The following is a 53,750-nucleotide window of genomic DNA, read 5'->3' as shown; positions in this document are numbered from 1 at the left end:
GTCGCAGTTAGCGATTAGTTCGCTGGAGCGTTGCGCCGGCGAGTGAGTAATACACATTGTCCAAATGCGTCCGCATTAAAGAACTTTTAATCAACTAAATAGCAATTCAATACGTTGCTTCTTTATAAAAATTCCGCTATAATAAACAATATGAGAAGCTCTTGACGGGGGCTCAGCATTTTACTTGTAGAGAGGTTGAAAGAATTAATTATGTCAGAAGAAAAGAAAGCGCCCTGGCTGGATACGCCAGATCCGCAGCGTTTTATCAAAAATGCAGCAAAATTTAATGATCTGATGATGATGTATAGATGTGCCATCCGGGAGGTACAGACCAAGCTGGAAGTTCTGGATGATGAATTTTCAGTAGAGTATAAGCGAAATCCCATATCTTTTATTAAGACAAGGATAAAGAAACCAGAAAGTATTTACCGGAAACTGCAGAAGCTGGGATATGATTTTACAGCAGAGAATATTCAGGAACAGTTAAATGACGTGGCTGGAGTCCGGGTGGTCTGTGCTTTCATTGACGATATTTACACAGTGGCCAATCTGATTGCCGGACAGGATGATATTAAAGTTATTAAAATCAAGGATTATATCAAGAATCCGAAACCAAATGGTTATCGTAGTTATCATATGATAGTGGAGATTCCTGTATTCTTCTCCAAGGGGAAAACACCTATGAGAGTAGAACTTCAGATCCGCACCAACGGCATGGACTTCTGGGCTACATTGGAGCATCAGCTCCGCTACAAGAAGGGAATCGAGGACTTGCCAGGATATGCAGAGATCAGTGAAGAACTGCTCCGCTCGGCGCAGGCAGTAATCGAAACGGATAACGAAATGCAGCAGATTAAGAATAAGATTGGCATGTTTCATGATATTTAAGACAGGCTCAATCTACATAATTTTACGGCAGACAAAATTAATTGTCTGCCGCTATTTTTTAGCCGAAACTTTAGAAACTTTTCAATTCGGCACTAGTATTCTATTATTACGAAATAATATAACGTAAGTAAGAATAAACTTTTTCTCTGACAATCTCTCTTTTATTTCAGCCACACGAATACACAGAATAAAATAAACAAAAATGCCGCACTTCCAAAGATCAGTCCCACAGTCAGTGACGCCTTCAGCGAAAGCCAGATGATTCCTCTTCTTTCTTCCTTCGTCATCGGCGGATTCTGAAAAGCGCTCAGATCATCCGGTACTTCATTTTCCATTCCCGGTTCCGGTACTTTTACATCAAATTCTTTTCTGCTCTTAGATGGATCGCCAGGAAATATCTGCCATGGTCTTCTGGAATTCCAGGGCATACCATCCACATCCATATTGGCTACTGTGTAATCGGGCAATTCTTCTTTTTTTCTTTTTCCCATGTAGAACCTCCTGTTTTGCTATTTAATGTGTTGGTCGTTATCCCAGACGCGATTTTACAATGTATATTCACCGCCGCGCGTCGCAACGTTCCGGCAAGCTAATGACTAACTACGACTAAGACGCTCAGGAAAGCCTTCGCGCCTAAGTCTCCGTAAGTCATGGATCTCGCCTCCACTAAAACCGCTCCTAAAATGCGCGGCTTGCGAATATACATTGCAAAATCGCTGGTTACTGGAAAGAGAAGAAAGAAACAGTAACGACAACAACGCGGGTGGGGTGAAGTAGTTGGTATCCCGCAACTTTATTGTTTTTTTTAATCTATCGTTGTCAAAAAAGTATCGGGAAACCAATCACTCCCCCTCCCCCCTGTCGAAAGTTCCTATGCACAAATAAGTCCCAGACAGTACACAGCATTCGGGCAATGGTGATTGCTCTAGCGAGCCATTTCAGGCGCGGTTTTAGCGTAGGCGAAATCCACTGCTTACGGAGACTTAATCGTGAAGGCTCTCCTGAACGATTTAGTTGCAGTTAGCAGTTAGTTCGCTGGAGCGTTGCGCCGGCGAGTGAGCAATCACCATTGTCCGAATGCGTCCGCCTTGAACAACTTTCAACACACTAAATAGCAACAGACCAGGTAATCCCTGGCCTGCTTTATTCTTAGTCATACAGATGGCAGCGCACCTTATGCCCATTTCCCATATCTTTTACCTCAGGCACCTGATTCTTACAAATCTCCATGCACTTCCGGCATCTGGTATGGAACTTACATCCCTTAGGCGGATTCGCTGGGGATGGAATATTTCCCTCCAGGATGATACGGTTTCTCTTCAGATCCGGGTCTGGCATAGGAATAGCAGAGAACAGAGCCTCTGTATACGGATGAAGAGGATTTGCAAAAATATCTGCTGTGGTACCAGTCTCAACCAGTCCCCCCAGATACATAACTCCGATAGTATCGGAAATATGCTCTACAACCGACAGGTCATGAGAGATAAACAGATAAGTCAGATTTCTCTTCTCCTGAAGTTCCTTTAACAGGTTGATGATCTGCGCCTGTACAGAAACATCAAGTGCAGAAACCGGCTCGTCACACACAACGAACTCCGGATTCAATGCAAGTGCTCTCGCAATACAGATACGCTGTCTCTGTCCACCAGAGAACTCATGTGGATAACGGTCCTTATGATAAGACTGAAGTCCACAGTCATCCATGATCTTGGTCACATAATCTGCATATTCAGACTTGGGAACCAGGTTATGCTCTCTTACAGCTTCCCCGATGATCTCGCCAACCGGCAGTCTTGGGGAAAGGGAAGAATATGGATCCTGGAAAATGATCTGCATCTTGGTACGCATATCGCGCATTTCTCTATTGGAAAGACCGTAAACATCTTTTCCGTTGAAGAGAACCTGTCCGTCTGTTTTCTCAATCAGCCTTAAGATGGTTCTTCCTGTGGTAGATTTACCACATCCGGACTCTCCAACCAGACCCATCGTGGTTCCTCTCTTTAATGTGAAAGAAACGTCATCAACTGCTTTTACGGCTCCAACCTGCTTACCGAACATTCCACCCTTGATCGGGAAATATTTCTTAAGATGGGATACCTCCAGAATGTTATCGGACTGCTGATTCTTTGTATTTTCTGCTGTCTTATTCTCACTCATGAGTTTTGCCCCCTTCCCCTGGATGAACATTCGCCAGCCATCCGGCTTCCGGACGGTCTGCATAACGGTAACAGCTTACTTCATGTGTAGGACTTAATTTGATCACGCCTGGATAGCTTCCCTGACACTTGTCACAGCTAAGTTCACAACGGTCACGGAAATAACAGTAATCCGGCATATCAATAGGGTTCGGAACCTTACCTGGAATACTGTAAAGCTTGTCAACCTTCTTGCCTACAACCGGTTTGGAGCGCATAAGTCCAATGGTGTATGGATGAGACGGGTTCTTGAAGATCTCGCTTGCAGTACCCTTCTCAACTACACGGCCAGCATACATAACAACTACATAATCTGCCATCTCTGCAATAACACCCAGGTCATGAGTGATCAGCATAATGGAAGAATTGATCTTATCCTTCAGGTTACGCATCAGATCCAGGATCTGCGCCTGAATTGTAACGTCAAGAGCTGTGGTAGGCTCATCAGCAATGATCAGTCTTGGATTACAAGCAAGACCGATTGCGATACATACACGCTGACGCATACCACCGGAAAGCTCATGAGGATACATCTTATAAACGCCCTCACTGTTGGCAATTCCAACCAGCTTCAGCATTTCGATGGTTCTGGCCTTTACCTGCTCTTTGCTCATATCCGGATTGTGAAGCTTGGTGATCTCATCAACCTGCTCTCCAATGCGGAATACCGGATTCAGTGCAGTCATAGGCTCCTGGAAAATCATGGAAAGCTCATTTCCGCGAAGCTTCTGCATTTCACTTGTAGGAGTATTTACAATATTGTAAACCTTGTCGCCAGTATTAAAACGGATTTCTCCTTCTACGGTCTGTCCCTGAGGACGCTGTACCAGCTGCATAAGGGAAAGGCTAGTTACAGACTTTCCACAACCGGATTCTCCAACAACACCAACTGTTTTTCCCTGAGGAATTTCAAAGCTTACACCATCAACGGCTTTAACAGTTCCAATATCTGTAAAGAAATAAGTATGAACATTGTCAAACTCAACTACGTTTTCCGGATTCTTCATGGTAGTGATATACTCTGACTCCGGAATATTCTTTCTGTTTCTCTTCTTCTCTATCTCATTGGTGATCTTTCGATTCTCTTTGGAGATTCTTTTGGTTTCCTTAGCTGAGATATAGTTTGCGTTTTTCTTACCAAATAATGCCATATTCGCACCTACCGTTTCATTTTCGGGTCAAATGCATCACGAAGACCATCACCCACAAAGTTAAATCCAAGAACGGTCAGCAGGATTAAGAATCCGGCCGGGATCCATACGAACCAGAAGTTGGTCAATACGTATACATCATTTACCGCATTTACAATATTACCCCAGGAAGCGTATGGGAATTTAACACCGATTCCAAGGAAGCTAAGAGTTGCTTCCATCAGGATAACATCACCAAGTCCCATTGTTGCAATAACGATCAGCTGTGGAATAACGTTCGGAATCAGGTGACGGAAAATACGTCTTGAAATACGAACACCGGTAGCTTCTGTAGCAACCATAAATTCCTGCTCACGAAGAGACAGGATCTGACCTCGAACCATACGGGCAATTCCCGGCCATCCTACGATACCAAGAATTGCACAAAGTGCATAAATTCGGATTCGCGGGTCAATTTTGTAATAATCCATAACAGAACCGATGATAATGTACAGCGGCATTGCCGGAATACAGATTACAACATCAACCACACGCATGAGAATGGTATCTACCCATCCTCCAAAATAACCGGACACACCACCGATCAGAATACCAATAATACCTTCAATAATGATAACAACGAAACCGATCATCAGGGAAATACGTCCGCCATACATCAGTCTGGTCAGCATGTCCATACCGTTTCCGTCTGTTCCTAACCAGTGCTTTTTGCTTGGTCCGGAATAAGTATCATTTACAGTAGTTGCTTTCTGGCTTCTTACAACATACTGTGTATTCTTGGTCTGAAGCTGATAGGTTTCTTCTTCGCCAGCCTCATTAACAGCTGTAAATGTAGAAGCTTTGTCAGCAATTGCCTGTTCTACTGCTTCTTTAAAGGAAAGAGAAAGGAACACACCCTTTGCCTGAGGAGATACCAGAAGATTGGAAACAGTAGCATAAACTTCGCCATCCTTTACAACCTCTGTGGATGTCTCTTTCTCTGTTGTAGTCAGCTCATAGGTTGCGCCATCGTATTCAAAAAAAGCATCTCCTGCTTCAATTGCATCAAGTGCTGCCTGCTGGAAATCAAATCCCATCTCTGCATCATTCGTTGCTGCGCTGAATACTTTCTTGGTTGCAAATGCAACTTCGCCGGAAATTGTGATCTGATTCTCACGTCCGGCCTTCTCAATTGTATAGGTAGTTCCATCTACTTCAAAGGTATTGGCATCATTTGCCACAGCCTCTTCATAGCCTTCTTTGATTTCATCTGTTATTTCTGTATTTCCAACCTGTTTATAAGTAGATTTTCCTTTCAGTGTAAGAACGGTTGCTACTGATTCTGAAGAATAAATTGCCCAGTAATCTTCACCTTTTTGTTCCAATCCGTAGGTTACATCATTTGCTTCAAAGGAATCATTTCCCTTGTTTGTAGCAAGAATAAATTTCTGCTGTCCCTGCGCAGGAAATTCTGCACCATTTGCTGTTGTAAAAATATAAGATTTATTATAGGTAGCTCCCGCATAGTCTTTCCATACATGATCTGTTTTACGGAATACCTGGCTTTCATTGTAAGGGCTTACCATACCACCTATAAATGAAAACAAAAACATCGCTACCAGAATTACAAGTCCTGCCACAGCCAGTTTATTGCGGAAGAAACGCTTTGCAACAAGCATTCCTGGTGAAAGGACTTTTACACGCTGTTCATCATCCAGTGCCTTGGAGGTACTGACATGATCGTCTTTTTTCTTTGTTGGATCTGTACTCATGTTTTTCCTCCTAATTTACTCGTACCCTTGGATCTGCCACAGCGTACAGGATATCTGCGATCAGATTGCCGGTTAATGTCAGAAATGCCAGAAATACCATATAGAACATGGTAAACGGAATATCTCCCTGAGTTAATGCCTGGTAGGAGGTATATCCAATTCCCGGAATCTGGAACAAAGTCTCTGTGATCATCGCTCCACCGAACAGGTTCGGAAGTGTACTTCCAAGGATGGTGATGATCGGAATCAGAGTATTGCGGAATGCATGATGAGAAACCACCTTTTTCTCCGGAACACCTTTCGCTCTGGCAGTACGGATATAATCTGCATTCAGAACCTCCAGCATATTGGTTCTGGTATAACGCATAAGGGAACCAACACTTACGATAGTCAGCGTAATAACCGGAAGGATCATATGCTGTGCCATATCCAGTACCTTACCTACACTTCCATAGGACTCATGCATACGGCTTACGATACCATACAGGTCAACCCATTTCAGATTAATAGAGAAAATCCATTTCAAAATGGTAGCAAAGAAAAAGGACGGCAGCGAAATACCGATCAATGCAAAAACGGTAACTGCATAATCAATCCTGCTGTACTGCTTCGTTGCCGATATAATACCCAAAGGTATGGCAATGATAATTTCCAACAGGAAGGAGGCCAGTGCCAGAGCAAAAGAATACCAGATAACGCTGGCAAATTTCTGTTTTACCGGCTGATGGAAAATCCAGGATTCTCCAAATTCACCATGAACAGCTTTTCCAAGCCAGATAAAATAGCCCTCCAGAACCGGCTTATCCAGTCCATAAGCGGCATTTAACTCAGCAACCAGCTCATCATAGGGCTTCGCGCCCTGTTTCATTGACATATCACGGGCTCTTCCCTCTACATAAGAAGTCGGAAGGGCTCTCTCAATTGAATAAATGATCATGGAAACGAAGAACAGGATCATCGCTCCAAGAAGTACACGACGTACAATAAATTTTTTCATTATATAAATTATCCTTTCAGTATCGGGCGGGAAGACTGACTTACCTTGTTCTTACTGGCAGTGTGTCCTGCCGGTTCTGTCCGTTTTACCGGGCCGGGTTCCAGAGCATGTTTGAAAAAGGCTTTCTGCAAGATGTGCGTCACAATTTGTGGGAGATTGCGGGAATGCTTTTTCAGACACGCTCTAGCCCAAGGCATACTGCCAGTAAGGCAGTGGGTCCACTGGTTATGGTGGACCCACTGCGCTAACAAGTCATTCTTCTTTTATACCTTTAGTTCATTTCGATATTAATGATATCTCCATACCATGAATAGAATGTAGTAACATCTTTCGTAAAGGTATCTGCATTGATACGCTCAGGGCTGTAAATAACGCAGTTCTGTCTCTGATAGATCGGAATCTCTACTGCCCAGTCAAGAATAATGTCCAGACACTGTTTGTAAACAGATTTTCTGTATTCCTGATCAGCTGTGGAACGGGCATCAATAATATCCTGATCCAGTGTTTCATCATTGATGTGGTAGTAATTGCTCTTTACACTTGCGCTGTGGTAAACCTGATACATATCAGGATCCACTGTTGCCTGCCATGCAGCTGCCCACATTTCTGCGGTACCTGCATTTAAAGCATCCCACATAATGTTGGAGTCTGTAACATCATTGATCTCAAGTGTAAATCCGATGGACTCAAGAGCTGCCTTAGCGTCTGTAAGGATTGCAAAGCTTGGGTGATCTCCACTTCCGTCAGCACCGATGATGATCTCATAAGTCATCTTAGCACCTTCTGGAGCTGCTGTTACCTTGCCGTTTTCTACAGTGTATCCGGCTGCCTCGAAGAAGCCAAGAGCTGCCTGTGTTGCTGCTGCAAACTTCTCATCATCTGTCATATCATCTGTGTAAAGCGGATTTCCATCAACATCTACAGAGTAAGCCACCTGATAATCTGCATCAGATTTCTGAGGAGCTGCCCAGGATGTATTGGAAATCGGGTAGTTGATTACAGAAGCAGCATCTCCATAATAAGAATCGATTGCTACATCACGATATACAGCAAGTACAGTTGTAAGAGCTTTTCTTAAGTTCTTGGAAGCATCAGATCCTGGCTCTCCGCCAACATTGATTGTGTTTGCGTTAAGACCGATGTATCCGTATCCAAGGTTGTCTGTTGCGTTAACGATGATCTTATCACCGCTGAGCTCGTCGTTTCCGTTGATGCTCTTAATCTGGTCAAATGCAGATTTGCTTCCGGATGGATCGGAAAGGTCGATTGTACCCTGCTCAACACCGGCAATCTTATCTGCGTCGGAAGTCTCACGCCACTGGAGGTACTTTGTCTTAGGAGCACCCTTGTAGTAGTTCTCGTTTGCTTCCATGTATACAGTCTTGTTCTCATATTTCACAAATTTGTACGGACCTGCGCCAAGTGGCTGGTTGGATTTATCACGTACAGCGGAGAGATCTCCTCTTGTGAAACCGAACTGGTTGTTATCATAGTCATAGAGAGAAGCATCTCCATAATAATGCATTGGCTCAACGATTACACCAAGCTGATAGATTGTAGTTGCCTCGAAACCATCTGTGGTAACCTCAACTTCGTAATCACCAAGCTTCTTGATTCCCTCGATGTTCGCAACCTCTTCACCTTCACCTGCTGCAGTTTTCTGCTCTACCAGGTATTCGGAAGCGATTGTTGCTGCATCTTCATCGAAGTATGCTTCGTCGCCATAGGCAGCTGCAAGTGCAAGATAGTCCTTGCCATACTGGTCTGCGATCTCATTAATGATCGTATCCTGATCTTTGCCATCTACAGAATAGTTCTCATCTACTGCGTAAAGCATTCCAAAGAACTCATCTCCGTTTGTAACACCATAAGCATCTGCATAATCTTCCCATGCAGTCTGCGCCCACTCATACTCAGATGTAAGAAGCGGAACAATCAGCTCATCTTTCACTCTTGCAGCAACTTCATCCGGCATGTCTGCAAGTGTATTTGCAACATCCTCATCTGTGATGGAATCTGCTGCTGTGGAATTCAGACGGTAGTTTTTCATACCTTTGATATTGGTGGAGTAGAATGTTGCATTTCCATCATAATCTGTATCAGAAAGTACATAATATGTGAAAATCAGGTCATCTGCAGTAAGAGGCTCACCGTCAGAAAATGTTACACCCTCACGAAGCTTGAAATTGTATACAGTCTCATCCTCGCCCTCTGTAACAGTTACGTCGGAAAGTCCTGTATAAGTATAATCCGTTCCGTTATACTCATGTGTCTCACCCTCGATACCATTGTAAATAATAGCACCTGTACGGTCACTTCCAAACAGATACTCACCTACATTCTCTGCGATCTGCGTATCCGGAACTGTCTCATGGAATAATCCACTGAATTTCTCGGAGAAGTTAGTCTGTCCAACAACAAGTGGTGTATCGGAAGAACCTCCCTCAGCTTCTTCAGCAAAAACAGGTACGCTCACTGTTGATGCTGCCATGACACCTGTTAATAACAGGGCCATTAACTTCTTCTTGCTCATATCTTATCCTCCTTTTTTAAGATATTTTATTGTAACTATTCATCAGAGCCTGTTGGAGACTCCTGAGGCCAGCTACTACAGACAACCTAAAAATTTGTTGTCTTATACCTCTCTATTTTACCATGTTTTATTACATGTGCAATAGCTATATGGCGAAATATGTCTGGAATTTTGTCCATAATTGTCAAAAACTGAAAGATTTTTACTCAAAATTTGTAAATTTTGCTTTAATCTGCCAGTTTTGCGCAGTGTTAACACTTCCCAGCGCTAAAATCATCACAGTAGCTGCCTCGAATAATAGTTCCCTTGTAAAAATAAGATTTTCGAAATCTTTTAACAAAAAAATCAGGTTTGCCACGCTTGTAAAAAGTCCCAGTACCGTGATGGCAATGCTGCACCTTACCGGACGCCGCACCCCTTTTTCATACTGTGCACAGGTCATATGCCCTATATGCTTTTCCGGGATTACCACCTGTGAGTGAGCTTTTCCCTCCTGCTGTCTGCAAAAAAGAAATAAGGAAGCACCTCCCATGATTCCATAGGAAACAGGGAATACTACCACCATATAGGGAAGTAATATCCAGAAGATCCTGCTTCCTTCATTGTTCAGCATCAGGCTGGCAAAATAGATCACAAGGGCGGCTGCCATAAGAACTGTATTGTTAAGGGCATGTCTTTTCAGCTCCTTCACTGACAGGCTGCTGCCATACCATTTTCCGGTATATTCAAATTTTTCCCCTCTCTGGCGGTAATCATTCCCATATTTTTTCACAATTCTGCCTCAACTTTCCTGTGAGTTCCCAATCTATTACCTGAAAGTGCTTTTCCTTCTCACAGTCTTTGCCTGATGACTCAATCCAGCTTCTTATCCAGCTCATCCACAATCTTCTGAATGCAGCCATCTGTAAATGGAACTGTAAGTCCCACCTGTTTCAGCATGGACGGATAGAAATCACTTGCAGAAAGCCGGCAAAGCTTTATATAATCAGCCCACGCAGCGTCATGATCTTTCTCCATGCGGATCTTAAACTGGAATGCACAAAGCTGTGCAAGTACATAATCAATATAGTAGAAAGGCATCTCAAAAATGTGGTGCTGTCTCTGCCAGTAACCGCCTTCTTCCATAAACCTGCAGCCAGTGGAATCCATATATGGACGGTACTCCTGCTCCAGCCTGTTCCATGCATCACGTCGCTCCTTAGGTGTAAGCTCCGGATTGCCGTATACAATGTGCTGGAATTCATCCACCATTGTTCCATAAGGAATAAAGTCGATGGCATCCTCAAGATGCATCTTGCGGTAATCATCGCCTCTTTCCCCGAAGAAAAGCTCGATCCATGGTTCCGCAAAGAATTCCATGGACATGGAATGGATTTCTGCTGTCTCCATGGTCAGATACCTGGAGTGATCGGTGATCGGATCCTTGCAGGATACATAACTCTGAAATGCATGTCCACACTCATGTGTGATTACATCCACGTCACCACTGGTTCCGTTAAAGTTTGCAAAAATAAACGGTACACCATAATCCGGAAGCTCCGTCATGTAACCACCGGTAGCCTTATTCTTACGTCCGAATACATCAAAAAGCTCATTCTCCATCATCATGTTGAAGAAATCCCTTGTCTCATCAGACATCTCCGTGTACATTTTGCGGCCGCTCTCAAGAATCTCCTCAGGAGTACCGATCGGCGCCGGATCTCCCTGTGGGAAATAAACACCCATATCATAATAACGAAGTGCATCTACCCCAAGGCGTGCCTGACGGTTCTTGTGCATTCTGGAAGCTAACGGTACAAATACAGTCTTAATCTGCTCGCGAAGCTTCTGTACATCTTCCTTGGTATAAGAATTACGGTTCATGCGGAAGTAGCCCATATCAATGTAATTCTCAAAGCCCAGCATCTGTGCCTGTCTGGTACGGTTCTTCACCATCAGATCGTAGATTTCATCAAGCTCAGCCTGGTTCTCCTCAAAGAAGCCTGAAAAAGCATCCCATGCTTTCTTACGGGTATTCCGATCCTGGGAGCGCATATACTTGCGCATAAGGGAAAGGTTCAGTTCTTCTCCTTCCCACATGATCTTGGCAGAAGCGATCAGCTTACTGTAACGGGAAGCAAGGGCATTCTCCTCCTGCATCAGCGGAATCAGACTGTCATCGAAAGATTTCATCTCCAGTTCCATGGACTTAAATGCAACCGGTCCGATTTTCTCTTCCATATACTGACGATATGGAGTGGCAAAAAGTACTTTCTTATACTCATTTGTCACTGCGTTCAGTTCCGGGAGCTTCTCATCATAGTAGCTCTTCTCGCCGTCATAAAACTCATTTGTCACATCTCCATCCCTGCGGATATGGGCGATGGTGTAAAGAGTTCTCACGTGATCCATCAGCTTGTTAAATTCCTGATGAATCTCGAACTGCTCTTCTCCGCTCTTCGCAGAAGATGCGCGCTGGATAATCTCCTGTGCCTGTGCAATTACAGCTGGAAAATCCACACGAGTGTAAGGCATTTCTGAAAATTTCATCTCGTTCCTCCTTTATAGACACAAATGGGCGGACAAACTTCCTAAAGCTTATCTTCAGAATGCTGTCCGTCCATTGTCGCGTATTATTTACTATATCATAATCACATCTAAATTAAAAGGCTTAAATTTATAAAAAATGTTAATAAAAGAACATTATGACGTTGAAAGTGTGTTTTGCCAAATCTTCAGATTTTATTCAGCTACGCCTTCTTCTCCTTCTTCTACGATTTCCAGATCATCAAGCGTGTCATCTTCTTTGGACTCCTTTTCATCATACTCTTCTGGTGTATATGGAGTTTCTGTCACGTTTGCCTTTTCCAGAAGAAGCTCTGTTACCTTGCTCTCATAAAGGGCATTTACAAGCGTTTCCCGAGTATAAAGAGTCTCAAAATCAGCAGGACTCTCGCCATAGTAGTCAGCATACTCATTTACATAATCCACGTATTCATCTTCTGTTACTTCAATATTATTGGCTTCGGCATATGCGCTGATGAAGAGGCGACGGTTTACAAGATTTTTGGCTTCTTCTGCAATATCATCCTCTGTAACCCCGAACATATCCAGCACATCACTTACATCTCCGTCTTCCTCTACAAACATGGAATAACCGGAGAGTGCCTCTTCCCTGCATGCCTCAAACAGGTCGTCCGGATATTCTCCGGTAAACTCTGTACGTGCCAGGCAGGCAGAAATCAGATCTTCTGTCTCATCATAAGTACTCTGTTCCTCATAGGACTGCTCCAGATATTCTTTTACAGAAGCCTCATATTCTTCCTTCGTGTCACACCCGGTATAATTCTTCACATAATCTTCATCATATTCCGGAGTATTGGAAGCTGTAACATCTGTTACCTCCACAGAAAAGTCAACGGTTTTTCCCTGCCAGTCTTCCTGCCAGGTGTCATCTCCGTATGTGATGCTGAAATCCAGTTTATCTCCAGTGGAAACACCTGTCAGCTTCTGGTCAAATTCTGCACCAAATTCTTCCTGTCCCAAGGTGATAAAAGTCTCTTCCGGCTCAGCAGCTTCCTCACCCTCCACAGTGGCAGTAAGATTCATATATACAATATTTCCGTCCTCGGAAGGTGCATTGGTAGACTGCTCATCGCTGGCATCTGCCAGTTCTTCCTGAATCTCATCCTGCACCATATCATCAGTGATCTCATAGGTGTACCTGGTAACCTCTACACCATCATAGTCTCCAAGAGTTACATAATCAGAAGCATTCTGAACCAGATATTCAGAAGGAGTAATGGGATCAAGAGCTGCTTCTTCCTCTGCATCATCTGCATCGATCACTTCATTATTCTCTACATCCTGTGAAAATTCAGGATCCAGTTCTTCTCCATCTTCATCCGGATCAGCAGCTGTCAGATCATCCTCTGCTGTGCTCTCCTGGGTAGTATTGTCCGTGTTTTTCTGCTGAGAAGCATTATCTCCACAGCCTGCAAGTACTGTCATAGCTGCCAGCGCAGCAAGAACATATCTTTTTTTCATATTTTTATTCCTTTCTGATAACTGTATAGCTAAGAGCCAGCTATCCTTTCTATATGTTTCGCATGTTATTTAAAAATAATATAACATTTTCGAAATATTTTGTAAACTTTCATTTCCTATGGACACTGATTTTTCACAAATCGTATTGCCGTCTGAAGAATGAAAAAAATCCTCTGCATGCTGCACCATACAGCATAAGCAGAGGATTCTGAAATTTCAATATTCTATCAAACCAATCCCTGTTATCTTTCCTCTCGGAAGTAGGAAAGTCCCAGACTTTCCGGAGGCTGATTTTCTTTTTTCTTTCGGAAGCTTACTACAACCAGTACGATAATGGTAACCACATAAGGAACCATCTGGATCAGGTCTGTGACATAGCTTGCAACCTTGATTCCAAGAATACTTGGAAGGAACTGATACAGCCAGTAGAGCATACCAAAAAGATACGCACCCCAGATACAGTTCAGAGGTTTCCAGGTGGTAAATATAACCAGTGCAACAGCCAGCCAGCCAAGAGCTTCTATCTGTCCCGTTGTCGCCCAGATGCCCTGATTATAATCCAGAACGTAATATAATCCGCCGATTCCGGAAAGGCCGGCACCAATACAGGTTGCCAGATATTTATATTTGGTTACATTGATTCCGGCTGCGTCTGCAGTTCCCGGATTTTCACCTACAGCCCGAAGATTCAGACCTACTCTTGTTTTGTTCAGCACGTAATGCAGCACAACAGCAATGATGATTGCCACATATACCAGAAAACCATAGGCAAAAACAGTTTTACTCACAATTCCCAGCTTACTGGACAGGAATGGAATCTTCTTGGAAAAAGAAGCGTATGCCAGCGGTGCTGCAGTGTAGCTTGCACCATTTAAAATAAATACACCAAAGAAATTAGCAACACCCATACCGAATGTGGTAAGTGCAAGACCGGTTACATTCTGGTTTGCACGAAGGGTAATGGTAAGGAAGCTGAAAATCAGCCCTCCCAGCATGGAGGCTGCAATTGCTGCCACAAGCGCCAGGATCACACATATCCAACCCTTTGGATCTGCTGAATTTTTCTCGTAAAAATAGGAGCTGGCGAAGCCAGCAAAGCCGCCAAGATACATAATTCCCGGAACACCAAGATTCAGGTTTCCGGATTTCTCAGTGGTGATCTCGCCCATGGAACCAAACATGATAATTGTTCCAAATGGAATTGCCCTGATGATCCACGCAATCAGATTACTCATTTAGTGCACCTCCTTTTTGGAACCACGGAAAATCATTTTATAGTTGATGAAGAATTCACTTCCAAGGATAAAGAACAGAATCACGCCTTCAATAATACTTGCTGCATAATCGTTCAGGCTGTATGCAGAAGCAATCTCTGCTGCACCTTTGGAAAGGAAGATCAGCAGGAAGGAGATCAGAGCCATATAAAACGTATTAAACTTTGCAAGCCATGCTACAATAATGGCGGTGAATCCGTTTCCGCCTGCGGATGTGGTGGAAATAGTCTGGTCTCTTCCTGCTACGATCAGGAAACCAACCAGACCGCAGATAGCACCGGAAATGATCATGGTACGGATGGTTACCCATTTAACATTAATTCCGGCATATCTTGCTGTGTTCTCAGATTCTCCTACTACGGTAATCTCATAGCCCTGTTTAGAATATTTCAGATAGAAGAACATGACAAACATGAGAATCATTACAATGAGAATGTTAATATTATATCTCTGTCCCATAAACTGCGGGAACCATCCAACCTGTGTAGACATGTTCAGCTTACCAAGGCTGGAAGCCTTTCCTCGAAGGATATTGGTCATGCATGCAACAATACTGGTTGCCACATAATTCATCATAAGGGTAAAAAGTGTCTCATTTGTATTCCAGTACGCCTTGAATACTGCCGGAATAAAACCCCAGAGACCTCCGGCAATCACGCTGGTAAGGAACATCACCAGAAAAAGCACCGGGGTAGGAAGGCTGGCACCACATTTTACCATAACCATAGCTGTGGCAAGGCCTCCCATCAGCACCTGTCCCTCTGCGCCAATGTTCCAGAAGCGCATTTTAAACGCAGGAGCAAGGGCAATACCAATGCAGAGAAGGGTTACCAGATCTCGCATTGCCCAGGAAAAACGGATGCTTGTCATAAAGGTACCATTTAACATAACACCATATACAGATAATGGATTCAGGCCTGTTACACTATAAATAAAAATCGCGTCTACTACAAGCGCCAGAATAATGGCAGCCGCACGAACCCATACCTTGTACCCAAAGCTGCTTCTGTCACGCTTAATAATTCGGATCAAGGGTTCTTTAGTTTTTGTGTCACTCATTTATTTTCCCTCCTTCCGAAGATTTGTCATAAGAAGTCCAACTTCTTCTTTCGTAGTCGTTCTGGCATCCAGAATACCATTCTCTTTACCGCCGCAAAGTACCAGAATACGGTCACACAGATCAATGAGAACGTCCAGATCCTCACCTACATAGACTACGGCAACCCCCTCTTTCTTCTCTTCATCCAGAAGATTATAGATGGTATAAGAGGTATTGATATCAAGGCCTCGCACTGCATAGGCAGTCATCAGTACAGTAGGTGCTTCTGCAATCTCACGGCCTACCAGAACCTTCTGTACATTTCCTCCGGAAAGACGGGATACCGGAGTATTCAGGCTTGGAGTCACAACTTCAAGCTCTTCCTTAACCTTCTCTGCCATTTTCTTCGGGGTACGCATATCTGTAAGCGGGGATGCACCCTTTCCATAGCTTTTCAGAAGCATATTTCCGGTCATACCCATAGAACCTACAAGTCCCATTCCCAGACGGTCTTCCGGCACAAATGCAAGGTGAACACCTGCATCACGGATTTTCTTCGGTGTTTTTCCAACCAACTGAAGGGGCTGATTTTCTTTTCCTCTTTCGTAAAACTCAATACTGCTGCCCTGGCCTGTAATCTGAAGTCCTGCAATGGCTTCCAGAAGCTCTTTCTGTCCATTTCCGGAAATTCCGGCAATTCCCAGGATTTCACCGCCATAAACGTCAAAGCTTACATCATCCAGCACCTTAATGTCCTCCCGGTTATAGACGGTCAGATGGGAAACAGAAAGTCGTTTCACCGGATTTACAGGTGCGGAACGGGCAATATTCAGTTCCACCTTCTTGCCTACCATCATCTCTGTGAGAGAATTTTCAGTGGCCTCGCAGGTATCTACGGTACCTATGTACTCTCCTTTTCTCAGAATGGCAACGCGGTCGGAAATCTCCAGAACCTCGTGAAGCTTATGGGTAATAATGATAACGGATTTATTATCTGCCTTCATATTTCGGATAACCTCAAACAGACGGGCTGTCTCCTGAGGTGTCAGTACTGCTGTCGGCTCATCCAGGATCAGAATGTTTGCACCTCTGTAAAGAACCTTTACAATTTCCAGAGTCTGTTTCTGGGATACGCTCATCTCGTAAACCTTCTGATTCAGGTCCAGATCAAAGTGGTACCTGTCACAGATAGCCTGTGCTTTTTTACGAACTTCTTTCAGATCAAATTTCTGTTTTTTATCAAGACCAAGCGCAATATTCTCAGTGGCACTGAAGACGTCGATCAGTTTAAAGTGCTGGTGAATCATACCGATTCCCAGATCGTAGGCATCTTTCGGAGAGCGGATTTCCACTTTCCTACCGTCTATCATGATCTCGCCGGAATCTGGAAAATAAATACCGGAGATCATATTCATAAGAGTGGTCTTGCCACTTCCATTTTCTCCCAGAAGGGAGAGAATCTCACCTTTTTTTACGTCAAGGTTGACATTTTTGTTGGCAACAACTTTTCCAAATGTTTTGGTAACATTTTTTAATTGAATGGCATATTCCAAAGTGTTGTGCCTCCCTTCCCGTTTTATAATCAAGGCAAAACAAGCTCTTCTGGTTTTGCCTATCTTTGAAGCGTTCGCCAAAATCCCACATCCGCGTGGATTTTAACTTTCCCGCTTACGAAACAAAAGGGAAGCCTTTTTACAGCTCCCCTTTTGGATTTCATGTAATTCGATAACTGTTCAGGTTTCTTCCCAGCTACCTGCTCCGCGATGCACAGAAAGCATGCTTCGCAGGATTTCGCATTACTGCTTATTCAACAGCGTCTGCGTCCTCTGTGATTCCATCAATACGAAGTGTAAAGTATGGAGCGCTTCTGAATGTGGACTCTGCAAAGTGTCCATCCTCGATAGCCTCAACAGTCTCGCCCTGATATACAACAGTTGCAGGATCAGTTGTGTAATCCATGAAGGAAAGGTCAACCGGTGCAGAAGTAACTTCCTCGCCGCCTACAGTAAATGTAGAGGTATCAAACACCTGAAGAGAACCGTCTTTCAGTTTGCCCTCGATGTCAGCAACGTAATCTGCAGTTCCTTCTGCACAGGACTCACCAAGTTCTGTGATTCCTACTGCATCGTCATTATATCCTGCGGACCAGTCCTGCTCAAGGTCACCACCGCCCATTACGGTTGCAATTGCATGTTTGTAGTATACTGCCCAGTTATTGGTAGCAGAGGTAAGTGCTGCTGTAGGAGCAGTCTCAAGCATATCAATATTGTAGCCTACAGAGTAGCAGATCTTGCCATCATCGTGAAGCTTCTGTGTAGCTGCAGGAGCACCTGTAGAGTCTGCATGCTGTCCAATGATCACACAGCCGTTTGCAATAAGTGCCTCAGCTGCTGCACCCTCTTTGTCAATATCAAACCAGGAGTTTGTGTACTTAACTTCCATTACAACGTTCGGAACAACGCTCTTAATACCAAGGTAGAATGCGGTATAACCGGAAACAACCTCAGCATAGCTGAATGCTCCAACATAACCAACCTTTACATTGCCGTCTGCATCAAAGCTGTCTGGCTGTGTCTCTGTAGTAAGAGTACCATCCTCAAGAATCTCTTTCAGCTTCAGACCAGCTACAACACCGGATACATAGCGGGATTCATAGATGTTGGTGAATGCATTCTTGAAATTCTCGCATCCGCTGATTGCTGCAAAATCACCTGTCATGGAAACGAATGTTACATCCGGGTATTCCTGAGCAGCCTGTACCAGATAAGTCTGATGTCCATAGCTGTTACCGATTACCAGGGAGCATCCCTGTCCAACAAGGTCGATTGCTGCATCGTAGCAGCTGGAGTCTTCCGGAACTTTGTATTTCCAGATGATCTGGCTGTCGTCAAGGCCCAGCTCTTTAGCTGCTTCCTTAACACCGGCGATATGAGCTGCAGAATATCCTTCTGTCTCATCACCTACAAGAATAACTCCCATCTTGAAGTTCGGATCAGCTTCAACGCTGTCCTCGTCAGCGGCATAAACAACAGAAGCGAAGGCGGTCATTGTAAGCACCATCACTGCTGCAAGAAGAAGGCTGACTACTTTTCTACACATTTTTTTCATTTTACTTCCTCCTTGATATTTTTATTTGCCTGAGACTTTCCCCCTCTATGTAAGAAAAATCTTAAACGTTACAGTTATTTTATTTTTTTTCTAATTAAATGTCAACCATTTATATATAATTCAAAAAATATTTTTGAACAAATGATAATTTTTTTGTAAAAATATTTTTACGCGTTCTTCATAATCTTACTTTATCATTTTTCTTATTAGCCACGCGGAAAGCTCTTGGCGTTACCCCATATCTTTCCTTGAATACACGGTGAAAATAACTGTTGTTCTCATATCCCACTGCTGCAATGATATCGCTGATGGGAAGGTCTGTATCACACATCAGTTCCACAGCCTTGCTAAGACGTTTCCGCTGAAGCAGCTCCTTAAAATTAAAGCCTGTTGTTTTTTTTATCATTTTGCTTAATACATGCATGGGAAGGTGAAGCATATCGCATAGCTCAGTCAAGGTGGCCGTGCGGTATTTCTGCTCAATATAATCCAGAGTCGTCATGGATATCATGTTCTCGTACTGATTTGGAAGGCGCATTTCCACATACTGTACAGAGTCCATAAGGTAAAGAAAAATAAGTCCCATGGTAGTCTGATTGATTTTATTCTGGTTGCCCCTTCCTGTTACAAGGGAATAAATAATATTTTCCAGAAGATTCTGGATCTGCAGCACCTCAGATACCTTAAAATGAAGATATTCTCCCTGCTGGTTATCCCGGCGCAGTACATTCACCAGAAAATCTGCCAGAACATTATTATTTCCTGCCATTGAATATGCCACATCAAAAAACTCCGGCAATACCATAAAATTTATGGCAATGTCACTCCTGCCAGCTGCAAGAATCTCATGATGGGTAAACTGATTCAGAAAAAGCAGTTCCCCTTTTCGCACAATAACCTGTTTGCCATCTATAATATTCGTAAGAGTTCCCTCGCATACGTAGAGTACTTCCACATAATTATGGCGGTGAAGGGGAAAATGAACAAACCTGGTATGGGTGCGGATTGCGATCAGCTTTCCTTCCTCCAGCATCTTATTGCTGTCAATGGTAAAATCGCTTCCAGACGTGTAAAGATCCCTGTCCACTTCTGCTTCTCCGTTCAGGATTCTTCTCTCTTCTTCTGTAATTTCACGAAGCTGCTCCAAGAGTTCTCTCTGCACTGCACATACCTCCTGCTGCATGATTTCTGTTTTTCTAATTATATACACAAAAAGAAGTTAGTGTCAAAACCTCTTTTCACACTAACTTCTTCCGCTATTTTTAATCTCTATTTTTTCTTTTTCAGGACCCTTGTTGCCAGCGGCTGCATAATCTCATCCGCCGCGCCGTAGATCACTTCATATTCTGCTGGAACTGGAACTGCCTTGGTTTCTCTTGCATAGTTCTGGATAAACAGATATTCATTTTCCTGATTTTCACGTAAGGTGACAGAAACCTCTGCCGGTACGAATCCCAGCGGTGCCTGAATGCCAGCTTCCTTTGCTGCCTTTCCGTAGAAATCACTGTAGAAAGCCTGTTCCATATCTGCGCCAACGTAATATACGTGACCTTTTCCATATGCTTTATGTGTCACTACAGGAGCTCCCGCATAGAAGTCATCGCCATAGCGCATAAGCACTTCTGCGTCAGAAACCTTTACCAGCTCACAAAGGTTCTTGCAAGTGTAGGTGCCGCTGATTTCCAGATGATTGCCCGGTTCTGAAATTCCATGGTTCTCTTCCCAGTCATAAAGAGCATCGATCTCCGTAGTACGAAGACCGGCTGCCTCCATAAGCCCGTATGGTGTTCCTCCAAGGAAGCACTTGTCTGTACCATCCACAAGGCCGGTCCAGTAAGTGATCACCAGGGTTCCGCCATTTTCTGCATATGCTCTTAATCTTTCTTCGTAACCATCTTTGAACATATAAGCCATTGGCGCTGCCACGATCTTATAGCTGGAAAGCTCATGCTCCATAGAGATCACATCCACATTCAGTCCCTGTTCCCGCAGGGCGCGGTACTGCTTCTGTACCGCTTCTGTGTAGAACATGTTCTCATTCCGCGGTCCCTGTGCATCCTGGATTGCCCAGTTATTTTCTCTGTCATAAAGGACTGCTGCCGGAGACTTCATCTGGCTGCCGCAGACTTCCTTCAGTGTCTCCAGAGCCTCTCCAACCTCTGTCACTTCTTTAAACACGCGGGTATCCTCTCCGCCATAGTGGTCGATCACTGCGCCGTGGAATTTTTCAGAAGCCCCCTGGCTCTGATGCAGCTGGAAGTATAAAACGCTGTCGGAGCCGTGAGCTACTGCCTGAAGAGAGGCAGCCAGCATCATTCCCGGCTTTTTCAGCTTATTGATGGGCTTCCAGTTTGTGGCAGATGGGCAGGACTCCATGAGAAGAAATGGCTGATTCTTAATGCTCCTCATCAGATCATGCTGCATACCTGCATCAATGGCAGTGAAAAATTCCTCTTTCTTATGCCAGCTTGGATAGTTGTCCCAGGATACCACATCCAGAACATCGCGGAACTTCTTGCAATCAAGACCGTTGTAATCATACATCAGATTGGCTGTTACCGGCAGTTCAGAACCACCTTCACGGATTGCAGCAACCTCTCCTTTGATGAAATCAATGGTGCGGTCTGTAACGAACCGGTTCCAGTCAAGCTTCAATGCATGAAGCTCGTTCTCCCCCTTTGGGGAAGGGGCTTCAATCTGATCGAAGCTATTGTAAATATGGCTCCAGAATGTGGTGCACCAGCTGGAATTCAGCTTCTCAATGGTTCCATATTTTTCTTTCAGCCATTCCCGGAATTTCTGCTGACAAAGAGGGCAATAGCATTCTCCGCCAAACTCATTGGAAATGTGCCACAGAATCACACCAGGATGACTGCCCAGTCTCTGGGAAAGCAGCTTGTCCATATCGTGAACCTTCTGACGATATACCGGAGATGTATAGCAATGATTATGTCTTCCTCCGAAAAATCTTCTGGTGCGGTCCGGATCCATGCGAAGGACCTCCGGATACTTATCGGCCATCCACTTTGGCCTTGCGCCTGACGGTGTTGCCAGGATCGTGGAAATTCCCTCTTTATATAAATTGTCAATAATCTCTTCCAGCCAGCCCAGATTGTACTTTCCTTCTTCTGGTTCCAGTACTGCCCAGGAAAAGATTCCTACAGATACTGTATTAATATGGGCTTTTTTGAAATATTCAATGTCTTTTTTCAGAATGTCCGGGCGGTCAAGCCACTGCTCCGGATTGTAATCACCACCATGCAGCATACGGCCATATTCTATTTTTCTTGCCATCTCAATCTCCTTTTTGTTGCCATGATAAGAGTATTTTTGTTACTGACCACGGAGTGAGCAGTAACGTATTTTTTCTCAGATTCCCTTAAATACAAATGAAAACTCCATAGGCTTACTTGTATCCAGCAGATATTCTTCCTGGGTTCTTGCTCCCCAGCTGTCGTCTCCGGCAATTCCCATCTGGCCTTTTGCCACGCGCACTACTGTATAATGAATCTGGGGCAGCTCATATGGATGCATTGCATTTTCCATCTCATGAGGTGTGTATGGCAGGGCAGAGAACATCATTGGGCCATTTTCTTTATCCATCTCAAAAAGCATTCCTCTGCCTTTCCGGTCTGTGATTTTCGCCCATCTGACCTCTTCCTTGGCACCGCATTCCTGTGGAACCATATATCTTGCCACATTATCTTTTACCATATTGTCGTAGATTCCAAGCTTTGCACCTTTCTTACGGTCTGCATAGGTCTCAGCTTCTCCAAGTCCATACCAGGATACGTGGTCATAATCTGCATTAAACTTGAAAATCACACCAAATTCCGGCATATCGCCAAGCTCCTTCACCGGATCATAGGAAAGTGTGGTACGAACTCTTCCATCTCCGAAAACTTCATAAGCAAGTGTACACTCAGCTGCCGGAATAGTTGGAAGAAAATAGGTATAGGATACCTTTACGGAATGCTCTTTTTCCTCTACCTTTGGTACATTTCCAGGTCCATATGCCGCTCCGCGGTAATCCTTATGGTTTACATACATGCTGGCAAGCTTCCACTGTCCATATCGCATTGCCATCAGATTTCCACAGTCATTGTCTGTTGGTGCACGCCAGAAATTAGGCTTCGGAATTGCCTCGATCATTTCTTTTCCTGCATATTTATAGGAAACAAGACCACCGTTCAATACGGAGAAAAGCACCTCAAATTCCGCTCCGCGCACGCCAATATTATGGGTACTGTGAATTACCTCCAGATGCTCTGTGCAAGGTTTCACAGCTGCTTCCACCTGGTAAACATACTGTCCAAAGGCAACCTCATGACCTGCTTTCGCCCATGGCATATCCTCTTTCAAATGGAAAGAAACAGTTACCGTGTACTCGCCGGCTTTTTCCTCCTTCTTAAATGGAAGAGCATATTCCACCTGGCTCAAAGGAGCCACTGCTGTATCCAGTACTTCTGTACGAATTACGTTTCCATCCTTCTGAAGAGTTACTCTGCATTCAAATGTGTCCGTATTTACAAACAGATTTTTGTTGATCACATTCACGGAATCAGCACTTACCTGTGCGGTAATATTCTGATAATTAAATTTCACTTCCTGCATCTTCGGAGACGCATCACGATTTCCACCATATGCAATTCCATTTCCACTGAAATTATAATCAGTAGGACGCTCGCCAAAATCTCCGCCATATGCCTGGAACTCTTTTCCATAACGGTCTTTTTTGTAAATAGACTGATCGATATAATCCCAGATAAAGCCACCCTGATATTTCGGCTCTGTATCTGTCAGATCTGTATATTTATGCATGGCACCGCAGGAATTTCCCATGGCATGGGTATACTCACAGCAGATAAAGGGCTTGGAATCATCTTTTGCAAGAAACTCTTTAATTGCTTCCACAGATGGATACATCTGGCTTTCCATATCGCTGGTAGCGTTATATCTGCGGTCATGGCAGACACCTTCATAATGTACCAGACGGGTAGGATCTGCATTTCTAAAGAGCTGGGACATTTCAAAAATATCCTTACCACCGAAGGACTCATTTCCACAGGACCAGATCAGGATTGCCGGATGGTTCTTATCTCTCTGATACATGGAATTGGCGCGGTCTAACATCATAGACTGCCATTCCGGCTTATCATGGGGAACCACGTAAGTATAGTCTTTCGTAAATTCCGCTGTATCCCAGGAGCCGTGACTTTCCAGGTTGGTCTCATCGATCATGTAAATTCCAAACTCATCACAAAGCTGGTAGATCAGAGAAGCATCCGGATAATGACAGGTACGGATAGCATTGATATTGTTCTGCTTCATGATGGTCAGATCCTTGCGTAGCTCTGCTTCGGATACACATCTTCCTGTTATGGAACTGAATTCATGACGGTTCACACCTTTAAATACAATTCGTTTTCCATTTAAAGTCATAATTCCGTCTTTCATTTCAAATCGGCGGAAACCGACTTTCTGAGGGATCACTTCCTGAAGAATACCATTCTCATCGAAAACCTCCATGATCAAATCGTAGAGCTGAGGATCTTCTGCACTCCAGAGAATCGGATTCTCCACTGTCCAGCTAAATGTATCAGCAACACCTTTCTGAACGGTTCTGCCAGCAGCTTCAGTGGCTGCATCTTTTCCGTTCCGGTCACTTCCTGTACTTGCTGCATTTTCGCCTAAGCTCTTATTTTCCTCCAATATGGTCTGTCCTTTTTGGGACAGAACAATATGTACGTTTCCCTTTCCCCAGGTGCTGGTCTTAACTTCAAACCGGGCTTTCTTAAGACTCGCATCCGGGATTGCACGGATCTGGAGATCATACACATGCACATCCGGTACTGTATAAAGATAAACCTCCCGGTAAATTCCGGAGAAGCGATAGAAATCCTGGTCCTCGCACCAGCTGCTGGCTGTCCACTTGAACACCTGAGCTGCCAGCTTATTTTCCCCTTCTTTCACATAATCGGTGAGTTCAAATTCTGACGGGGTAAAAGAATCTTCACTATATCCTACAAACTGGCCATTCAGCCAGAGAGCGATTCCACTTTCTGCACCCTGGAAGGAAATAAAAAGACGTTTTCCTTTCATCTGTTCCGGCACTGTGAAATATTTCACATAGCTTGCCACAGGATTAAAATGCTCCGGAATCTCCCCTGGGTGAATATCCTCGTGTCCTTCCCATGGATACTGCACATTGGCATACTGAGGTGCATCGTAGCCCTCCATCTGGATATGGGCCGGCACACGGATGTCATCCCAGTCTTTGCAGGAATAATCTTCTCTCTCGAAGCCTTTTATGGTATTTCCGTAATTGCGGGCATAATGGAATTTCCAGATTCCATTTAAACTGTGGCGGTAAGAAGTCTCACCTGCGGAAGCCTCTTCCACGTTTGCATAAGTGATATGATCGGAGTGAGCCTCCATTCTTCCGTCTTTAAAATACTCGGGATTCTTAACTAATGAATAATCAAATTCCTTCATATGTAGTCCTTTCTCGATACTGTTCACTAGTAACAACAGTAACCCTCTCTCTAAACGTTGCGGGCAATATTTTCCAGATGCCCTGTACTGGTTTTACTATAGTAATATAAACTTTCTATTTCCATGGAATTTTTACAGAACAATATATAAAAATCGTCCATAGATTGCGTATCCATGTTCAGAAAAAAGGGCGCCGCAAATAAATCGCAGCACCCTTAGATTTTCAAACTTATTTCACCGCACCGGTGATACCTTCTGCAAACTGCTTCTGCAGAACGAAGAATACAACCATGGTCGGAATGGAACAGAATAATACGCCGCACATCAGCATACCGTAATCAGTTACATAGCCTGTGATCAGGTTGGCGATCAGCATTGGCATTGTGATGGCTTTGTTATCTGTCATAATTACCTTCGGCCACAGGTATGCATTCCAGGCATTCATAAAGGTAATAACAGCGGCTGCCGCGTAGGTGGATTTCATGGTTGGAATAAACATCTGGAAAAAGATTCTCACTTCGCTTAAGCCGTCAATTCGTGCTGCTTCGATAATGTCTACTGGAAAAGCTCTTGCATTCTGTCGGAACATCATGATCATAAATGGTGTGGAAATGATCGGAAGGATAAATCCGATGGATGTATTCAGAAGCTTCGCTTTTGAGAACATCTTAAACAACGGAACCATAGTAGCAACCTGAGGAACCATCATGGCAAGAAGGAGAATGGAAAACAATTTGTCTTTTCCTTTGTCATGATATACTTCGAATCCGTATCCGGCGATGGAACAGATCAGAAGGCAGATCACTGTAGTCAGGATTGCATAGAAGAAGGAGTTTCCAAGTGCTCTCCAAAGTGGCTGCTGGGATGTCAGGTTCTTAAAGTTCTCCATGAAATAGCTTCCCGGAATAATACGTCCGCGTGATACATCCGTGGAAGTATTCGTAGCTGCTGAAATCATCCAGTATAGCGGAAAAACGGAGAAAAATGATACAATGATCAGAAAAATGTATGTAGGAATCAATCTTCTCTGGATTGCGGATTTGTTTTTCTTAGTCACGAGTATCACCTACTTTCAAGTTGATAAATGCCAGAACCGCTACCATAATAAAGATAATAAAGGACATTGCTGCTGCATATCCGAAGTTCGGCACGTTGACAAAACAGGTATTATAAACATAATGTGACATTGTGATGGTTGAGTTTGCAGGACCACCCTTTGTCAGGTTCATGGACTCATCAAACAGCTGTAAGGTACCGTTGATGGACATGATGAAGGTCATGATAATAGTGGGCTTCAGAAGCGGTACTGTGATCTTCCAGAAGGTTTTCCATCCGTTTGCACCATCGATCTTCGCTGCCTCATAAACAGAATATTCGATGTTCTGAAGTCCTGCCAGATAGAATACCATGTTGTATCCGGTCCATCTCCAGATCAGGGCGATGATAATAACAATCTTTGCGCTGGTGGAGTTTCCAAGGAAATTATATCCTGTGGAGAGAATTCCCATTTTCATCAGAACACTGTTGATCAGACCGTCTGTTGCAAACATGGAACGGAAGATCAGAGAATAGGAAACCAGGGAAGTTGCACATGGAAGAAATACACATGTACGGAAAAAGCCTTTGAACTTCAGGTCTTTGTTGTTCAGAAGCTGTGCAAGCAGAATCGCAAGAATCAGCATGATCGGAACCTGAATGATCAGATACAGGAATGTGTTGCCAATGGACTGCTGGAACACTTTATCTGCAAGGATACGTTTGTAGTTACTGAAGATTGGATCTGCAAAACGCATATTTGCGCCGGCACCTGTCTGCAGGGAAATGATAAATGCCCGAATCATTGGATAAAAGCTCATGATGGCGATCATGATAGAAGCTGGTGCCAGGAATATCCATCCGGCAGCTTTCTGCTTCGTAGCCAGTGTCATACCTTTTTTCTTGGAATTCACAGGAACTCCTCCTTTCAAGCCTATATATACTGCAACTTTTCCATCCAACAGCTGTACCAGTGAGCAAAATATTTTTATGTGACTTCCTTTTGCTCAGCCGTACAACTGTTAGATAGGCGCCTGTATGGAGTAACAGGCATTTTCTTTGAACAGAAAACGGAGGACTACTTAGCAGTCCCCCGCCTCCTAATAATTAATTCCTATTTAATTTCAATTACTTGCCCCGGAAAGGATTACTCAGTCATCTTGAATGCCAGTGTATCCTGTGCTTCCTGAAGAGCGTCTTCCTTAGCTGTTCCGTTTACGATATTAACAACAGCTGTGTTTACGCACTCTCTTGCCTCATAGTGATATGGAGTCTTTGTGAACTCCGGAATATGAGAAGAGTACTCTACGATTGTTGAGAAAATCGGCTGTCCGCCAAAGAACTCGTTTGGCTCGTTGTAAACATCAGACTCACCAGCTGGCAGATAGCAGGAAATAGCACCTGTCTCAGGAAGAATTGCATCATAGAAGTCTGTGCTGGAGCCAAATGTGCTTGCAAGGAAGTCCTCAGCAAGCTCTACGTTCTTGCAGTTAGAGGTAATATACCAGGAAGATCCACCGTTGTTTGCATAATTTGTAGCTGTGTCAACACCGTCAACCTTAGGCATTGTGGTGATTCCCCATAAGCCTTTCTGATCCTCAGTGGACATCAGAGTAGCTGTGATCCAGTTACCATTTACAATACCAACAGCCTCACCGCTTGTGATGGTTGCAATGTACTCATCCCAGTTGTTTACAAGCTTCACAACGTCGTTCTGAACCAGCTCTGTGTAAAGATCGATACATTTCTCAGCGGTCTCATTGCCAACAATGTAAGCTTCGCCGTCTTCGTTAACGAAGTTCGCACCACAGGACTGGATCATCATCATAAGGGTATCTCCGCCTGTTGCTTCGCTTGTAAGAAGGTATTTGCCGGTCTTCTCGTGAATATCTTTACCGATTTCTTCGAATTTGGACCATGTGATGTCTGTAAGGTCATCCAGTGTATATCCTGCTTCTTCAAGGATATCGGTACGGTAGCAGGCGATAACAGCACCGTTATCAAATGGAACACCGTAATGTGTATCATCTACCATGGAATAGGACTGTTTCAGAGCTCCGAAATCATCCCAGTTAATATTCATATCTTTCAGATCTGTGAAAGCATCCGGATAAGCTTTCAGGAATTTCTGATAGCTGTTATCCTGCATAAGAACGATATCCGGAAGTGTGCTGTAATCACCAGCATTAGCTGCTGTAGTAAGCTTGGTCTGGCAGTCATCAGAAGATGTCTCGATGATATCTACTGAAAAGCCTTCATGATCTGCTGCATACTGGTCAGCTGCGATCTGCATGGACTTGATATTGAAGTTCTGGTCCCATGCCCATACGGTTAATGTGTTGTCGTTGTCCTCTGCTGATACAACTGTTGCTCCTGCTGCCATGGAAGCTACCATTGCACCTGTAAGTAATACGGTAAGTACTTTTTTCTTCATAGAAATATCCTCCCTTAAAATTGTTTCTCTGTATTTCTTATGAATGTATTATACCATCCGCATATGGGGTGATGTATGCAATACCGCCCATATAATGTGCATTTTCAACCATTATGCTCGTTTTTTTCTTTTTCATGTTTCGTTCATTTTTTCACAATTTTTCGTCATGTTCACGAAGCGTGTGTTTTTTTTCACTAATGTACACATGTTTTATTTGATTTTCTGTACTTTTTCACAAACTTTATATGTATATTTTGTGAACTATTCACATTCTTTTATTTTACTTCTATGCAAAAAAGACTTTCTGAGGATACCTGGTTTTCAGGGTATGTAGCATTTCTTCTGTAAGATCCAGAAGTAATTTGATCTTACGTCCGTCTTCCTTAATGATCATTGTGTAATAGGGAGTATCTTCTTCATAGGAAGTATAATCGTACTTCTTTAAGTGCTCTGTTCCACCGTTCTTTTTGTACTTGGCCACTGAATCATGCCAGTGAGGGGCTACCACCTCCAGCTGCCGGAGATCCAGCTCATGGGCTGTCTTACGGTATTTGTTTCCATAAATCACATCTATGGTAAGCTGTTCATTTTCCATTATGTATTCATAATCCCGCTGGCAAAAGATCCCGTAAATAAAATAAAGACCTGCCAGGCAAAAACCAGCCAGCATAAAGGCCTGGGATATGGTAATTCCCATAACCACAAACACTACGGCAAAAAATACCATGGTCTTTTTTAATGCTCCGGAAAGCTTTTTTTTCTTTCTGGTCACCTGTTCTACTATTTTATAATCGTACATTCTACCATCCCTCCTCTGAATGAATATCAAATTTCAAGAGCTGCTGTTCGTAATTTTCCGGGCGTTTCCGCCACTCTGCCGGCGACATTCCCATCAGCTGGCGAAAGTTCCGGTTAAATGTGGAATTGGTTGTAAAACCGCATTTGTAGGCAATATCTGCGATAGACTCATCTGTCTTTTTCAGGATCTCGCAGGCAGTCTGAATCCTTACTTTGTTAATATATTCCAGAGGGCTCATGTGCATATAGGAGGTAAACACCCTGCGAAAATGAGTCTCACTGATATGACAGGCTTTTGCCAGATCACCAATTCGGATATCCTCCATATAACATTGTGAAATATAGTCGATGGCCCTGGAGATCATATTGGTGATCTTTCCTTTTTCCTCAATATTTTCTTCAGCAGAGGAACGGTTCATTCTTGCCACTTCCGCAAGCAGTGCCAATAATATCCCATTTGCTTCTTCCAGGTAAAACTCATCACTGGCACGCATGATTTCCAGTATCTTGATTATTTTGTTGGAAAGGCTTTTATATTCTGATTCTTTCAGGCAAAGTGCTTTTGAATAAATACGCTGGATCATTTTTTCTGCCCTGAGGGGCGTTCCTGCTGCCACCTGAAGAAAACCTTCCACATCGATAAACAGATATTCCCATTTGCTGATATTTCCCACATCGCTGGTGGTCGTATGGGGAAAGTTTGGTGGAATAATGGTAAATTCCCGCCCTGCAAAACGTACAGGCTCTTCTCCTAACACCAGCTCTCCTTCGCCACTGTAGCAGAAACCGATCTCCAGATAGTTATGAAAGTGAAGGTAATCCACATCCCTTCCATAATTCTGCACCCACTTTTCACCAAGAAGTGCCAGAATGGGGATTCCATCCTGCATCTGGTAATAGCGGAATTCCATTTTCATTTTTCGTTTTTTCGCCATGTAGTCTCCTATAACAAAATTAAAAATATAGTTTTTTTTATCATACCACACTTTCCTTGTAAAAAGGGAATTTTTCTGCTATTCTCTTTTTAGATAAACGCAAAAAGGAGGATACTTATGTCCCAAACCCAGATTTTATTATATAATTTTAAAGATGAGGATCGTCTTCACCAGATCCGTAGATATTTGAACCGACACAGAATCTCTGTCCGCATGGTACAGCAGCCAGAGTACCTGGAAAGTCTCGGATTTCTCTTCGAGATTCCTGGGTTTTCTAAGAATCCGGTATTTAACCTTGGAAAAAATTTTCAGGAAGAAATGATGGTGCTGAAGGATTTTTCCAGTGAGCAGCTGGATGAATTTCTGGCTTTCTTTAAGGAAAATGGCCTGCTGCCAGTGAACTTAAAAGCTATGCTTACACCGGTTACGGTTCACTGGGATTCTTTGAAGCTGCATGATGAGCTTATGAAAGAACATACAGAGATGTATTCACACAAATAAGCCAAATCAAGATCTGCTTCCTTGTCTGGATGAAGGCGCCGCAGCGGGCTACGGCAACCGAATTTGGGCAAAATGTACCGCAAAATGTGCGTGCAGATTGCGGGAATAATTTTTCAGACACACTTTAGAGCGTATCTGAAAATCCAGGACGCGAAAAGGCCCTGCACTCGGCAGGGCCTTTTCTTTATTAACATCTAATCTTAAACGGTCTGATTAGTACAGTTTAGCCATCTCTTCAATGTTGTCTGGGTTGAACTCAAGTGGAGCACCAAGAACTACTTCTGTACCACCGTCATCAGCTGTTGTGATTGTGTAGTCACCAAGGTCACCAGCTGTGAAGGTTTCATCAGCAGCACCTGTGATCTCGTCGTTGATCAGAGCGATTGTTGTCAGAGCGGAAAGTTTTCCAAGGCCCTGCATATCCCACAGATAGAAGTATGGGCAGGAATGCTCATCATCAGCACCTGTGTACTCAAGCATCTCAGATGGAAGTCCAAGACCTGTCAGTTTGCAAGCAGATCCATTGTCCTGAAGGTATTTAGCAGCTGCAGCGATACCAACTGTTGTAGGTGCGCAGATAACTTTCAGATCCGGATATTTCTCAAGAAGAGCTGCTGTCTGGTCTGTGGATTTCTGTGGCTCGTCATCGCCGTATGCAACTTCTACAAGCTCAAGTTTGGAATATTTGTCATCCTCTTCCATAATCTTCTTCATAGCGTCGATCCATGCGTTCTGGTTTGCAGCCTGGGAAGTAGCGGAAAGAATCGCAAACTGTCCCTCTCCACCGGAGATATCAAGGCAAGCATCAAGAAGAGCCTGTCCTACAGCAACTGTACCAGCCTGGTTGATGAAAATCTGACGGCTGTCCGGGTTTGTAGCAGAGTCGAAGCAGGAGATCTTGATTCCTTCATCCATAGCTTCCTGTAATTTTGCCTGAAGTGCGTTAACATCGTTTGCAGAGATGCAAATTGCATCGTAGTCCTGAGAGATCAGGTTGTCAAGAACTTTGATCTGAGCATCTGCTGTAGCTGCCTCTGGGTAAACAGTATCAACGGTAGCGCCCTCTGCTTCAGCTGTCTCTACGAAGGATTTTGCAGCGATTTCGAAGAATGCGTTACCAGCTGATTTACCAACCAGTGCGATTTTCTTTCCGTCAGCTGAACCAGCCATAGCCGGAACTGCGGATCCAAGGATCATTGCTCCACAAAGAAGTGCGCTTACGATTTTTTTGTTCATGTTTTTTTCCTCCCATGGAATAATATAGTTTTTGGTAACGGTTCAGCATTCCACCATCAGTGAAACAGCCGACAGTTACAGTTTTTATTTGCAACTGCTCCGCCTTCTGCGAAGCAGTTTACAAGCTTATAAAAAATATGAGTTAGTTGTTAAGGAATTTTATTTTGCTGTTTTTGCTTTTTTCTGAATTTCTTTAATGATATTTGGAAGTGCAACTGCACCGATCAGAAGAACACCAATGATCAGCAGGATAACCTGCGGATGGATATTTCTCTGTCCAAGACCAACACGAAGGCAGACGATGATAAATGCGGAAATCAGACCGCCGGCGATATTACCTTTACCACCTGTGGAGGAGATTCCTCCGAATACTGCCATTGCGATGGCATCCATTTCAAATCCGTTACCGGTTGTGGTATTTGCACCGAATGAGGAAGACATCAGGAACAGTGCACACAGTCCGGAGATGGTTCCCATCAGAGTGTAGATCACGAAACGGATCTTCTGTACATGGATTCCGGAGTAGTAAGCTGCAAGACGGTTGGTACCGATTGCATATACTCTGCGTCCGAAGGTACATTTTCCAAGGATAACTGCTGCAATGATTCCAAGGATCAGAACCAGGAAAAGAATGTAAGGAACACGTCCTACTTTTCCGCCAAGTGCAGCAAAGCCTTCTGTGTTTGTTACGGAAATACTTCCGCCGCTTCCAAGAACGATTTCTGCAATACCTCTGAAAATGATCTGGGTTGCAAGTGTTACGATCATTGGAGGCAGTTCTTCAAATCTGGTAAGGACAAATGCGTTTACAGCACCGCAAAGGGATCCAACCAGAAGTGTGGCAAGGATTACCACGATGAATGGAGCTCCTGTGTTTGCCACAATACAAGCCATTGTTGCGGAGAGACACACGATAGATCCAACGGAAATATCAATCTCACCAAGTACCAGAATGTATGCCATCGGCAGCATCAAGAAGATTTCTGCCAGATAAACAGGCATCTGACGGAGCAGACTCTTCAGATTATAGAACTCGGAAAAGTTTGCACAGAAAATATTTACTGCAATAAACAGGAGTACCAGAATGCCTTCCCAGCTGAAGATTATCTGTTTCACAGGGCTTTTCGGCACGTTGTTAATACTTCTTCCAGATTTTCCAGCCATGATTACATCTCCCTTCCCTTTAATGCATTTTTGTCAGCTGTACGCTGTAAAACAATGTTTACAACAACGACTACAAGAATGATAACACCCTTGATGGTATTCAGCCACAGCTGATCGAAGAATGGGATCAGCGGAAGTGCTTTTGCGATGGTTGCAAGGATCAGGGATCCAAGAAGAGCACCAAGTACTGTACCACGTCCACCACTCATGCTTACACCACCGATAACGCAGGCTGCGATAACGTCCATCTCACCGCCCTGCTGCATATCAGGCATTGCAGAAGCGTAAATGGAAACCTGAAGGGCTCCGCCAAGACCGGCAAGAAGACCCATGATAGTGTAAACAAGAAGCTTAATATTCTTTACATTAATACCGGAAACCTCAGCTGCACTTGGGTTACTTCCTACTGCGTAGATTCTTCTTCCCAGTGTAGTCCATTTCATGAATACGAAGAAGATTACATAGCAAAGGATGATCACCCAGATAACAAGGCTCATTCCCAGGAATTTTGTTGTTGCAAAATCTTTAAATTTACCAAGAGCTGCTGCACTTGCCCACTCACCGTTGTGGGAAACCAGGTATCCCATTGCACGGTAGATGTACATGAAGCCCATTGTTGCAATGATCGGAGGAACATCCGCTCTGGAGATCACAAGGCCTACCAGGAAACCACATGCGATTCCGATTGCCAGTGCGATCACAAATGCCAGGAAAGTACTGGAAATGTGCTCATATTTTAAAAGCATACCAATTGACATACCAGTCAGTGCCAGAGTAGACATGATGGAAATATCAATTCCGCCTACCAGCATAACACACAGCATACCAAGTGACATTACCATTGTTACAGCATTGTTTTTCAACATATCCGTCAGAGACTTGAATGTAAGGAATGACGGGCTGATGATTGTGATTACTACGAAAAGCAGAACCAGGATCACTGCAAGCAGTGCTTCACGGGAACCTGTCAGCTTTTTCATGAAAGATTTCTTTTCCATTATTTAGCTGCCCCCTTTCCTGTTGTACCCTTCTCCATAGCCAGCTCAAGGATCATCTCCTGGGTTGCCTCTCCTCTTCCAAGCTCTCCTGTCTTACGTCCGTTGCACATTACAACGATTCGGTCAGACATTCCAAGGATTTCAGGCATTTCAGAGGAAATCAGGATAATTGCGTAACCCTTCTTTGCAAGATCACCCATGATCGCATAAATCTCAGCCTTGGCACCAACGTCAACACCTTTCGTCGGCTCATCCATGATAACAACCTTCATCTCCTGGCTAAGAGCCTTGGCAACTACAACCTTCTGCTGGTTACCACCGGACAGAGAGCTTGCAGGCTGGAAAATATCAACAGCCTTTGTATCAACCTCTTCCAGAAGTCTCTTGGAAAGATCTCTTTCTGTCTTCTCGTCATTGAAGCCGTTCTTCGCATATTTGCTGATAGTCGGAAGTGTTACGTTTCTTCCAAGTCCCCAGCTCATGATCAGACCTTCCTTCTGACGATCCTCCGGAAGAAGGATAATTCCTTCTTTCATTGCGTCAGATGGCTGTTTGATATGTACTTCTTTTCCCTCCAGATAAACCTTACCTTCATCTGGATTTGTGATTCCACAGACGCTCTCTACAACTTCTGTACGTCCTGCACCAACCAGACCTGTAAGACCTACGATCTCGCCAGCGCGTACATTGAAGGAAACATCTTTGAAATATCCGGTACGGGATAAGTGCTCGATACGAAGCATCTCATCACCAATCTTAACCTCCGGTTTCGGGAACAGATCCTTGATCTCACGGCCAACCATGGCTTTAATCAGGTCTGCATTGGTGATTCCGTCTACATCATAGGTACCAATATACTGAGAGTCACGGAAAACAGTAACTCTGCTTGCCAGGCGGTACATATCCTCAAAACGATGGGAAATGAAGATAATGGAAACGCCTTTTTCTTTCAACTGATCTACGATTCTGTAAAGCTCCTCGGATTCTCTCTTTGTAAGAGAAGCGGTAGGCTCATCCAGGATAACAATCTTTGCATTTGTGGACAATGCCTTTGCGATCTCAACCATCTGCTGCTGGGCAACACTTAAGGTTCCCATTTCTGCTGTGGAATCGAAATCTGCATTCAGCTGCTTCAGAAGCTTGTTTGCCTCCTCGTTCATGGCCTTCCACTGGATCATGTGATTCTTCTTGATCTCATGTCCCATAAAAATATTTTCAGCCACTGTTAAATGTGGATAGGATGTGGGGTGCTGGTAAACAGCTGCAATTCCTGCTTCCTGTGCATCCTTCGGACCTTTGAAATCCACTTTTTCTCCAAACAGGTACATTTCGCCTTCTTCTGCTTTATGTACACCGGTAATTACTTTAATGAAGGTAGATTTACCTGCACCGTTTTCGCCCATCAGTGCGTGAACTTCGCCAGGTTTTAACTGGAACTGTACATTGTTCAGTGCTTTAACGCCGGGGAAAATTTTCGTAATGCCTTTTAATTCAAGAACATATTCAGACACGGCTTTTTCTCCTCCCTTTCTTGATCTGTTATTATTCTACCACCTGTGCACTTTGTTTGAAAATGGGAAAATATTTTGAAACAGGGTAAAATATTTTCCACTTAATGGGTAAAATTTTCCACTGATCTTAAAATATTCCACAAAGCAAGGTGCTTTTACTCTCGTATTTTAGATATAATTGTGGTATGATGAGTGTGGCACTTTTTATCAATTTGTTTTTATAAACTTACAGCAAACTGTTCATTTTTTCACAGTTACTGTTATTTCACTAAGCATGGGACTCCTGTAGTTTCCAGAGTCCCTATAACGGAGATTCATTATGAAATTACTGATCGTAGACGACGAAGAGCTTACCCGCACCGGTGTAATTTCTTCCATCGACTGGCAATCCATCGGAATCCGGGAGGTGCTTCAGGCAGATGATGGAATAAACGGAATTGAAGTGGCCAGAGTACACAGACCGGACATTGTGCTATGCGATGTACGTATGCCCCGTCTGGATGGAATCGCAATGCTGGAGCAGCTGGAAGAAATCCTTCCTGATATTGTTCCTGTTTTTATGAGCGGATATTCGGATAAAGAATATCTAAAGGCTGCCATCAAGCTAAAAGCCGTCAATTATATAGAAAAGCCTCTGAACCCTGTGGAAATCCGGGATGCCATTGTGGAAGCCCGTGATCTTTGCCTGGAAAAAAAACGTACCCGGCAAAATGCGTCCATCCATTCCATGGAAAGCGCTTCCCGCCTGGCTCTTCTTCTCACCCAGCCTTTCGCCCATGCGAAGGAAAGTATTGACCAGCTCATAGATGAGCTGTCTCTATCCATCAGCAATACCACTCCCTTTACTGCAATCGTGCTTAAGACCGATACCGAGGAGGAGTTTCCTCTTTCAGAAGCAAACGCCATATTTCTGTCCGTCCGGGAATTTTTAAAAACCTTCCATATAGATTGTATTTTTGCAGAAAAGCGTGTACAGTATATGGTTTACTTTTTGTTTGGTTCCTCTCCTGGAGCAGCCGTTCGAAAAAGCATTGAAGAATTTTTCTGTAGTCTGTATTCCCGCTGCACCAGATTCTGCATCGCAGCCGGAGATACTGTTACAGGCATTTCCAAAGCTTATCAGTCCTATACTTCTGCTGTTATTTCCCTGCAGAGCAGCTTCTTTTTCCCCACAGGTACCTTTCTGTCTCCTTTTTATCAGGCACCTGTTTCTGAAACAGCAGCAGAGCTTTCTGCCAGTCCGGAGAATGAATTTCTCACTCTTCTCACTGAAAAAAATAAGGAAAAAGCAAAAGCTTTCCTTGACAATCTGTTCCTGTATTATAACCAGAATCAGAATGTTCTGCCTAACCAGGCCAAGGATCTCTATTACAAATTATTCCGTGCTTTGGATAATGCTGCACGTCAGCTGAAGCTAACCTTATCCGATACCCAGGAAAATTTAATAGACACATTGGAGAAGATTTTTTCCTATAATGAGATGCACCAGAAGCTGGTAAAAAAGACAGAAATTTTTTTCCAGACAGCAGCCAGCACAGAAGAAGAAAATTCTACTATTTTTCTGATCAAGGATTACATTGGACAGAAATATATGAACGAGACCTTATCTGTGAAAGATATCAGTGATCATGTATTTTTATCAACCTCGTATGTGTGTACCTTCTTCAAAAATGAGACCGGTCAGACTTTAAATCAGTACCTCACAGAGTACAGAATGGAAAAGGCCAAGCAGCTGCTGTCTGACCCCAGGTATAAAATTACAGATATTTCCTCGCGGGTGGGATACAGTGACGGGAATTATTTCGGTAAAAGTTTTAAGAAGTATACAGGTTTTTCTCCTTCTGAATATCGAGAGAAAATGAGTTAGTTTTCTGCAACACATAAAAAATTTTATATATTTCAAAACACCTATATATTTTTGAGGAGTGTGAAATAATTTGCATAAGTTTAAGCAATGGTACCAGGATTTGAACCTGCAGTCCAGGTTTACCCTGGTACTTCTTTTGATCGTGTCAATTCCTGCGATTGCCATTATCTTCTTTTTTTATGGAAGAGCCTACGACATGGTAGTTTCCTATACGATCCGCCAGGAACAGGACCGGTCTGCAGAAACGGCGCCGTTGATAGAAGAATCCATTCAGAAAGTCCTGGATGTAAGTGAAGAAATTTCTTCCCTTGATTTTTACCAGACACTTTTTAAAAATGCCATAACCGACTCCTTCACGGATCTGGCAGATTCCCCGGATGCGGCATCTTTTTCCCAAAAGGTAGATCAGCTGATCACTGGTACACCTGTTACCAATGTCAAAATTTATATGGAGGTGTCAAAAGACTCTCCTTCAGACATAAATGCACTTTTAAATAAAGAAGACCTGAAAGATACTTTTCTATCTCTCGATCAGATCCGTGGAACCTACTGGTATGGTATTTTCCGCGGAAGCCGCGTTTCCCAGCTTTTTTGTCCCTCCTTCTATCTTGGTACAAAGGAACAAAAGGCATATGGAGATCAGGCATATATCACCCATGCTTCTGTGATCTATAACAACAGAACTTATGATGCTTATATGGCGGTCTATTATTCCGGTCATGACTTTCAGCAGATTCTGTCTGAGAATCTTACTCTGGACGGCAGTGTATCTTATATTATGAATGAGCGTAACAACCTGGTTTCTGCTTCCAGTGATTCTCTCGCCGGAATTTACTGGCTGGATTACGACAAGATCATGGAGTCCTACATGTCCTCCAACAGTTTCGTGGAGCAGGATATTCTAGGGAAAACCGTTTACGTTGGTTTCTACCGGATCAAACAGCCAGGCTGGTTTATGGTGACGGTACTTCCCTCCCAGCCCCTGATCAATCAGAGTAATATCCTGGTTTTGCAGTTTTTATCCATTTATATTGCGGTACTGGTGCTTGCCTTTTTGCTTGCAAGTACCTTGTCCAAATCCATTACAGGGCGAATTTCCTCAGTTATCAGTCAGATGAGGACAGTCCGCCACGGTCCTCCGGTTCCTATGGACAGTCCAAGCGCACACGATGAAATCGGTGACCTTATTGATACTTACAACTATATGACACGCAAAATGAACCAGCTTATGGAAAAACAGGCCCAGGCTGCTGAGGATCTGCGAATTGCCGAGTTTAATTCCCTTCAGGCTCAGATCAATCCCCATTTTCTTTATAATACCATGGATATGATCAACTGGATGGCCCAGCAGGGGCGCACCTCTGAGGTCTGTAATGCAGTGCAAAGTCTTTCCAGATTCTACAAGCTGACACTTAGTCGCAAAAAGGGAATCAGTACGATTGCCAAGGAAGAAGAACATGTTTCCATCTATGTTCACCTGCAGAATATGCGCTACCATGACAGCATTTCTTTCATTTCCGATATTCCGGATGAACTGATGGAATACCAGATTCCAAAGCTGACCCTGCAGCCTGTTATAGAAAATTCCATACTTCACGGCATTCTGGAAAAGCCTTCCAAATCTGGAACCATTGTACTTACCGGATGGATGGAGGATGGGGATATTGTACTTCTGATTTCTGATGACGGAGTTGGAATCGCGCCGGATAAACTGCCCGTGATTCTTTCCGGGGAGGGTACCAGTATTTCAGGTGGAACCAATATTGCGATCTATAATACTCACAGACGGCTTCAGGTGCTTTATGGCGCAGATTATGGATTGACTTATTCCAGCGATGTAGGAAAAGGAACCGAGGTGCAGATTCGGATTCCAGCGAAGAGGGATGAAACCTCTGGCGAAACGCCAAAGCCCCTGTAAACTGATGTTTTCAGCACCGTCTTACGCAGGCGGTGCTTTTTGTATGGAATTTCACAGAAGATAACAAACGGGAGAGTCCACAGACTCTCCCGTTTATTGAATATGAATATGTGTACAGACCATATAGATGGTCTTATTCTTGCTATTATTTACACAACTTTGAAAATTATCTTGTTACAATATCAACCGGTACATTGAAGATCTTTGCAACCTTCAGGATGGTATCAATATGTCTGCCTGTTGCAGCTGCCATATGATGTGTCGGGCCAGCTTCGCTCCAGCGGTTTACAAACTCTCTTGCGCCACATGTAAAACGAGTTCTCATGTTCGTATCGCCAAAGGAAAGGATTGGTCCTTCCTCGTTGATTCCCTCAGCAACAACGAATTTGAAGCGTCCGTCTCCATCCTGTGTGATTGCAAGATAGGTAACCGGACCTGTGTATGGATAGAACTGTGTCAGATATCCGCCGCCTGTTTTGCCATGGAACACTGGTACGATCTTCATGGTAGGTTTCTTATCAGAAATATCGGCATCACCACTTCCAGAATGACCGATAATGCAGATGTCATCATTGAAGTCAATGGAATACATCTCGGAAAGCTGGCCTGTGCCGGAAATTGTCTTCAGAATACTCATTGCCATGGCAACCTTCATATCACCCTCAACAGCACATGCAGTACCCTGTTTGATCAGCATAGAGAATGCCGGAATCAGCATACTGTCAAGGACACCAGCCTTGCCCTGTGCAAATCCGTCATAATGGGAAGCGATCATTCCAAGATGCTCGTCCTTTACCCATTTCTCAAATGCTACAACATATTTTGCCATATCCCATACTTTCTCAATTGTTCCGCCGCCCTCAATATCAAAGGTGTCCAGAATATCCTGAGCTTTTGCACGAATTGCATCCTCATCTGTGATATCATCCGCAATTGCCCACATTTTTTCCCAGTCAAACTGTTTGGTATAAAGGAACATTCTGTTATACAGGTTAGTCTCATCAATGTAAAGGTCCATCATACCTGGGTAAGGTCTTCCAATCTGGGCAATATTTGTGTCACGGAATCTTCTTCTTACCTGAGCTGCTTTACACCAGTCTTCAATCTCAGCCTGAACATCTGGATCTCCGCCTTCTACAACACCAGTGATAACAGCATGTCTCTTTCCAGCTCTCTCAAGGTCAGCAACAGCTTCTCCAACAGCACCGCAGGCATATCCTTCGCCGAGCCATGTAGCAATGTCTGTGTGATCGTAATCCAGAGCTTTCAGCTTCTGAACATTTACCAGAACAACCGGAACATTCAGGTCACGGATTGCAGGAAGCATGTTGTAGGATGTAGCGTAGGTTAACATCTGAAGGAAAACGAGATCAACGTCTGCTGCACGGAATTTATCCCCAGCAGCCATAGACTGTTCTTTTGTTGTTACCATTCCTCCATCGATGATTTCTACGGTATCCGGAATTGTTTTCTTAAATGCCTCGTACTGAGCCTCAAACTCTGGTACCAGTGAAGGGAACTGAGGCAGATATGCGCCTAAAGCAATAGAAAATACGCCAACCTTTGCTTTTGTGTTTACTAACATAGTAGTACCTCCTGTTTAATTTGATATATTATGCATCTGTGATTCAGGCTGCGAACATAACGCTTATTGCTCATAGGTTCAGAAACAATCTGTTTGCCCATATGCCACAGCTCATAACCACAAATGCCATTATACAAATGATCGTATATCCCGGCTGTTTTAACTTCTCATTAAGCCTGATATACCTTAATTCCAAAGGACTCATGAATGGTAGTACGAGCCTCTTCGATTGATTTAAACTCTTCTGCTTTTAACATCTGAGCGGTAATATTACCGATTGCAGTTGCCTCTCCAGGACCTGCATGAACCTCTTTGCCTGTTGCTCTCGCAGTCAGCTCATTAAGATAGCCTGCATTGGAACCGCCGCCAACTACATGGATACGACTGAAGGTTCTTCCTGTCATCTCTTCCAGTTCCTTTGCTGTCTTTGCATAGCACTCAGCAAGACTGGTATAAATAACAGTAGCAATTTCTCCTAAAGTTTCCGGAACCTTCTGTCCGGTTCTTCTGCAGTAATCTTTAACCTCTTCGATCATGCTTTCTGGAGAAAGGAAGCACTCATCATTTGCATCTACTCTGGATGGGAAATCTTTCGCTTCCTCTGCCATCTGACAGATTTCTGCAAATCCATATTTATCATCATATTCATGACGAACAGACTGGATCATCCAAAGTCCCATGATATTTTTCAGATAACGGAATCTTCCTGCATAGCCGCCCTCATTCGTAAAGTTCATCTCGCAACTCTTCTTGGAGCAGTCAGCTTTTTCTCTTTCAATTCCCATCAATGACCATGTTCCGGAGCTGATATAAATAAAATCGTCGTCGTTTGCAGGAACTGCAAGAACTGCGGATCCGGTATCATGTGTAGCCGGTGCTACAACTTCCACATCAAACCCAACTTCTGCTTTTACCTCTTCTGTAAAGTGTCCAACACTGGTACCAGGCATGATCAGCTTCTGGAACATTTTTCTTGGATATCCAAGTTTATCAATCAGTTCGTAATCCCAGTCCTTTGTTTCTGCATTTACCAGCTGACCTGTTGTTGCCTCTGTATATTCACAGGTTTTCTTGCCTGTAAGAAGATAATGGAAATAATCCGGTACATGAAGCATAGTTTCAGCCTGTTCCAGATATTCCGGATGTTTTGTCTTCACAGCCATCAGCTGATATACCGTGTTGAAAATTGCTTTCTGAATACCGGTACGTGCATAAAGATCCTCAAGAGAAATCGTCTTATATACTTCCTCATCCATACCTTCATTTCTGTGATCACGATATCCCACCGTATTTCCAAGAACCTTGTCGTCCTTATCCATCAGTACAAAGTCAACGCCCCAGGTATCAACACCCATGCTTACCGGAATCTTGCCGATCTCTTTACATTTCTTAAGACCATTCTTAATTTCCTGGAAAAGTCTGTCAAACTCCCAGCAAAGCTCGCCGTCTTTCTTTACCATTCCATTCTCAAAACGATGAACTTCCTCAAGCTCCATTTTTCCATTCTCAAGATGTCCAAGGATCAGACGTCCGCTGGAAGCACCGATATCTACTGCTAAATAATACTTTGTCATTTTATGAAACCTCCTCAATTGTAAAATTACGCTGTATGTATCAAGGTTCCTGTCGTATTGTCACACACAAATGTCTCATCGAACATTTTTCATAAACAATAACGTACAAATCCTGATGTTCCTCACACAGCTGCCTTTCTAATTGATGATATCATAGTACTATAATATCCATCAATAAATAAGAACCTTGTTTGTCTAAAAAAGTGTCCTTATTTGCAACCAGAATGTTCTATCCACTATATTCACCAAAAACCTCTCACATAAAGTATCCGGAAGATAGTGACAATATTTTCCGTGCTGCAATAATTCCTCTTTCACCCAGAAAACCCCCGGGGCAATGCCCCAGGGGTCTGTTTCATTCACAGTTTATAAACCTGCAAACATTGGACGTTGTGTCGTCTCTTTACTTTTTAATTAGTCGTAAAGGTTTGGAGCGATGTTTTCATCGTCGATGTTTGTAGAATCATACCAGTAACCAGCTGTAGGAACATCCTCAAGCTCAGCTCCGTTAGCAGCTGCTGTCAGAGCGTAGATTGCATAATATCCCATCATCAGAGGAGACTGTGTAACTGCACCAAGGAATGTGCCATCTGTTACAGCTGCTTTAATGATAGAACCAGCGTCGAAACCAACACCGATAACATCACCGTTAGCTGCGTCAGAACCAAGAACGTTCAGGTTAGCGTTAGCTGCAAGAACACCCTCTGCTGCAACCTGGTTGGAACCGAAGATTGCGATACAGTTTTCCTGGGAAAGGATAGCCTGAGCCTCTGTGGAGCAAAGCTCTACAGTTGTCTGTGCCGGAACTGCAACCTGGATAACAACGTCTGCGTCAGCTTCTTCAGCGTCAGCACCTTCTGCTGCGTTTACATAGAACTCATTACCTTTAACTGCTACTGTTTTTCCATCAGCTTTAATCAGCTCGATCATCTTATTGATGAATCCTGTACCACGCTGCTGGATGTTAAGACCTGTAGCATCCTGGTTAACCTCACCGATGATAACCTGTCCGTCAGCATTAGCGATAACGTCTTTGATTGCCGGATACATGTTCTCAGCTGCTACAGAACCAGCCTGATTGTTGTCTGTGCAGACTTCGCAAACTACAGATCCTTCCGGAGCATCAGCGATACCTGTATCAAATGTAACAACCGGGATTCCTTTGTCAACACATGTCTGAAGAGCTGCCTGAACAGAAGATGTATCACAAGCTGCAAGTCCTAATCCAACAGGATTAGCTGCGATAGCTGTATTGATCATGTTAACCTGGTCAGCGATATCGGACTCACTGTTTGGTCCCTGTGCTGTATAGGTAACCCCTAATTCTTCAGCTGCTTTGTCCATACCTTTCATAGCTGCTTCCCAGTATGTAGCCTGGAAAGATTTAACCATCATAGGGAATTCATAAGCTTCGTTAGCTGTAAGTCCTTCAAACTGATCTTCCGGAGCTGCCATAACAGTTGTTGCTGCTAAACCAGATACCATTGCTGCACAGAGTACTAATGCCATAACTTTCTTTGCTTTCATTTACTACTTCCTCCTTGAAATAAAAATTATATAGTTTTTTATGATGATACGTCGCTACACTCTCCGACGCTTCACATCCGTTATGAAATTGTTGCTGTTTACCAGCTGTTCTGCTTATAAACAGAATTCTGCTTTTCTTCAGGCTGACTGTCTGTAAGCCAGCCTGTATGTTTCAGTTATTAGTGTGCACTTTTTTTCTCTTTCAGGATATCGATCAATACTGCAACGATCAATACAACACCTGTGATGATCTGCTGCCAGTTTGCCTGCAGACCGACATATGGAAGACCGGTCTTTAACAGCATGATTACGAAAATACCTACCAGAGTTCCTACTACAGATCCATAACCACCGGAAGCTGCAACACCACCAACGAATACACCGCCGATTGCGTCCATCTCAAGTCCGGCACCAGTACCAGGCTGTACAGTAGGAGTTACTGCTGCGTATGCGATAGCTGCAAGTCCGGTAAACAGACCGCAAACTACGTATACCATTACATGGTAAAACTTAACATTGATTCCGGAAAGAGCTGCTGCTTCTTTGTTGGAACCGATTGCGATGGTGTAACGTCCGAATTTTGTATGATTCAGAACGAACTCCATCAGGATTACCAGAAGGATCATCCAAAGGAAACCGAGCGGGTAACGGGAAGCGCTTCTTCCCTGTCCGATTGTCAGTTTAAAGATGGAATGGAACCATCCGCCTGGCTGATTCAGTGTTGGCCATGGTGTAGCACTGCAAAGAGAACCAGCACCACGGGTAATCATACAGGTACAAAGAGTAGCAAGGAATGGCGGCAGATTCATGATACCAATGAGAACACCGTTCAATGCGCCGATTGCAATTCCAAGCACTACACAGAGCAGCATTGCTACTACTACTGGAACATTGTTGCTTCTTACAAGTGTTCCGCCGATCAATGCGTAACATACCATACCAGTTCCGATTGACAGGTCTACACCGCCTGTGATAAGCGGGAATGTAACACCGATTGCCATCAGAAGGTCATAATATGAGAAATCCAGCATACTCAGGATTGTGGTGTACTGTCTGAACTCCTTACTCATAAAGGAGAAAACAGCAGCCAGTGCAATGATAACCAGCAAAACAATAAATCTCTGATCACTTAAAATACTTTTTTTCTTCTTAGTCATGACGTCCTCCTTAATCGATATTCCGTGTCGCCTTATTCATGATGTGTTCCTGTGTAGCTTCAGAAATATCAATATTTCCTGTTACCTTACCTTCACACATAACGATGATTCGGTCACTCATTCGGAGAATCTCGGTCATTTCAGAGGAAATCATAATAATAGATTTTCCTTCTGCTGCAAGCTTGCTCATTAACTTGTAGATCTCGTTCTTCGCACCAACGTCGATACCTCTTGTAGGCTCATCGAAAATCAGGATCTCACTGTCACGGGTAAGCCATTTTGCAATAACTACCTTCTGCTGGTTACCACCGGAAAGATTCACTACCAGCTGGTCTGTAGAAGGAGTCTTGGTTGCAAGCTCTTTCACATATCTCTCTGTAACTTTTTTCTCTTTGGCTTTGTTGATGAATAAACCGTTGCAATATTCTTCCATGGTAGCCAGAGTTGTGTTCTCTGTTACAGATTTCTGAACAACAACTCCATATCTTCTTCTGTCCTCAGACAGATAACCGATACCATATTTAACAGCATCCTGTGGGCTGTTGATGGTTACTTCATGGAGCTGTCCATCTTTACCCATAATGGAAATCTTACCGCTCTGTTTCGGATCTGCCCCAAACAGTGCTCTGGCTGTCTCGGTACGTCCTGCTCCCATCAATCCTGAGAAGCCAAGGATTTCACCTTTACGAAGCTCGAAGCTTACATCCTGAACCATCTTGCCTGCATTCAAATGCTCTACTTTCAAAACAACCGGGGCATCTGGGGCAACCATGCTATGATCCTTCGGATCTTCGTAAATAACACGACCAACCATCATGTTGATAATATCTTCTTTTGTACTGTCTGCTGTGATCAGGGTTCCAACATAGCCACCATCTCGCATGACAGTTACACGGTCTGTGATGACCTTGATCTCATCCATACGGTGTGAGATGTATACAATACCAAGATTCTTCTTACGAAGGTCTTTGATGATTTCAAATAAATCCGCAATCTCCTTCTCAGTAAGAGCAGCTGACGGCTCATCAAAAATGATCACCTCAGCTTTGTGGGAAATAGCCTTTGCAATCTCACACATCTGCTGCTTACCAACAGTAAGATTACTCATTTTTTCTCTCGGATCGATCTCAATATTCAGATCCTGAAATAATTTTCTGGAATCTTCGATCATCTTCTTGTCGTCTACACGGATTCCCTTCTTCGGTTCACGTCCGATAAAGATGTTCTGTGCAACAGTCAGATCTCCGATCATATTTAATTCCTGATGTACGATTACCACTCCGGCATCCTGAGCTTCACGGGTATTGTGAAATTCTGTCTCTTTGCCTTTATATGTAATTGTTCCGGAATCCTTCTGGTAAATACCGGTAAGTACCTTCATCAGTGTGGACTTTCCGGCTCCGTTCTCTCCCATAAGTGCATGTACTTCACCGCGTTTCACTTCGAAATTAACATGATCCAGGGCATGAACTCCAGGAAAGGACTTATCAATATCCTTCATAGTTAAAATAACTTCACCCATTATCGAATCCTCCCTTATGATCAGTTCTTTCTGCGTCTTGCAGAAACGTCAGCGTAAACTGCTACAATAACAATGATACCTGTAATAATCATCTGCTGTCCTTTGCCAAGACCAAATGCCATGATTCCCTGCTGAAGAAGAGAGATGATAAATACACCGATTACAGTACCGCCGATGGAAGCAAGTCCACCAACCATGGATGTACCACCCATTACACAGCCTGCAATTGCCTCGTTGTTATACTGATCGCCATATCCTGGCTGAACGGTTGTATAAGTAGCTACAAAGAACAGTGCTCCGATTCCTACCAGGAATCCACAGATCACATATGCAAGCATTCTCCATTTTCTGGTATTGACACCAGAAAGACGAACTGCCTCGCTGTTAGATCCAAGACAAAGGATATAACGTCCTGGCTTTGTATTGTAAAGAACAATACCGCAAACCACTGCCATTCCAAGGAAGATCACAAGACCAACCGGGAATCCATTATAAGATGCGATATTACGGAACCATCCGTTTACCGGATCAGAACTCTGCGGCCAGCTGACTGACTGTGTCTTGGTAAATACAGAAGCAATGCCTTTTGCAATGTTCATGGAAGCCATGGATACGATAAATGGCGGAACTGACATATAAGAAACCAGCCATCCATTAAATATACCAAATGCAAGACCAATGAGCACACACAGAACCATGGCAGCTGCACAGGGAACTCCATAAGAAGTCATGCAGTAACCGGAAACCAGTGCACAGCAGAACATAACCGGTCCGATGGAGAAATCAATTCCTCCTGTAGCAATTACAAATGTTACTCCAAGTGATAAAAAGCCCAGGAAGTATACATAGTTCAAAGTAGATTTGATACTGTCGCCAACAGGGAATTTACTTCCGAGTACTACCTTGAAAACTACGAACATAAGAACAAGAATACAAACAAGCATGATTCTGTTCAGGCCGAGCTTTTTCACAATTGGATTTTGTTTTAACTTTTCCAACTTTTCACCCTCCTTGATTTTTTGTTATTGTCCAGGTTTACCTCACTCTTCCTGAGCAATAACTTTTTGCACTCTCTGCGTTTTCTATATAATACCTTGAATTCTGCACAATTGTAATAGAATATTTTCCAGAAAAAGGTTAAATATTTACGGTATGGTCATAAATTTTTAACCTTTTATGTGAAATATGCACTAACACTTTACCGTGTAAAATCAAAAAACCTCAAATTCAATCCTTTTCATACATAAGAAACGCAAAAGGATCGAACCTGAGGTTCCACTTTATCTGGCAGAGTATATTAAAAAAATCTGGTACAGCATAAATCAGGTAACTCTTCCGCAAAACGTGCAGCTGTGAAGATACAGAACAGTTACAAAGTCTGTTTTATGGTATTAAATGGAAAGATCAGCTTTTCAATTTCGCTGGAATACATATTCTCCGGAGTTACAAGCTGGCAGCCGGAATTTACATTCTCATCGTAAGGTTTTCCCTGCAGCATACGCACAGTCTCCGTTACACCCAGATAGCCCATCTTAAACGCTTTCTGCACAACAATTCCCTTGAAGACACCCTTTTCCATAAGCTGAACCGCTTCCTGGGAGCTGTCTACCCCCACTACCTGTATTCGGTCTTCCATGTCATGTTTCTGTACCGCCCGTGCTGCGCCTACAGAAGAATATTCATTCATTCCTGCAATCATTTCAAGATTCGGATATTTCTCCATCAGTTCTTCTGTAAGCTGGGAAGCCTTATCAAACTGGGAATTACAATATACTACGTCTACAACATTCTTATTATAATCCCCCAGACCTTCCCGAAAGCCCTGTTCTCTTTCGATTGCAGTGGAAACACCTTTTACATGGCTTACAATTGCAATCTGGGAATCCTTATTTAAAAAAGTTCTGGCATATTCCCCAAGCTGCTTTCCTGCTTCCAGATTATCTGTGGCAACTGTCATATCCTGAATATTGCTCTCTGTATAGGAATCTATAAATGTGATCTTGATTCCCTTATCTTTTGCCTCCTGCAATAATTCATCGGAAGCATCAAAGCTGGAAGGGGAAAACAATATTGCATCCGGATTTTTCTCAATGGCCTCTTCCAGAAGTTTATTCTGTACCTCCACATCCTGTTCTCTCTCCGGTGCCAGCACTTCCAGTTCTGCACCGCATTCCTGCGCCGCCATTCTTGTCCCGGAAATCAGGGATGTCCAGAAGTCATTGGTTCCATCCTCTGTTTTCGGTATGTAAATTAATGACCACTTTTTGTTATTATTTTTTTGACGAATATAAAGCATTCCTCCGGAAACCAGACACACCGCCAGCGCTATGCATACAAGCATAAGCCATTGTTTACGCTTTTTCATGATGTTCCTCCTGCTCGATCGGAATTACCACTGTTACAGTCGTACCTTTTCCTTTTTCACTTTTATAGCTCAGACCATATTCCTTTCCATAGTACATACAGAGACGTCTTTGAACGTTGTATACCCCAACACCATTAGAACGATAATTGACTTTATGCTTCTCAAAAATTCGGTTCAGGGTCTCCTCATCCATTCCCACACCGTCATCTGCTATTTCGATAACTGCATTTCCATCTTTCTGGTATCCGTTAACAGTAAGCATCCCCTTCGATTCCTTATATTTAAGGCCATGATAAATTGCATTTTCCACAATCGGCTGAAGTACAAGCTTCACTATATGCACACTGTTAATAGATGGATCCACATTGATCGCAAATTCCAGTTTATCCTTATAGCGCATTTTCTGAATGGTGAGATAACTCTTCACATACTGGATTTCCTGGCCGATGAGGACCGTCTCATCTTCGTTGCTGATACTTTGCCGCAAAAGCCGTGCCAGAGAAGCGGTCATCAGTACTACATCTTCATATTTCTTCCCTTCCGCCATCCAGATAATGGAATCCAGCGTATTATAAAGAAAGTGTGGATTAATCTGGGACTGAAGGGCTTTCAGTTCACTCTTTCGCTTCAATTCCTGTTCATGGACATTCTGTGCCATCAGATCTTCAATCTTGTGGGTCATCACATTGAATGATGTGGTAAGACTTCCAATTTCATTCTGGGAAGGTATGACCAGATCATCTGCAGCCTTGAAATCACCTTCCTGAACCCTTTCCATAGAATCACGAAGCTTCTGAATCGGAAGAGTTATGCTTCTGGCAATAAAGCTGGAAATAAGCATGGCGATCACAACCAGTACAATGGCCGTCATTACATATATGTTATTGGCTTCTTTGCTGCTCTTTAAAAGCTCTGCCATATTCATGCAGCCAACAATCGTCCATCCAGTTATCTCAGAGCGGGCAAGTGTATAGATTTTTTCGTCATCTCCCTCTCCTGTTACTACCGTATCTGTGTCGGCATTCATAACAATATCAATATTCTCCGTCTGAAGCTCATTATACAGCTGCTGCTGACTTGGATGATAAACGATGTTCCCATTCTGATCCAGAATAAATACATATCCCTTATCCCCAATGCTGTTCTGATCACAGAGCTCACTGATGGCGCTGTAATTCAAGTCAATAAATACAACGCCGTCACTGTTTCCCGTGCCATAGAAATTGTGGACTTCGCGGCTTAAAGTAATCACCCACGGACGCTGGCCCTTGATCACATGCTGGACATGGGAAGAGCTGAGACAATACTGATTGTAATTATCTACCGCATTGGTGTACCACTCCTGCGTGGAAAGATCCAGATCCGGATTGATGGCCTGATATCCGCTGTTTATGAGCATAACCCCATCTTTTTGCACGATTCCGATGTTGCAGATATCATCACGTCCTTTCAGTATCGTACTGAATTGTTCCAGAAGACGTTTCCTGTGTCCTTCTTTTACAGCCTCATCCTCACCGATGCGCTGGTACAAAAGCTGATACGCATCCTGGCTTTTTGCAATAACTGAGGCAATATTATCCATATATGTAATATACGAATCAACATTCTGATTCAGCTGATGTATAATGGTCTGGGTATAAATGGCAGAGTTCTCATAAACTGTAGAATTCGTATATCTTACTGATACTGCAGTCGCTGCAAGCACCGCACAGAGAACCAGAACAGAAACAGCCACAAATATAGTGCTTTGAATACTTTTAAAGCCTTTAAGAAATTTTCGTTCTCTTTTGTTTTCATTCATAGGCTGCTCTCCCTTGCATTTTCTCATTCATTTAACTTTTTATTTTTCATACCTTTCATCACTGATTTCTGCAGAAATAATCCACCTGCTGGCAGCAAATCTCTTTATAGCTGCAATTATTCACTTCCGGATTCAATCATTTCCAGATCCCACTCTGTCTGAAAATTTTCCTTAAGATTCTCTGAAATATGAATCTTCCCATCATCTGTCACCAGGATCACATTGAATTCTTCCCTGTGCTGCCGCCAGAATTGACAAGCTTTCTCATAGCCCATAATATAAAGGGCCGTGGACATTCCATCTGCAAGTGTACCATCCTTTGATACGATTGTCACAGACAACAGATCTCCATCTGCCGGATATCCTGTCCTGGGATTGATGATATGAATATAGGTCTCCCCATCTTCTTCAAAATACCGCTCATAACCGCCAGAAGTAACTACGGCCTGATTTTCCACAGATAAAACGCCAATATAATCCTGCTGTCCGCCTTTTGGATCACGTATTCCCACTTTCCAGCTGCTGCCGTCTGGCTTCGTCCCTATCGCCTGAATGTTCCCTCCAAGAGAAACCAATGCGGAAGAAACGCCATATTCCTGAAAAAGCTCTGCCAGCTTCTGCCCTGTATATCCTTTTGCAATTCCTCCAAAATCAATCTGCTGATCTGCTCCAAGCGTTACAAAATTTGCTTTTTCTTTGCTGTCCCTGCCCTTTTCATCAGAGTCCCGGGTCTGTATTTCTACTTTATTTCCATCCACCAGTGCCAGTTTTTTTTGTACTTCAGCAGCTGCAGGCACATGATAATTGCCTGTGGGGAATCCCCATAGCTTCATCACCGGATAAATCGTATCGTCAAAAAGTCCGTCTGTCTCCTGATAAATTTCTTTTCCCCGGAGGATCAGTTCTGCCAGATCATCTGTTGCCTGCAGATTTCCCTGTTCGTTTAAGGCATATACTTCACTTTTACTGTTTTCTGCTGATAACATCGCATCCAGTTTCTGTACTTCTTCTATAGCTGCATCTACAGCTTTTTCGCTGTTTTTACCATATGCGGTAAACTCCATATAGGTGTCCATCGCAAACAGCTGCTTCTGGCATTTCTGATTCTGAACAAAATACCTGCTGCCTTCTGTAAAAATCAAAATTCCAATACAAATGCCGGCTGCCGTCAGTACTTTTCTTTTCATAAGGATCTTTTTTCCCTTGCATACTCGGTAGGAGTCTTACCTGTCATTTTCTTAAAAGAAATTCCAAAATAATGGGGATCTGAAAAGCCCACCTTCTCCGCAATCTCATAGTTCTTAAGTGCAGTCTGTTCCAGGAGTTCCTTTGCCTTTTCCATACGGGTCTTACTGAGGAATTCCAGGAAAGTGCCTCCTGTGGCTTCCTTAAAAATAGTACTGAAATAGCTTGTACCAATATTCAGATAGGAACAGATATCATTCAATCCTAATTCCGGCTCATTGTAATGCTGGCGAATATATTCCATAGCAAGTACCGCCTGCTTCTGACCGCTGGAGCTGTTCAGGGAAGAGCACCTTTCGAATACCTCGTGAACATAGTCCTCTGCCATTTTAAAAGCTTCCTTAAAAGTTTTCTGTTCGGTTACCCGTCCCATGAGAATTTCTCTTTTGTGGAACAGATCTTCATTCTCAGAAGAAAGAGCTTCCCAGCAGCTTCCTGCATGGCGCAGAATCATCTGAAGGCAGACACAGGCCTGACTTTTATCCACTCTGGCCTTTTTGATCTCAGATTTCATAACAGAAAGAGCCTGATTCATCTCAGCTTCATTGCCTTTCTTGATTCCATCTACCATATCGCTTAATGGCTGCTGCAAAGAAATACTTCTCTCCGGATTCAGTGTTTCTGTATCAATGAGCAGATTTCCGCCCAGTAAATAGCGCAGTTCAATAGCCTTCTCAGCCTGGTTATGAGACTGGATCGTATCTCCGGGATTCCTTACCCAGCCCCCAATTCCTGCTGAAGCTTCAATGCCGATCACTTCTTTTACTTTTTTCTGGATTTCCTGACAGATTTCCTGTATTTCTCTGGAAAACTCCCTGCTGCGGTTTCCCATAAAGAGGATACACACCCGGTTATTTCCTTCCTGATAGGCAATTCCTGCATTACGATCTGTCACGATCTCATCTGCAACATTAAATAAAACAAAAGCCATTAATGCGCTCTCCTGGCGTTTTTCCATATCAATCTGATGAATATCGGAAAACAGATCCATGTCAAATAACGCAACCCGATAAGATGCTGCCTCCAGATTAATTCCCATTCCAGACAATTCCTCCAGGCTCTCCTGCACATCCCGAGTACAGCTTACCAGAGATTCAATCGCTTTCGAACGAATCACCAG

At 43.4% G+C, this 53,750-nt stretch carries 39 protein-coding genes (1 of these 39 only partly in view); 4 read left to right on the top strand and 35 right to left on the bottom strand.

Annotation, left to right across the window (positions count from 1 at the left end):
* Window positions 1–210 precede the first annotated feature (210 nt).
* Window positions 211–888: a GTP pyrophosphokinase family protein gene (locus I4V84_RS08400; RefSeq protein WP_118584331.1), complete on the top strand. Its 678-nt coding sequence runs from the start codon at window positions 211–213 to the stop codon at window positions 886–888.
* A 161-nt stretch (window positions 889–1,049) separates the two neighbouring features.
* Here the strand turns inward: I4V84_RS08400 and I4V84_RS08395 are convergent, their stop codons facing one another.
* The 21 genes from I4V84_RS08395 to I4V84_RS08295 form a co-directional block, all read right to left on the bottom strand.
* Window positions 1,050–1,379 (bottom strand): hypothetical protein, encoded by a 330-nt coding sequence (locus I4V84_RS08395; RefSeq protein WP_118584332.1) that lies wholly within the window; start codon window positions 1,377–1,379, stop codon window positions 1,050–1,052.
* 658 nt (window positions 1,380–2,037) lie between these two features.
* Window positions 2,038–3,045: a dipeptide ABC transporter ATP-binding protein gene (locus I4V84_RS08390; RefSeq protein ID WP_195991587.1), complete on the bottom strand. Its 1,008-nt coding sequence runs from the start codon at window positions 3,043–3,045 to the stop codon at window positions 2,038–2,040.
* Window positions 3,038–4,090 (bottom strand): ABC transporter ATP-binding protein, encoded by a 1,053-nt coding sequence (locus I4V84_RS08385; RefSeq protein ID WP_334285095.1) that lies wholly within the window; start codon window positions 4,088–4,090, stop codon window positions 3,038–3,040. The genes I4V84_RS08390 and I4V84_RS08385 overlap by 8 nt, the downstream gene beginning before the upstream one ends.
* A gap of 152 nt (window positions 4,091–4,242) precedes the next feature.
* Window positions 4,243–5,985 carry an ABC transporter permease gene (locus I4V84_RS08380; RefSeq protein ID WP_226836499.1) on the bottom strand — a complete coding sequence of 581 codons (1,743 nt, stop codon included), beginning with the start codon at window positions 5,983–5,985 and terminating at the stop codon, window positions 4,243–4,245.
* A 10-nt stretch (window positions 5,986–5,995) separates the two neighbouring features.
* Window positions 5,996–6,982, bottom strand: coding sequence for an ABC transporter permease (locus I4V84_RS08375; protein WP_118579276.1), 987 nt, complete (start codon window positions 6,980–6,982; stop codon window positions 5,996–5,998).
* Window positions 6,983–7,253: 271 nt separating this feature from the next.
* On the bottom strand, window positions 7,254–9,515 hold the full coding sequence (locus I4V84_RS08370; protein ID WP_118579279.1) for an ABC transporter substrate-binding protein: 2,262 nt from the start codon (window positions 9,513–9,515) through the stop codon (window positions 7,254–7,256).
* A 202-nt stretch (window positions 9,516–9,717) separates the two neighbouring features.
* Window positions 9,718–10,287, bottom strand: a complete 570-nt coding sequence (locus I4V84_RS08365; RefSeq protein WP_118579282.1) for a hypothetical protein — start codon at window positions 10,285–10,287, stop codon at window positions 9,718–9,720.
* An 80-nt stretch (window positions 10,288–10,367) separates the two neighbouring features.
* Entirely contained in the window at window positions 10,368–12,044 is a 1,677-nt protein-coding gene (locus tag I4V84_RS08360; RefSeq protein ID WP_195991585.1) for a M3 family oligoendopeptidase, read from the bottom strand.
* Window positions 12,045–12,236: 192 nt separating this feature from the next.
* The gene (locus tag I4V84_RS08355) at window positions 12,237–13,541 is read right to left on the bottom strand and encodes a hypothetical protein (RefSeq protein ID WP_195991583.1); all 1,305 of its coding nucleotides are present in this window, start codon (window positions 13,539–13,541) and stop codon (window positions 12,237–12,239) included.
* 242 nt (window positions 13,542–13,783) lie between these two features.
* Entirely contained in the window at window positions 13,784–14,776 is a 993-nt protein-coding gene (locus I4V84_RS08350; RefSeq protein ID WP_195991581.1) for an ABC transporter permease, read from the bottom strand.
* On the bottom strand, window positions 14,777–15,874 hold the full coding sequence (locus I4V84_RS08345; protein WP_148461205.1) for an ABC transporter permease: 1,098 nt from the start codon (window positions 15,872–15,874) through the stop codon (window positions 14,777–14,779). It lies immediately after the preceding gene.
* On the bottom strand, window positions 15,875–17,407 hold the full coding sequence (locus I4V84_RS08340) for an ABC transporter ATP-binding protein (RefSeq protein ID WP_173770676.1): 1,533 nt from the start codon (window positions 17,405–17,407) through the stop codon (window positions 15,875–15,877).
* A 250-nt stretch (window positions 17,408–17,657) separates the two neighbouring features.
* On the bottom strand, window positions 17,658–18,962 hold the full coding sequence (locus tag I4V84_RS08335; protein WP_195991579.1) for a BMP family ABC transporter substrate-binding protein: 1,305 nt from the start codon (window positions 18,960–18,962) through the stop codon (window positions 17,658–17,660).
* Between the two features lie 178 nt (window positions 18,963–19,140).
* Entirely contained in the window at window positions 19,141–20,124 is a 984-nt protein-coding gene (locus I4V84_RS08330) for an AraC family transcriptional regulator (RefSeq protein ID WP_195391735.1), read from the bottom strand.
* Window positions 20,125–20,231: 107 nt separating this feature from the next.
* On the bottom strand, window positions 20,232–22,256 hold the full coding sequence (locus tag I4V84_RS08325; protein ID WP_195991577.1) for a beta-galactosidase: 2,025 nt from the start codon (window positions 22,254–22,256) through the stop codon (window positions 20,232–20,234).
* A gap of 75 nt (window positions 22,257–22,331) precedes the next feature.
* Window positions 22,332–25,457 carry a glycoside hydrolase family 2 TIM barrel-domain containing protein gene (locus I4V84_RS08320; protein ID WP_195991576.1) on the bottom strand — a complete coding sequence of 1,042 codons (3,126 nt, stop codon included), beginning with the start codon at window positions 25,455–25,457 and terminating at the stop codon, window positions 22,332–22,334.
* A 229-nt stretch (window positions 25,458–25,686) separates the two neighbouring features.
* Window positions 25,687–26,415 (bottom strand): carbohydrate ABC transporter permease, encoded by a 729-nt coding sequence (locus I4V84_RS08315; RefSeq protein WP_243243594.1) that lies wholly within the window; start codon window positions 26,413–26,415, stop codon window positions 25,687–25,689.
* A 91-nt stretch (window positions 26,416–26,506) separates the two neighbouring features.
* On the bottom strand, window positions 26,507–27,406 hold the full coding sequence (locus tag I4V84_RS08310; RefSeq protein ID WP_178733535.1) for a sugar ABC transporter permease: 900 nt from the start codon (window positions 27,404–27,406) through the stop codon (window positions 26,507–26,509).
* A 233-nt stretch (window positions 27,407–27,639) separates the two neighbouring features.
* Window positions 27,640–28,926, bottom strand: coding sequence for an extracellular solute-binding protein (locus I4V84_RS08305; protein ID WP_178733532.1), 1,287 nt, complete (start codon window positions 28,924–28,926; stop codon window positions 27,640–27,642).
* A gap of 286 nt (window positions 28,927–29,212) precedes the next feature.
* Window positions 29,213–29,725, bottom strand: a complete 513-nt coding sequence (locus tag I4V84_RS08300; protein ID WP_178733530.1) for a hypothetical protein — start codon at window positions 29,723–29,725, stop codon at window positions 29,213–29,215.
* Between the two features lies 1 nt (window position 29,726).
* The gene (locus I4V84_RS08295; protein WP_118577738.1) at window positions 29,727–30,659 is read right to left on the bottom strand and encodes an AraC family transcriptional regulator; all 933 of its coding nucleotides are present in this window, start codon (window positions 30,657–30,659) and stop codon (window positions 29,727–29,729) included.
* Between the two features lie 117 nt (window positions 30,660–30,776).
* Between I4V84_RS08295 and I4V84_RS08290 the strand changes: the two genes are divergently transcribed.
* The gene (locus tag I4V84_RS08290; RefSeq protein WP_118577739.1) at window positions 30,777–31,160 is read left to right on the top strand and encodes a DUF3783 domain-containing protein; all 384 of its coding nucleotides are present in this window, start codon (window positions 30,777–30,779) and stop codon (window positions 31,158–31,160) included.
* Window positions 31,161–31,373: 213 nt separating this feature from the next.
* Here I4V84_RS08290 and I4V84_RS08285 read toward each other — a convergent pair whose 3' ends face one another.
* The 4 genes from I4V84_RS08285 to I4V84_RS08270 form a co-directional block, all read right to left on the bottom strand.
* Window positions 31,374–32,396 (bottom strand): substrate-binding domain-containing protein, encoded by a 1,023-nt coding sequence (locus I4V84_RS08285; RefSeq protein WP_195991575.1) that lies wholly within the window; start codon window positions 32,394–32,396, stop codon window positions 31,374–31,376.
* 159 nt (window positions 32,397–32,555) lie between these two features.
* Window positions 32,556–33,560, bottom strand: a complete 1,005-nt coding sequence (locus tag I4V84_RS08280) for an ABC transporter permease (RefSeq protein WP_195991574.1) — start codon at window positions 33,558–33,560, stop codon at window positions 32,556–32,558.
* Window positions 33,561–33,562: 2 nt separating this feature from the next.
* Window positions 33,563–34,558 carry an ABC transporter permease gene (locus I4V84_RS08275; protein WP_195991573.1) on the bottom strand — a complete coding sequence of 332 codons (996 nt, stop codon included), beginning with the start codon at window positions 34,556–34,558 and terminating at the stop codon, window positions 33,563–33,565.
* The gene (locus tag I4V84_RS08270) at window positions 34,558–36,069 is read right to left on the bottom strand and encodes a sugar ABC transporter ATP-binding protein (RefSeq protein ID WP_118577743.1); all 1,512 of its coding nucleotides are present in this window, start codon (window positions 36,067–36,069) and stop codon (window positions 34,558–34,560) included. Before I4V84_RS08270 ends, I4V84_RS08275 begins: the two co-directional genes overlap by 1 nt.
* Before the next feature lie 319 nt (window positions 36,070–36,388).
* On the opposite strand from I4V84_RS08270, the gene I4V84_RS08265 reads away from it, so the two are divergent.
* Both I4V84_RS08265 and I4V84_RS08260 read left to right on the top strand, forming a co-directional pair.
* Window positions 36,389–37,936 carry a response regulator gene (locus I4V84_RS08265; RefSeq protein ID WP_187565036.1) on the top strand — a complete coding sequence of 516 codons (1,548 nt, stop codon included), beginning with the start codon at window positions 36,389–36,391 and terminating at the stop codon, window positions 37,934–37,936.
* Between the two features lie 70 nt (window positions 37,937–38,006).
* On the top strand, window positions 38,007–39,854 hold the full coding sequence (locus I4V84_RS08260; RefSeq protein ID WP_195476940.1) for a histidine kinase: 1,848 nt from the start codon (window positions 38,007–38,009) through the stop codon (window positions 39,852–39,854).
* A 166-nt stretch (window positions 39,855–40,020) separates the two neighbouring features.
* On the opposite strand, the gene I4V84_RS08255 is transcribed toward I4V84_RS08260, so the two are convergent.
* From I4V84_RS08255 to I4V84_RS08210, 10 genes are all read right to left on the bottom strand, one after another.
* Window positions 40,021–41,439 (bottom strand): arabinose isomerase, encoded by a 1,419-nt coding sequence (locus I4V84_RS08255; protein WP_173717089.1) that lies wholly within the window; start codon window positions 41,437–41,439, stop codon window positions 40,021–40,023.
* A 170-nt stretch (window positions 41,440–41,609) separates the two neighbouring features.
* Complete coding sequence (gene rhaB / locus I4V84_RS08250; RefSeq protein WP_118577746.1) at window positions 41,610–43,013, bottom strand: rhamnulokinase; 1,404 nt, start codon at window positions 43,011–43,013, stop codon at window positions 41,610–41,612.
* Window positions 43,014–43,427: 414 nt separating this feature from the next.
* Window positions 43,428–44,540: a substrate-binding domain-containing protein gene (locus I4V84_RS08245; RefSeq protein WP_173770685.1), complete on the bottom strand. Its 1,113-nt coding sequence runs from the start codon at window positions 44,538–44,540 to the stop codon at window positions 43,428–43,430.
* 179 nt (window positions 44,541–44,719) lie between these two features.
* Window positions 44,720–45,697: an ABC transporter permease gene (locus tag I4V84_RS08240; protein WP_173770686.1), complete on the bottom strand. Its 978-nt coding sequence runs from the start codon at window positions 45,695–45,697 to the stop codon at window positions 44,720–44,722.
* A 10-nt stretch (window positions 45,698–45,707) separates the two neighbouring features.
* The gene (locus I4V84_RS08235; RefSeq protein ID WP_148461187.1) at window positions 45,708–47,219 is read right to left on the bottom strand and encodes a sugar ABC transporter ATP-binding protein; all 1,512 of its coding nucleotides are present in this window, start codon (window positions 47,217–47,219) and stop codon (window positions 45,708–45,710) included.
* A 20-nt stretch (window positions 47,220–47,239) separates the two neighbouring features.
* A complete protein-coding gene (locus I4V84_RS08230) occupies window positions 47,240–48,217 on the bottom strand; it encodes an ABC transporter permease (RefSeq protein ID WP_118577750.1) in 978 nt (325 codons plus the stop codon).
* A 371-nt stretch (window positions 48,218–48,588) separates the two neighbouring features.
* Complete coding sequence (locus I4V84_RS08225; RefSeq protein WP_187565038.1) at window positions 48,589–49,584, bottom strand: substrate-binding domain-containing protein; 996 nt, start codon at window positions 49,582–49,584, stop codon at window positions 48,589–48,591.
* The gene (locus I4V84_RS08220) at window positions 49,571–51,385 is read right to left on the bottom strand and encodes a sensor histidine kinase (protein WP_187565039.1); all 1,815 of its coding nucleotides are present in this window, start codon (window positions 51,383–51,385) and stop codon (window positions 49,571–49,573) included. Before I4V84_RS08220 ends, I4V84_RS08225 begins: the two co-directional genes overlap by 14 nt.
* 116 nt (window positions 51,386–51,501) lie before the next feature.
* Complete coding sequence (locus I4V84_RS08215; RefSeq protein WP_187565040.1) at window positions 51,502–52,572, bottom strand: FAD:protein FMN transferase; 1,071 nt, start codon at window positions 52,570–52,572, stop codon at window positions 51,502–51,504.
* On the bottom strand, window positions 52,569–53,750 hold the 3' portion of the coding sequence (locus I4V84_RS08210; RefSeq protein ID WP_148461183.1) for a response regulator. 441 nt of this gene lie beyond the right edge of the window; 1,182 of the gene's 1,623 nt are visible here — the last part of the coding sequence; its start codon lies beyond the right edge, outside the window; its stop codon occupies window positions 52,569–52,571. Before I4V84_RS08210 ends, I4V84_RS08215 begins: the two co-directional genes overlap by 4 nt.

The organism is Ruminococcus sp. 1001713B170207_170306_F1, from assembly GCF_015668065.1.
In the GTDB taxonomy this organism is placed as follows: Bacteria; Bacillota; Clostridia; order Lachnospirales; family Lachnospiraceae; genus Blautia_A; species Blautia_A faecis.
The sequence above is the reverse complement of the archived record's forward strand: the minus strand, read 5'-3'. Positions and strand labels throughout refer to the sequence as shown.

Coding starts and splice junctions, on each gene's coding strand:
- I4V84_RS08320 (WP_195991576.1), bottom strand. CDS start 25,457: ATGAAGGAATTTGATTATTCATTAGTTAAGAATCCCGAGTATTTTAAA.
- I4V84_RS08395 (WP_118584332.1), bottom strand. CDS start 1,379: ATGGGAAAAAGAAAAAAAGAAGAATTGCCCGATTACACAGTAGCCAAT.
- I4V84_RS08245 (WP_173770685.1), bottom strand. CDS start 44,540: ATGAAAGCAAAGAAAGTTATGGCATTAGTACTCTGTGCAGCAATGGTA.
- I4V84_RS08390 (WP_195991587.1), bottom strand. CDS start 3,045: ATGAGTGAGAATAAGACAGCAGAAAATACAAAGAATCAGCAGTCCGAT.
- I4V84_RS08300 (WP_178733530.1), bottom strand. CDS start 29,725: ATGTACGATTATAAAATAGTAGAACAGGTGACCAGAAAGAAAAAAAAG.
- I4V84_RS08400 (WP_118584331.1), top strand. CDS start 211: ATGTCAGAAGAAAAGAAAGCGCCCTGGCTGGATACGCCAGATCCGCAG.
- I4V84_RS08325 (WP_195991577.1), bottom strand. CDS start 22,256: ATGGCAAGAAAAATAGAATATGGCCGTATGCTGCATGGTGGTGATTAC.
- I4V84_RS08290 (WP_118577739.1), top strand. CDS start 30,777: ATGTCCCAAACCCAGATTTTATTATATAATTTTAAAGATGAGGATCGT.
- I4V84_RS08370 (WP_118579279.1), bottom strand. CDS start 9,515: ATGAGCAAGAAGAAGTTAATGGCCCTGTTATTAACAGGTGTCATGGCA.
- I4V84_RS08275 (WP_195991573.1), bottom strand. CDS start 34,558: ATGGAAAAGAAATCTTTCATGAAAAAGCTGACAGGTTCCCGTGAAGCA.
- I4V84_RS08215 (WP_187565040.1), bottom strand. CDS start 52,572: ATGAAAAGAAAAGTACTGACGGCAGCCGGCATTTGTATTGGAATTTTG.
- I4V84_RS08385 (WP_334285095.1), bottom strand. CDS start 4,090: ATGAAGAATCCGGAAAACGTAGTTGAGTTTGACAATGTTCATACTTAT.
- rhaB (WP_118577746.1), bottom strand. CDS start 43,013: ATGACAAAGTATTATTTAGCAGTAGATATCGGTGCTTCCAGCGGACGT.
- I4V84_RS08315 (WP_243243594.1), bottom strand. CDS start 26,415: ATGATTTCAGCAGCTACGAATACTTCCACGGATGTATCACGCGGACGT.
- I4V84_RS08380 (WP_226836499.1), bottom strand. CDS start 5,985: ATGAGTACAGATCCAACAAAGAAAAAAGACGATCATGTCAGTACCTCC.
- I4V84_RS08375 (WP_118579276.1), bottom strand. CDS start 6,982: ATGAAAAAATTTATTGTACGTCGTGTACTTCTTGGAGCGATGATCCTG.
- I4V84_RS08345 (WP_148461205.1), bottom strand. CDS start 15,874: ATGAGTGACACAAAAACTAAAGAACCCTTGATCCGAATTATTAAGCGT.
- I4V84_RS08240 (WP_173770686.1), bottom strand. CDS start 45,697: ATGACTAAGAAGAAAAAAAGTATTTTAAGTGATCAGAGATTTATTGTT.
- I4V84_RS08265 (WP_187565036.1), top strand. CDS start 36,389: ATGAAATTACTGATCGTAGACGACGAAGAGCTTACCCGCACCGGTGTA.
- I4V84_RS08225 (WP_187565038.1), bottom strand. CDS start 49,584: ATGAAAAAGCGTAAACAATGGCTTATGCTTGTATGCATAGCGCTGGCG.
- I4V84_RS08280 (WP_195991574.1), bottom strand. CDS start 33,560: ATGGCTGGAAAATCTGGAAGAAGTATTAACAACGTGCCGAAAAGCCCT.
- I4V84_RS08355 (WP_195991583.1), bottom strand. CDS start 13,541: ATGAAAAAAAGATATGTTCTTGCTGCGCTGGCAGCTATGACAGTACTT.
- I4V84_RS08350 (WP_195991581.1), bottom strand. CDS start 14,776: ATGAGTAATCTGATTGCGTGGATCATCAGGGCAATTCCATTTGGAACA.
- I4V84_RS08360 (WP_195991585.1), bottom strand. CDS start 12,044: ATGAAATTTTCAGAAATGCCTTACACTCGTGTGGATTTTCCAGCTGTA.
- I4V84_RS08285 (WP_195991575.1), bottom strand. CDS start 32,396: ATGAACAAAAAAATCGTAAGCGCACTTCTTTGTGGAGCAATGATCCTT.
- I4V84_RS08305 (WP_178733532.1), bottom strand. CDS start 28,926: ATGAAGAAAAAAGTACTTACCGTATTACTTACAGGTGCAATGGTAGCT.
- I4V84_RS08255 (WP_173717089.1), bottom strand. CDS start 41,439: ATGTTAGTAAACACAAAAGCAAAGGTTGGCGTATTTTCTATTGCTTTA.
- I4V84_RS08295 (WP_118577738.1), bottom strand. CDS start 30,659: ATGGCGAAAAAACGAAAAATGAAAATGGAATTCCGCTATTACCAGATG.
- I4V84_RS08335 (WP_195991579.1), bottom strand. CDS start 18,962: ATGAAAAAAATGTGTAGAAAAGTAGTCAGCCTTCTTCTTGCAGCAGTG.
- I4V84_RS08235 (WP_148461187.1), bottom strand. CDS start 47,219: ATGGGTGAAGTTATTTTAACTATGAAGGATATTGATAAGTCCTTTCCT.
- I4V84_RS08220 (WP_187565039.1), bottom strand. CDS start 51,385: ATGAATGAAAACAAAAGAGAACGAAAATTTCTTAAAGGCTTTAAAAGT.